Origin of the sequence: Neptuniibacter caesariensis (assembly GCF_000153345.1) — a bacterium.
Lineage (GTDB): Bacteria > Pseudomonadota > Gammaproteobacteria > Pseudomonadales > Balneatricaceae > Neptuniibacter > Neptuniibacter caesariensis.
Genome location: NZ_CH724125.1, coordinates 876015 through 933685, shown reverse-complemented (window position 1 = coordinate 933685; position 57671 = coordinate 876015). Strand labels below are relative to the sequence as shown.

Annotated in this window: 40 protein-coding genes and 1 tRNA gene (2 of these 41 cut by a window edge); 16 read left to right on the top strand and 25 right to left on the bottom strand. The window is 46.7% G+C overall.

The window, feature by feature from the left end; genetic code table 11:
* From MED92_RS04435 to MED92_RS04375, 13 genes are all read right to left on the bottom strand, one after another.
* A protein-coding gene (locus MED92_RS04435) for a TAXI family TRAP transporter solute-binding subunit (protein ID WP_007020300.1) crosses the window boundary here: on the bottom strand, positions 1–585 show its 5' portion. 375 nt of this gene lie to the left of the window's left edge; only the first 585 of its 960 coding nucleotides appear in the window; it begins with the start codon at positions 583–585; its stop codon lies off the left edge, out of view.
* Positions 586–727: 142 nt separating this feature from the next.
* Complete coding sequence (locus MED92_RS04430; protein WP_007020299.1) at positions 728–3841, bottom strand: efflux RND transporter permease subunit; 3114 nt, start codon at positions 3839–3841, stop codon at positions 728–730.
* Positions 3838–5319, bottom strand: a complete 1482-nt coding sequence (locus MED92_RS04425) for an efflux RND transporter periplasmic adaptor subunit (protein ID WP_007020298.1) — start codon at positions 5317–5319, stop codon at positions 3838–3840. The genes MED92_RS04430 and MED92_RS04425 overlap by 4 nt, the downstream gene beginning before the upstream one ends.
* Positions 5316–6635 carry a TolC family protein gene (locus tag MED92_RS04420; RefSeq protein ID WP_007020297.1) on the bottom strand — a complete coding sequence of 440 codons (1320 nt, stop codon included), beginning with the start codon at positions 6633–6635 and terminating at the stop codon, positions 5316–5318. The genes MED92_RS04425 and MED92_RS04420 overlap by 4 nt, the downstream gene beginning before the upstream one ends.
* Before the next feature lie 75 nt (positions 6636–6710).
* The gene (locus MED92_RS04415) at positions 6711–7130 is read right to left on the bottom strand and encodes a hypothetical protein (protein ID WP_040661550.1); all 420 of its coding nucleotides are present in this window, start codon (positions 7128–7130) and stop codon (positions 6711–6713) included.
* A gap of 89 nt (positions 7131–7219) precedes the next feature.
* Complete coding sequence (locus MED92_RS04410) at positions 7220–8962, bottom strand: GGDEF/EAL domain-containing response regulator (protein ID WP_007020295.1); 1743 nt, start codon at positions 8960–8962, stop codon at positions 7220–7222.
* Positions 8959–10707 (bottom strand): putative bifunctional diguanylate cyclase/phosphodiesterase, encoded by a 1749-nt coding sequence (locus MED92_RS04405; RefSeq protein ID WP_007020294.1) that lies wholly within the window; start codon positions 10705–10707, stop codon positions 8959–8961. Before MED92_RS04405 ends, MED92_RS04410 begins: the two co-directional genes overlap by 4 nt.
* 28 nt (positions 10708–10735) lie before the next feature.
* Complete coding sequence (locus MED92_RS18400) at positions 10736–13942, bottom strand: Hpt domain-containing protein (RefSeq protein ID WP_007020293.1); 3207 nt, start codon at positions 13940–13942, stop codon at positions 10736–10738.
* A gap of 44 nt (positions 13943–13986) precedes the next feature.
* A complete protein-coding gene (locus MED92_RS04395; protein ID WP_007020292.1) occupies positions 13987–21633 on the bottom strand; it encodes a cadherin-like domain-containing protein in 7647 nt (2548 codons plus the stop codon).
* A 17-nt stretch (positions 21634–21650) separates the two neighbouring features.
* Positions 21651–23264, bottom strand: coding sequence for an efflux RND transporter periplasmic adaptor subunit (locus MED92_RS18395; RefSeq protein ID WP_050764123.1), 1614 nt, complete (start codon positions 23262–23264; stop codon positions 21651–21653).
* A gap of 61 nt (positions 23265–23325) precedes the next feature.
* On the bottom strand, positions 23326–25407 hold the full coding sequence (locus MED92_RS04385) for a hypothetical protein (RefSeq protein ID WP_007020290.1): 2082 nt from the start codon (positions 25405–25407) through the stop codon (positions 23326–23328).
* Entirely contained in the window at positions 25404–26648 is a 1245-nt protein-coding gene (locus MED92_RS04380) for an efflux RND transporter periplasmic adaptor subunit (RefSeq protein WP_007020289.1), read from the bottom strand. The genes MED92_RS04385 and MED92_RS04380 overlap by 4 nt, the downstream gene beginning before the upstream one ends.
* Before the next feature lie 38 nt (positions 26649–26686).
* A complete protein-coding gene (locus MED92_RS04375) occupies positions 26687–27964 on the bottom strand; it encodes a sensor domain-containing diguanylate cyclase (protein WP_007020288.1) in 1278 nt (425 codons plus the stop codon).
* 330 nt (positions 27965–28294) lie between these two features.
* Here MED92_RS04375 and MED92_RS04370 point away from each other — a divergent pair, with 330 nt between their 5' ends.
* Complete coding sequence (locus MED92_RS04370) at positions 28295–28552, top strand: HlyU family transcriptional regulator (protein WP_007020287.1); 258 nt, start codon at positions 28295–28297, stop codon at positions 28550–28552.
* 28 nt (positions 28553–28580) lie between these two features.
* On the opposite strand, the gene MED92_RS04365 is transcribed toward MED92_RS04370, so the two are convergent.
* The 5 genes from MED92_RS04365 to MED92_RS04345 all read right to left on the bottom strand — a co-directional run bounded on the left by MED92_RS04365 (position 28581) and on the right by MED92_RS04345 (position 32913).
* Positions 28581–29075, bottom strand: a complete 495-nt coding sequence (locus MED92_RS04365) for a GNAT family N-acetyltransferase (protein WP_007020286.1) — start codon at positions 29073–29075, stop codon at positions 28581–28583.
* A gap of 220 nt (positions 29076–29295) precedes the next feature.
* A complete protein-coding gene (locus tag MED92_RS04360) occupies positions 29296–30342 on the bottom strand; it encodes a hypothetical protein (RefSeq protein WP_007020285.1) in 1047 nt (348 codons plus the stop codon).
* A 301-nt stretch (positions 30343–30643) separates the two neighbouring features.
* Positions 30644–30719, bottom strand: a tRNA-Ala gene (locus tag MED92_RS04355).
* A gap of 206 nt (positions 30720–30925) precedes the next feature.
* Positions 30926–32428: a glutamate--tRNA ligase gene (gene gltX, locus MED92_RS04350; RefSeq protein WP_007020284.1), complete on the bottom strand. Its 1503-nt coding sequence runs from the start codon at positions 32426–32428 to the stop codon at positions 30926–30928.
* 95 nt (positions 32429–32523) lie between these two features.
* Positions 32524–32913 (bottom strand): diacylglycerol kinase, encoded by a 390-nt coding sequence (locus MED92_RS04345; RefSeq protein ID WP_040662106.1) that lies wholly within the window; start codon positions 32911–32913, stop codon positions 32524–32526.
* Positions 32914–33535: 622 nt separating this feature from the next.
* Here MED92_RS04345 and MED92_RS04335 point away from each other — a divergent pair.
* The 4 genes from MED92_RS04335 (at position 33536) to MED92_RS04320 (ending at position 38276) form a co-directional block, all read left to right on the top strand.
* Positions 33536–34177: a VPLPA-CTERM sorting domain-containing protein gene (locus MED92_RS04335; protein ID WP_007020282.1), complete on the top strand. Its 642-nt coding sequence runs from the start codon at positions 33536–33538 to the stop codon at positions 34175–34177.
* 331 nt (positions 34178–34508) lie between these two features.
* Positions 34509–35495, top strand: a complete 987-nt coding sequence (gene dusA / locus MED92_RS04330; RefSeq protein WP_007020281.1) for a tRNA dihydrouridine(20/20a) synthase DusA — start codon at positions 34509–34511, stop codon at positions 35493–35495.
* A 12-nt stretch (positions 35496–35507) separates the two neighbouring features.
* On the top strand, positions 35508–36458 hold the full coding sequence (gene tal / locus MED92_RS04325; RefSeq protein WP_154715139.1) for a transaldolase: 951 nt from the start codon (positions 35508–35510) through the stop codon (positions 36456–36458).
* Positions 36459–36587: 129 nt separating this feature from the next.
* A complete protein-coding gene (locus MED92_RS04320; protein ID WP_007020279.1) occupies positions 36588–38276 on the top strand; it encodes an HAD family hydrolase in 1689 nt (562 codons plus the stop codon).
* Positions 38277–38285: 9 nt separating this feature from the next.
* Here MED92_RS04320 and MED92_RS04315 read toward each other — a convergent pair whose 3' ends face one another.
* Positions 38286–41084, bottom strand: a complete 2799-nt coding sequence (locus tag MED92_RS04315; RefSeq protein ID WP_007020278.1) for a sensor domain-containing protein — start codon at positions 41082–41084, stop codon at positions 38286–38288.
* Between the two features lie 290 nt (positions 41085–41374).
* Here MED92_RS04315 and MED92_RS04310 point away from each other — a divergent pair, with 290 nt between their 5' ends.
* On the top strand, positions 41375–41878 hold the full coding sequence (locus tag MED92_RS04310; protein WP_007020277.1) for a hypothetical protein: 504 nt from the start codon (positions 41375–41377) through the stop codon (positions 41876–41878).
* A gap of 75 nt (positions 41879–41953) precedes the next feature.
* Here MED92_RS04310 and MED92_RS04305 read toward each other — a convergent pair whose 3' ends face one another.
* From MED92_RS04305 to MED92_RS04290, 4 genes are all read right to left on the bottom strand, one after another.
* Positions 41954–42643, bottom strand: a complete 690-nt coding sequence (locus MED92_RS04305) for a response regulator (RefSeq protein ID WP_007020276.1) — start codon at positions 42641–42643, stop codon at positions 41954–41956.
* 38 nt (positions 42644–42681) lie between these two features.
* On the bottom strand, positions 42682–44133 hold the full coding sequence (locus MED92_RS04300; protein ID WP_007020275.1) for an ATP-binding protein: 1452 nt from the start codon (positions 44131–44133) through the stop codon (positions 42682–42684).
* 139 nt (positions 44134–44272) lie between these two features.
* Entirely contained in the window at positions 44273–46006 is a 1734-nt protein-coding gene (locus MED92_RS04295) for a methyl-accepting chemotaxis protein (RefSeq protein ID WP_007020274.1), read from the bottom strand.
* A 134-nt stretch (positions 46007–46140) separates the two neighbouring features.
* Positions 46141–46977 (bottom strand): substrate-binding periplasmic protein, encoded by an 837-nt coding sequence (locus MED92_RS04290; protein ID WP_007020272.1) that lies wholly within the window; start codon positions 46975–46977, stop codon positions 46141–46143.
* Between the two features lie 127 nt (positions 46978–47104).
* Here MED92_RS04290 and MED92_RS04285 point away from each other — a divergent pair, with 127 nt between their 5' ends.
* The 6 genes from MED92_RS04285 (at position 47105) to MED92_RS04265 (ending at position 53138) form a co-directional block, all read left to right on the top strand.
* Entirely contained in the window at positions 47105–48295 is a 1191-nt protein-coding gene (locus MED92_RS04285) for a glycosyltransferase (protein WP_007020271.1), read from the top strand.
* Positions 48296–48553: 258 nt separating this feature from the next.
* Complete coding sequence (locus MED92_RS04280) at positions 48554–49402, top strand: hypothetical protein (protein ID WP_007020270.1); 849 nt, start codon at positions 48554–48556, stop codon at positions 49400–49402.
* Between the two features lie 10 nt (positions 49403–49412).
* Complete coding sequence (locus MED92_RS18945; RefSeq protein ID WP_007020269.1) at positions 49413–49580, top strand: hypothetical protein; 168 nt, start codon at positions 49413–49415, stop codon at positions 49578–49580.
* A 141-nt stretch (positions 49581–49721) separates the two neighbouring features.
* A complete protein-coding gene (mgtE, locus tag MED92_RS04275) occupies positions 49722–51152 on the top strand; it encodes a magnesium transporter (RefSeq protein WP_007020268.1) in 1431 nt (476 codons plus the stop codon).
* Positions 51153–51323: 171 nt separating this feature from the next.
* Positions 51324–52616 carry an NCS2 family permease gene (locus tag MED92_RS04270; RefSeq protein WP_007020267.1) on the top strand — a complete coding sequence of 431 codons (1293 nt, stop codon included), beginning with the start codon at positions 51324–51326 and terminating at the stop codon, positions 52614–52616.
* Between the two features lie 174 nt (positions 52617–52790).
* Positions 52791–53138 (top strand): hypothetical protein, encoded by a 348-nt coding sequence (locus tag MED92_RS04265; RefSeq protein ID WP_007020266.1) that lies wholly within the window; start codon positions 52791–52793, stop codon positions 53136–53138.
* Between the two features lie 74 nt (positions 53139–53212).
* On the opposite strand, the gene MED92_RS04260 is transcribed toward MED92_RS04265, so the two are convergent.
* Positions 53213–54544, bottom strand: coding sequence for a multiheme c-type cytochrome (locus tag MED92_RS04260; protein WP_007020265.1), 1332 nt, complete (start codon positions 54542–54544; stop codon positions 53213–53215).
* Positions 54545–54554: 10 nt separating this feature from the next.
* Positions 54555–55106, bottom strand: a complete 552-nt coding sequence (locus MED92_RS04255) for a cytochrome c3 family protein (RefSeq protein ID WP_007020264.1) — start codon at positions 55104–55106, stop codon at positions 54555–54557.
* A gap of 348 nt (positions 55107–55454) precedes the next feature.
* Here MED92_RS04255 and MED92_RS04250 point away from each other — a divergent pair, with 348 nt between their 5' ends.
* The 4 genes from MED92_RS04250 to MED92_RS04230 form a co-directional block, all read left to right on the top strand.
* Complete coding sequence (locus MED92_RS04250; protein WP_007020263.1) at positions 55455–55955, top strand: hypothetical protein; 501 nt, start codon at positions 55455–55457, stop codon at positions 55953–55955.
* Positions 55956–56022: 67 nt separating this feature from the next.
* On the top strand, positions 56023–56700 hold the full coding sequence (locus MED92_RS04245) for a hypothetical protein (protein WP_007020262.1): 678 nt from the start codon (positions 56023–56025) through the stop codon (positions 56698–56700).
* 62 nt (positions 56701–56762) lie between these two features.
* Positions 56763–57047 (top strand): hypothetical protein, encoded by a 285-nt coding sequence (locus tag MED92_RS04240; protein WP_007020261.1) that lies wholly within the window; start codon positions 56763–56765, stop codon positions 57045–57047.
* A gap of 526 nt (positions 57048–57573) precedes the next feature.
* Positions 57574–57671, top strand: partial view of a hypothetical protein gene (locus tag MED92_RS04230; protein WP_007020259.1) — the 5' portion only. Its footprint extends 274 nt past the window's final position; only the first 98 of its 372 coding nucleotides appear in the window; its start codon is at positions 57574–57576; its stop codon lies beyond the right edge, outside the window.

Here is a 57671-nt window from a genome sequence, read left to right as displayed (position 1 = left end):
ATGTCCCACCACGTACAGCGTGGCATCTATCCGATTCTCACAGAGCGCATCCGCCTGCCCTGCAGGTTCCAGCTCATGTATTTCACTAAACTGTTCGAACTTCCAACCGAAGGCATCAAAGAGCGCTTGCAGCGTTAAGCGCTGGCTGCTGCCGGGCTGCCCTATATTGATCCGTTTTCCTTTAAGGTCACTGAACTTCTCAATGCCACTGTCAGCACGACTAATAATGGTGATGTATTCAGGGAAGATACTAAACAGGGATCGTAACGACCGGTCTGGCTTAGAGAACTCTCCCTTACCAGTGTAAGCATCGTGAAGTTGCCCTGCTTCAGCAATACCAAAATCCAACTGGCCTTCACTCACCTCTTTCAGGTTGGCGACAGAGCCCGGGGTACTTCTGACCGAACAGCGCATGCCATGCTGATTACGGGTTAAGTTAGCCAGACGGCAGAACGCACCACCTGTAGGGTAATAAAGCCCGGTAACACCACCAGTCCCCAGTGTGACAACACGATTTTCAGCTGAAACCGTTACTGACAGAACAATGCAAAACAGAGAGAAGAGTCGTCGAAACCAACGTGTCATTATTATTTTCTTTGGTAAGGATTAACGCTGTTACGCAGTGTATCAGATGTGAGCAAAGTCTGAACATAAAAGATCGCATCTGATTCGCAGCAAATGCGACCTTCTTTGCTCATGCCCCCAATGCTCTTATGGGGTTAGTCCGTTATGACTTTACCTGGGCTTTCTTCGATAGATAGAAAACCGCAGGGATCAGCAACAAAGTCAGGACTACAGCACTGGCCATTCCACCCACCATAGGCGCGGCGATTCTCTGCATCACCTCTGAGCCCGTTCCGGTTCCATACATAATCGGCAGTAATCCAGCGATGACTGTGATAACTGTCATCATCACCGGGCGCACACGCATCCCTGCCCCTTCGATCACTGCATTACGCAGATCCTGAAGCGAGGGCTGACTGTTGGTTTTACGCATGCACTCCGCATAAGCCTGGTTAAGATAGATCAGCATAATCACCCCAATCTCTACCGCTACCCCGGCCAAAGCGATAAAGCCAACACCCACGGCCACCGAGAAGTTGTATTGATTCAGATAGAGCATCCAGATGCCTCCGATCAGCGCCAGGGGCAACGTACCCATAATCATGGCAACTTCAGCAAAGCGGCGGAAACTCATATAGAGCAGCACGACAATGATCACCAGTGTTAATGGCACTACATAAGTCAGCCGCTCCTGAGCGCGAAGCAGGTACTCATACTGACCAGACCAGTTGATTGAATAGCCCGGTGGTAGTTGCACCTTATCAGCGACGATCCGCTGCGCATCAGCGACATAGGAACCCAGATCTCTGCCCTCGATATCGACAAAGGTCCAGCCATTCGGGCGGGCGTTTTCACTTTTAATCCCAGGCGGTCCATCTTCAATACGGATCGTTGCCACATCAGCCAACGCGATGCGCATCCCCGCTGGAGTAACCAATGGAAGTAAGCGCAGCTTTTCGACCGAATCACGATATTCCTGCGGGTAGCGAACATTGATCGGATAACGCTCCAGCCCCTCGACCGTTTGCGCCACATTCATGCCACCGATCGCGCTGGTTACCACCTGCTGCACATCCGCAATATTTAGCCCATAACGTGCCGCTTTTTCGCGCTGAATATCAACCTTAATATAGCGGCCACCGACGACACGTTCAGAGTAGACAGAGGCAGTGCCATCAACTTCAGCGATCACCTTTTCCAGTTGTTGGCCGATCTCCTGAATCACATTCAGATCTGGGCCAGCCACTTTAAGACCTACCGGGGTTTTGATCCCTGTGGCCAGCATATCGATTCGGGTTTTAATCGGCATCACCCAGGCATTGGTCAGGCCGGGGAATTTCACCAGCTTATCCAGCTCCTTGGTTAACTTGTCCGTCGTCATCCCCTCTCGCCACTCACTTCGTGGTTTTAAGGTAATAAAGGTTTCGATCATGGTTAAAGGCGCAGGGTCGGTTGCCGTTTCAGCACGCCCGATTTTGCCAAATACTCGCTCAACTTCCGGTACAGTTCTGATCAGCTTATCGGTCTGCTGTAGAAGCTCCCGAGCTTTACCTATAGAGATCCCTGGATAGGTGGTAGGCATATACATCAGATCCCCCTCATCCAAAGGCGGGATAAACTCGCTACCGATTTTATTCACCGGCCAGAACCCTACAACGGTTAGCAACAACGCAAAGGTGATGGTTGCTTTAGGCCAGCTAAGCACGACCCGAATCACCGGCAGGTAGATTGCTTGTAGCATTCGATTCAGCGGGTTTTTATGCTCGGGTAGAACCCGCCCACGAATACAGTAACCCATGAGTACCGGCACCAGGGTTATTGCCAGTCCGGCAGCGGCGGCCATCGCATAGGTTTTAGTAAAGGCCAAAGGTGAGAACATCCGCCCTTCTTGAGCCTCAAGGGTAAACACAGGCAGGAAGCTCATGGTGATAATCAGTAAACTAAAAAACAATGCAGGCCCCACCTCAGCCGACGCTTCAGCGATTACTTGCCAGCGATTCTCTGCGGTGAGCTCAGTTCGCTCCATATGCTTGTGGACATTCTCCACCATCACAATGGCACCATCGACCATCGCGCCGATCGCAATCGCAATACCACCCAGGGACATAATGTTGGCGTTTATCCCCTGGTAATACATCACGATAAACGCGCTCAAAATACCGACCGGCAGGCTGATAATCACCACCAGCGACGAGCGGAAGTGGAACAGAAACAGCGCGCACACCACCACAACGACGATGAACTCTTCGACCAGTTTTTCAAAGAGGTTATCCACTGCTCGCTCTATCAACCCGGAGCGATCATAGACGGTAACGATCTCGACCCCTTCGGGCAGGCTTCGCTTCAGCTCTTCCAGCTTTGCTTTAACCCCGTTAATGGTTTTCTGGGCATTTTCACCAAAACGCATAACGACAATACCGCCGACGGTTTCACCTTCGCCATCCAGCTCAGCAATCCCCCGGCGCATCTGCGGCCCTAAGCTCACTTCAGCCAGATCCTTAAGCAGGATCGGTGTGCCCTGCTGGGTTGCGCCCAGCGGGATTGTCTGGATCGCTTCCAAGCCGTCCAGATAACCGCTGGCACGCACCATATACTCCGCCTCGGCCATCTCAATAACCGATGCTCCACTCTCCTGATTGGCGCGCTTAATCGCATTATTGATATGTGAAAGCGGGATATTAAATGCACGTAGTTTTTCAGGATCGACCTTCACCTGGTATTGCTTAACCATCCCCCCGACAGGTGCAACTTCAGAAACACCCGCTACTGTCTGCAACTCGTACTTCAGGAACCAGTCCTGAAGGCTGCGCAATTGGGCAAGATCATGCTGTCCAGTACGATCAACCAGCGCATAAAGATAGACCCAGCCGACGCCGGTCGCATCAGGTCCTAACTGCGGTTTAGCGCTCGCAGGTAAACTCGAAGCGACCTGACTCAGATACTCAAGCACCCGGCTTCGCGCCCAGTAAAGATCAGTATCATCGTCAAAAATCACGTAGACGTAGGAATCCCCAAAAAAGGAGAAACCACGCACGGTCTTTGCGCCGGGCACTGATAACATCGCCGTGGTCAGCGGATAGGTCACCTGATCTTCGACAACCTGCGGCGCTTGTCCGGGGTAACTGGTTTTGATAATCACCTGGACATCAGAAAGATCCGGTATTGCATCAATCGGAGTATGCTTAACCGCATAAGCGCCCCAACCCACCAGAATCAGTGTTGCCAGAAGAACAAAGAATCGATTGTAGATCGACCAGTGGATAATGGACCGAATCACATCGCACCTCCTGGTAAGCTACCCGGCGCTTTCGGGCGTGGCACAACATAATCGGTCAGCTTCAGATCAGTCATATCGCCGCCATTCAGGAGTACTTGCAGATTCTGCTGGTTCGCAAAAACATTCATATCCAGCGCTGGATCAACAGGCACTTCCATGACCATCCCAGGTTGTTTCCACTCAGCAATCTCGCCGTGCTTCAACACCACCGAGCGGTTTTCCTGATCAACCGAGCGAATTTGAGCAGCGACCCATACCTCTTCAATTCTGCCCATTTTTGGCGGTGTCATACGCAGGAAATCAGAGCTGATTGACGATTCAGAATCGAGCATAAACTGCGCTGAAACCACCACACGATCTTGCGGGTATAAACCCTGTTCAATAGCCACCCGGCCATTCATCTGCTGGCCAGAGGTAACCTCGACCGATTTGTAACGGCCCTCTCCCATATCAACCACAATGCGCTCCTGGCTGCCGGTTTTAATCAAAGCAGACGCAGGTACATTCAAGACCGGTTTGGTTGCCGAGGTTTCGATCTCGATGCGCGCAAACATGTCTGGTTTTAGTTGAAGGTCAGGGTTTTCAAACCGCAGCCTCACCTTTAATGTACGGGTTTTCTGATCCAGTGCGGGGTAGATGTAGTCAACCTTCCCCCGCCAGCTTTTACCCGGCAGGAAGTCCAGCCGCATCTCGGCCTGATCACCAACAGAGACCTGTCCGGCCTGACGTTCAAATAGCTCCGCTGTTGCCCAAATCTGCTGCAACGGCCCTATACGCATCAACTTACTGGCAGGCTTAATAAACATCCCCTGGCGGACATTTAACTGGCTAACATAGCCACTCTGGGGTGCGTAAACCGGCAGACGGTTAAAGGATTGTTTGCCGCTTTTTAGTTTTTCGAAGATAGATTCATCCGCACCCAATGATTTCAGCTTGGACTCACTTGCGCGGCGCAGATAACGGTTACCACTTTGTAGCGCCGCCAGATACTCCTCTTGAGCATTAACCAGTTCTGGGGAGTAGATCTCATAAAGCAGCTGCCCTTTCTCAACCGCTTCGCCCTCAGTATTCACCGCCAGCGTCTCCACCCAGCCAGAAACCCGTGAGTGCACGTCCACCAACTGTTCCTGATCAAAGCCCAGATAACCAACAGTGCTTAATCGTTCCTGCATCGGACTGAAAATGACCGGTTCGGTACGTACCCCCAGATTATTAACCACTTCAGACTGTATCGAGATCATCCCCGGCGAATCACCACCGGCGAGATCTTCGGGGTAAACCGGCACCAGATCCATTCCCATAGGGGATAAACCAGGTTTGTCTCGTTTGAAGTTAGGGTCCATTGGCGCAACCCAGTACAGAGGCTGACTTTCTCCCCCCATCTCTGCGCTGCTTTCGGAAGCAGACTGTTTCGGAGCCCAATAACCCGCTGCGGCGCCTACACTCAGGGCAATTACAGCAATAAATCCTTTATTCATTGTCCAACCTCCGCAGATAGGTTCTGGCTAACATCTTCAGCAATCTGCGGATCAACACCCGCAAAGAAATAGTTAATACGGGTAATCGCCATCTGATGCTGGTGCTCTAAAGCGATCTTCTGTAACTGGGCTTCAAGCTCTGAGATAGCCGCCATAGACACCTCATTAAATCTCGCATCCGCTGATGCATAAGCGTTAAGCGCCGCCTTCCTTTTACTGGCGAGTTGGTAGAGGTATCGCTTGTTATAGATCTCAAGCTGCTGATCTAATCCTTGCAAATCAGCCTCAGCCACACGTAATTGCGACTGAAGTTCCCGTGCTTTGAGCAGACGTTTTTCAACGGTCGCTTCACGCTCTTTAACCGCTGAATTCCTGCGCTGATCCTGTCGCTTGTCGGTAAATAACGGCAGATCCATGGTGACGGCAACACTGAAAAAGTCTGCCCGGTCCATACCGGAAGGCATGTCATCCCGATAGCCATAATTGGCATCCAGCTTAAAGCTTGGTTTGTATGCCTCATCTGCTAGCGCGATGCCTTTTTCCTTGACCTTCAACTCCTGATCGAAGATCTGTATCTGGGGATGGATCGTCAGCGCCTGGCTCTCATCAGCAGTACCTGACGCATTTAGCAAAGAAACCGGCTTATACTCATCCGGAAGCTCAACAGGGGTATTGACCGAAAGCCACTGGCTTAGCTGTGCCTTTTGTTGAGCCTCACGCTTCTCTAACTGAATAATTCGATCTTTAAGGCGAGTCACCTGGAGCTCAGCATCGATCACCTCAAAACGGCGTGCTTTACCGGTACGGAAATTTGCCCGGCTGATCGAAACCAGTTCCTGAAATATATGCCGTTTACGCTTTAACAAACTTAACTGACGCTGTATCTGAGACAGCATCAACCAATTCAGGCTGACGTTTTTCTTAATCTGTGCTCTACGTTCCTGGCGTTGAATTGGCGCTTTATCTGCTAGAGATTCAATCTGTTGCCGTTTGATCTTTAAGCTGTCCCCGCGAGGGAATTGCTGGGACACACCCAGCTGTAACTGGGTCATATTTTCCTGATTGAAATTCAGAGAATCCAACGGGAGATTAGCCAACGCCATCCGAACTTTCGGATCAGGTAACTGCTCAGCAGCGATCGCGTTTGAACGCAAAGCCTGTTCCTGAAGATGATTACCACTCTGCCAGTGATCCGCTGTTAGGGCATTGTTAATTGCGGCTTCCAGGGTCAAAAGAGAGGGTTTGTCACTGAGCTGCTGAGTTGCAATAGCACTTGAACTATATGCCAGCATTAAAATTAAGGCGGTTCTATACATAACTCTTTCCTGTAACAAAAATACGAAACCATCCAGCACCAATGCCGAATAGCAGAATCTAAGTTGCAGGTAGAATTAATTCAGAAAGACAGCTTTCTGCAGGTGTAACCGGGGGTAGGTATATTGGAAACAGTTTTCCCGGGCAAAAGCGTATAATCCCCGGCCCCGTGAAAGCCACAAAGATAACAGATAGATGAGCGAAACCGCTGCCAGCAGGTAGGCAAAGAAGAAATCAGCTGGTACGTCTAACGCAGGCTCTGCGACCAGATTACGACTCCACTCACAGCTTTCCGAGCTTCCACAGTGATTCATCATCTCAGACGAACCCGCATCTTCGCTCATCTGGTGATGAGCATGAGCCGATTGTTCCTGCCCCATTTCACTTTGTGAAAGCGAGTTTAACAGACTGGTGCAAACACCCACCGAGCAATACACGACAAACAACAGCAACATGAGTGCTATCAGTGCCTTGTTAAGTCGGGTAGGTTTATTCACATTAGCCTCAGCTATTTATTAAGCCATCGTGGGTGTGAGCTTAAAACAACTAAATAGTTCAAACAATTAAACTAACAACTTATCTCGCTTTAAAGGGTCACTAAAACCTCTTCAACCGCATTTTTACTTATCGGCTTATAGAAGTAGAAACCTTGAAGCACATCGCAACCTTTTTCTTTCAAATAATCAGCCTGGGTTTGGTTTTCTATACCTTCTGCTACCAACCTGAAATCGAGCTCCTTAGCCATCGTTATGATTGCATCAATAATTGCAACATCGCCTCGATCAGAAGGGATACCATCTACAAATATCTTATCAATTTTAACTTCCGAAACGGGCATATGCTTGATATAGCTTAATGAAGAATAACCTGTTCCAAAATCGTCAATCGCCAAGGCTAAGCCCAGATCCGTAATCTGCTTTAAAATTAACAGATTATTTTCGATATCTGCCATTGCAATACTTTCAGTGATCTCAATGACAACCGATTCAGGATTAACTCCAGATTCGGCAATACTTTCTTTCATCGAAGCAATCAGATTTGGAGAGTTCAATTGTAGACTTGAAAGGTTTGTCGATACGGTAATATCTACACCAAATTGATCCCGCCATTCGGCCGCCTGTTTACAGACCTGCTTAAAGATCCACTCGCCTATCGCGGTAATCAGGCCGGCATCTTCAGCCAGTGGGATGAAATGGGCTGGGGGTATGTAACCACGTTCAGGGTGATTCCAACGTAACAGCGCTTCAACCCCTTTTAATACATGAGTTTCTGAATCAACCTGAGGCTGGAAGACCAGTTCAAATTGGTCTGCTTTAATCGCTTTACGAAGCTGTCCCTGCAGGTAGATATTTTCTTTAAGGAGTCGATTCGCTTCCTCTGAGTAGAATCGGTAGCGATTTCCTCCCTGCTGCTTAGCATACTGAGCAGCATTGCTCGCATGTTGTACCAGCTCATTTATACTGCTGGCATCACTTGGGTAAAAAGAGATACCTGCGCTTAATGTGAGGTAGCAGTCCTGATTATCAAGTAGGAAAGGCTCGTTTATCGTATCGACGAGGCCCGCGGCAATATATGAAGCGTCATCGATACGATTAGAGGCCAGAAGCACAGAAAATTCATCACCGCCGGTTCTAGCAATTGTGCGCCAGACATCTTCATCACCTGAACGGCGAATAACATCAGAGTGTTTTAGATAATCGATTATTCTGTCAGCAACCACCTGCAAAATACGATCACCAAAACGCGGCCCATAGGATTCGTTCACATCGCGAAATTTATCCAGAGTCAGATGCAAAAGCGCCACATGGCTATTCTGCGTCTCGGCTTGCTCCATCGCCCACTGTAAGCGATCCTTAAACAAAAAACGGTTGGCCAGTCCTGTTAACGGATCATAATAAGCCAGTTGATCCTGGTAAGCCTTAACCATCAGAGTGTTACGTACACGAAGAAGCAACTCACCACGATCTACAGGCTTCGACAGAAATTCTGTAGCTTCAAGTTCAAGGCAGCGTATTTTAGTATCAGCTTCAGACGCGGCAGTTAGCACAATAACCGGCAGATATTTGGTCTCTGAGTTATCCCGCAAGTTCTTCAGAATCTGGAAGCCATCGATCTCTGGCATAATAAGATCAAGTAGCACCAGATCAGGCTGAAGGCGCTTCAGACTATCCGCTGCATGCTTGGGGTCAGTAATGAAACTAAAATTACTATAACCCTCTTCGGCTAAAAGCAATTGGGTTAATTCACAAACCGTAGGATCGTCATCGATCATCAATATACAGGATTCTTTAAAATCTCCGATTTTTACGTTCCTGCTTGAATAGATCATGCAATCTCCTGATTACTTTCCAACTCAAAGTAGTACTTCAAAAAATCATCTGGCTGTAATGGCTTTGAGAAATAATATCCTTGAATCAAATCACAGCCTAGGGCGTTTAAATAATCTACCTGAGGTAGCTCCTCGACACCTTCTGCAACGATTTTGTATCCTAGTTTTTTCGCCATAGTAACGATGGCTGACGCTATTGCCTGATCACCTTTGTTATTAGGTAAACCATCAACAAAGGCTTTATCGATCTTCAGTTCATCAATTGGAAAATCTTTAAGGTAACTGAGTGATGAATATCCCGTACCGAAATCATCGACGGAAACTTCTAAGCCCAGAGCACGTAGATCAGCCAGTAGCTCTACCGTTTTATCTACATCTGACATAGCCAGACTTTCCGTGATCTCCAGCATAATCATTTCAGGAACAGCTTGCGTTTCTGCTAACACCGATTTGACAGTGCCTAAAAAGTCTTCTGAGCGGAACTGTTTTCCAGAAATATTGACCGAAATAGTTAATTTCTCAACCCCTTGGCTCTTCCAAATGACCGATTGTTTGCAGGCTTCTCTTAACACACAAGTACCAATTTCCACCATTAAGCCACTCTCTTCAGCCAAAGGGATAAATACGGCCGGAGAAACAAAACCTTTTTCTGGATGAGTCCAACGCAACAATGCTTCTGCCCCACAAACACGCTTCGCTATACCATCGACCTGCGGTTGATAAACAAGGTGGAACTGCCCATTGCCCAGCGCTTTACGTAAGTCCTGCTGAAGCTCGAGCTTTTCTTTAAGATGCTTATTCGCCTCATCAGAATAGAACTGATAACCACTTTCCTGATTATCAATGAGAAGGTCAGCAGAGCTGCTAGCTTTACTAAGCAATATCTCAGGCTGATCACCATCGCCTGGAAAGATAGAGATCCCGATACTCAGAGGAATGAAGAAATCCTGCCCATTAACAGTTAAGGGCTTCTCAAAAGCTTTGACTAAACGCTCACCTACATAGGAAGCATCACCGTTGTTTTCAATACGAGTGAGCAAGATAGAAAACTCATCGCCACCCAGATGCGCAGTTACGCGTGTAGGATCACTATCGCCGCCATGGGAAACCACATCAGAAGAACGGACACATTCCAGCAATCGATCAGAGACAGATTTCAGAAGAGTTTCACCGACTTTAGGGCCATAACTCTCAGTAATTTTCCTAAATTGGCCCAAGCGGATGTTCAAAACGGAGAGAAAGCCATGACGTCCTTTGAAACTAGTAAGCGCTTTTGATAGCCGCTCCAGACAAAGTTTCTTATTTGGCAAACCGGTTAAAGCATCGTAATAGGTTAACTGGTCCTGATAAGCCTTAAAGGTCAGCGAGTTTCTTAAACGAAGCGCCAGCTCACTTTGATCCACTGGTTTCGCCAGAAAATCAGTAGCCCCAAGCTCTAAAGCCTTTAATTTGGTTTCGGCATCACTTGAGGAGGTTAATACAATCACTGGAAGATGCTTAGTTTTCTCATCTGCCCTAAGCTGCTCAAGCACTTCAAAACCATTCACGCCGGGCATGACCAGATCCAATAAAAGAATATCGGGCTGCGCAGCTGTCACTTCAGCCACTGCTGTGGTTGAATCAGAAAGCCCTTCAAAATGCTGATAACCATTCTCTTCAAGGAAGATTCGAATAAGTTCAATCATGATTGGCTCATCATCAACCATCATGATCAGGGAATTCTGCAGGTTACTGCTCACTGCCATGGTTGTACCCTCTTGCTATCAGCATGTCTCATAGCTCTATTCTCTTAGACAGAGCTTCAATTTGCTTAAGCATTTGCTCCGATCCTTCTCTATTATTCAGCTTAGCCTGATTTTCCAATTCAGCCGCAATATCGGTGAAATCGGTAAAACCAACACTTCCGCCTGATCCTTTCAGCCAATGAGCAAGATCCGCCAGTTCCTGAAATTTATTATGCTTCAGAGAATCCTGCATCTCATTGATCTGTGATCCCAGCTTGTCACAAAATTGAACGACAATTGGGCGAAATTTTTCATTTGCCTGGAGTAAGCTCGAGTGGATCGGTGTTTCATTAACTGATTCACTCTGCCCGTTTAACCCCAATGGCAAAGCCTCTATATCGATCCCTTCAACCCGTTTTGTCAGTTCCAGTATCACTTGATAGTAAGATTCAACTTGCTGAAAATCTTGTTGTTTTGCCGCCAGTTCAAGCTCTGCTGAAGGCTCCGTGAATGCTGCAAAGCCAACACTACCCGCGGAGCCTTTAAGCCAATGTGCCAATTCTGCGATCTGTACAAAGTCTTTATCAGTGACACAACGGCTGAGCAGATCTATCTGTTCTTCCAAACGACGTAAAAACTGCTCTACTAATCGTGCTATTTTTTCATTCGCAAGCGGCAGTGTTGATCGCAGAATGGTTTCAGCGGCATCCGCTAAAGGTTCAGCACATGAGTCGGACTTAATGGAATTTGAAACCGGTTCAGGCCTTTTAACCTCGGGTTCTCGGTCGATGCTAATGGCTGCTCGCTTACAGAGTATCTGAATTTCATCGAACCGTTCCTGAACAGCAATTCCATTACTTTCTTTGGCCGCCACCTCAAGCAACATTGCCGGTTCGGTAAATTCCATAAATCCGACACTACCACCTGAACCTTTAAGCCAGTGGGCTAGGTTAGCAAGCTCTTCATAATCCTTTGTTTCAACCGCACGTTCTATTTCAGCAACTTTTTCTTGTAAGCGGCCAATAAAGGTTTTAACCAGTTCAGCGAATTTCGGGTTTTCAGTAGGTAACGTGGAATAGATTGGTTCAAGATCTGGCTCTTCGTTGTCTGGGCTAACTTTTGATTCAACAGGCGCTATTGGATCGTCCAATACAGGTACGGCATTAGATTCTGCAGATTCAACCTGCACGCCACCCAACAGTTCGGCCATAAGTTTAACCAAGGCATTGATATCAATCGGCTTGGTCATATAGTGGCTATAACCCGCCTCAAGGCAGCGCGCCTCAATTCCTTTCATGGCATGGGCAGTTAAGGCCACAATGGGTAGCTCTATCCCCTCTTCACGCATTTTTGCTACAGCCGTATAGCCATCCATTACCGGCATCTGAACATCCATTAAAATAAGATCAAAGGATTGCTCTAGAGCCTGAGTTAAACCATCCTGCCCGTGAACTGCAGTTGCAACTTTCAGCCCAAGACCATCCAATACGAGCTTTATGAGTTCGCGGTTTTCATTGCCATCATCAACAACCAGCACATGGGCAGGCGGGAATTCCCATTCAACGGCATCATCACTCTCTTCAGACTCAATTACCAAGTGCAACTGATCCGCGGAAAGCCACTCCACACTATCCAAACTGCCAACTTCCAATACCAGAGTGAACGTTGTACCCACGCCTTTTTCACTGGTGACCAAAATGTCGCCGCCTAAGGCATGGGCAAACTTCTGGCTTATGGATAAGCCAAGCCCAGTTCCCCCGAAACGTCGTGTAATTGAGCTATCCGCCTGAACAAAAGCTTCAAATACAGAATCTGTCTGCTGCTGAGTCATACCGATCCCAGTATCAACCACAGCAATTTTCATCTGTTTGGGGTTATCACCTACCACACTGACATGAACAGTAACGCCCCCCTGCTCGGTGAACTTAATCGCATTACCGATAAGGTTGGTCAGAATCTGACGGACCCGTCCGGGGTCTGTTTCAATTTGCTCCGGAAGAGAAGTATCCGCAACAAACTTAAGCTCCAAGCCCTTCTCATCTGCTTTTACTTTCATGAACTGCAAAACATGATGGATTAACTGAACTGGCTTACAGTCCAGCGCTTCAACTTCTAAGCGCCCGGATTCCACCTTAGAAAGGTCCAGAATGTCATTGATCAAATCAAGCAGATGCTGGCCGCTGGTCGAAATAGTATTGATATGTTTTAACTGATCCGTTTGTAGCTTTTTCTTGTCCCGGCGCAGAATATCCGCGAAACCCAATATGGCATTCATCGGCGTTCTGATCTCATGACTCATGTTAGCCAGGAAATCACTTTTTGCACGGTTTGCCGCTTCTGCCTCTTCCTTAGATCGGCGTAACTCAAGCTCTTTCTCTTCCAGAAGTGTTACGTCATCCAAGCTGACCATTACCCCACCGACTTTGCCTCCGGGCAGTAACACCGGTGAGCAATTGACCATAAAGGTCAAACGACTTTCGTTTGGCAACGTCAAGCGCACAACCTGATTCATTATGACCTGCCCTGACTCAAGGGCTTTAGTCCAGGGCGCCTTCTCTGTATTTAGGGGGTTACCTTTTCGATCGTGCCATGGAAAAACCGAGGCCTTAACACCTATCATTTTTTCAGCAGAACGCTCTACCATATCCGAGAAGGACTGATTGGCCAGAACCACATTTTGGTTCTTATCTAGTACTAAAAGTCCCTCAGCCATGGTATCTAATGCTGACCTCACGCGATCTGGAACCGCCTGGGAGGGATCTAAGTGTTTGAGCATTTTCCCCAGATAGAAGAAGAATGCGACAAAACTGGTCAGAGAAAGAAATGTCAGAAAAACAAAAACCGGGCTGGTCATAATGCCCCAGATTCCCGGCTCAATAATTGGAGAAAACCTAAGCTCTACCTGCCCCCATTTCTGCTCACCGGACCAGAGTGGGATCACAACCTGAGTATTTGTGGAAAGAGAATCCCCGATCGGCTCCCAGTACTGAACGTGCGGCCCGACTTCACTAATAACCCGACCATTCCTTCTGACTACAGAAGAGAGCAGCGTCGGGTTTCGTTCAACTATCACCTGAAGCACAGTTTCAAGCCCACGCATATCCGACTGCGTAATAAATAGTGAACCTTTGGCCGCTATCGTTTCCGAAATAGCCTTTCTCGCCTGCCGCTCCACATTCGCTTCATCAGGAAAAATACCAACCAAAACAGAAATTAATACCAGACTTACAATAAGACTGACCTGCCCTATTGCCATCCTTACCTTGGCACTGTGTTTTCCAAAAATTCTATCCAGCAATGTTAAGCCTTAGTCTCTTCTGAATCGGGTGTTTTGTTGTCAGAAACCATATCTTCTAACGACTCTTCATCTTCTACTTCATCACCTAAACGGGACAACACAGGTAGCGGATCGATAAAACGCCAAGCCGGCAACGAGGTAAGAACACTGGTCAGAATAATACCGCTACGGAGCAACCAAGCGACATAACCTATTGAAAGACCGGTAGATAATGCGGCTCCCGTTCCCACGGTCATCGCATCCAAGGTAATATTTTTCTGAATATCTTGGTCAAGTGCATCAAGGCTACCCATAAACTGAGATGACTTAACTAACAGCAATGGATCTGACAGATCTCCCCAGCCCACACGTAACTCAGAAACCGCAGATACCGCTTCCGCTACTGCCAATTTCACTTTATTCACGTCTGTTTCTGGCAACTCAATACTAAAACGCGCATCACTGACGGCACGGGGTTCTTCAGGTTGAGGCGAGGGCTGTACTTCAGGTTCTGTCGTTTCTTCAAATACAATCTCAACAGGTTCAACAATTTCCTCTACCGGAGCCTCTTCTTCAATTTCTTCAGGAGCAAGCTCTACTTCAGGCCCGGCGTCTGGTTCTTCCACAACTTCAACAGGCTCTTCAACCACTTCTTCAACGACAGGAGCCGCTGTAAAGGCTATGCTCCCTGCGACAGGGCCTGCAGAGAGTGCACCATCACCAACCGTAAAACTAAATGCAGGTGCAGTGGCATCATTGTTGTCTACAAAATCGATACTGCCTGTACCAATATCACCTAGTGTAAAACTGGTAATAGCTGTACCAACCGCTCCGTTATTCTCAAACTGTCCCCCTGAAACCGAGCTGACTGTAAAGATCAGCCCCGTATCAAGATTGTCGATATCAGAAGCAGATAGATTAGACAGGCTCAGAGTCAAACGCTGTCCCTGATCGATGGTAAAGCTATTATTCACAAAAGAAGGAGGGTCATTGACTGCTTGAACGGTAACGGTTGAAGTTACATTCGGGTTCAGGGTATCTACACCACTATTCGCTGTCCCACCACTATCCTGCAGACTCGTCAGGGTGACTATACGATTGCCGGCGGTTGGGTCCTGGCTGTTATTCTGGTAGCTAATCCCGTTCAGTAGAGTATCCAAATTGCCAGCACTGACACTTCCGCCTGTAAAGGTCAGGGTTGCCGTACCAGCGCTCAAACTGACGGTATAACTCAGACTATTCGTTGCCGAAGTCCCACTGCCATTCACTAGGGCAATGGTGCTGCCATCAATATTCAGGACTTCGTTGGTGCCATCACTGAGATTGCTTACCGTCAGAGTGAGCGAACTGAAGGTCTGGCCACTTTCGATGGTATCAGCGCTGGAACCGCTGAAGATAGACGCCGCTACGCCACCTTCTGTAAAGGTAGTACTGCCACCGGTTAAGCTCAGCGTCGGTGCATCATTAACGCTCTGAACGGTTACCGTTGTCGCGGTATTCGGGGTAATCGTATCGACACCGCTATTTGCTGTACCACCGCTGTCTTGAAGACTGGTTAGAGTTACTGTGCGATTACCCGTGGTTGGGTCCTGAGAGTTATTTTGATAGCTGATGCCGTTAAGCAACGTATCTAAGTTCGCTGATGAAACACTACCACCCGTAAAGGTCAGGGTTGCCGTACCAGCGCTCAAACTGACGGTATAACTCAGACTATTCGTTGCCGAAGTCCCACTGCCATTCACCAGGGCAATGGTGCTGCCATCAATATTCAGGACTTCGTTGGTACCATCACTGAGATTGCTTACCGTTAGAGTTAGTGCACTAAAGGTTTGACCAGCCTCGATGGTAGCGGCACTGGAACCGCTGAAGACTGAAGCTGCTGCACCACCTTCCGTAAATGTGGTGCTGCCACCAGTTAGACTCAGCGTCGGTGCATCATTAACGCTCTGAACGGTTACCGTTGTCGCGGTATTCGGGGTAATCGTATCGACACCGCTATTTGCTGTACCACCGCTATCTTGCAAACTGGTGAGGGTCACCACTCGGTTTCCAGCAGTAGGATCCTGACTGTTATTTTGGTAACTAATCCCGTTCAGTAGAGTATCCAGATTGCCAGCACTGACACTTCCGCCTGTAAAGGTCAGGGTTGCCGTACCAGCGCTCACGCTTACGGTATAACTCAGGCTATTGGTGGCTGTGGTACCACTACCGTTCGTTAAGGCAATGGTGCTTCCATCGATATTCAAAACTTCATTAGTACCATCACTGAGATTACTCACCGTCAGGGTGAGTGCACTGAAGGTTTGACCACTCTCGATGGTATTGGCACTGGAACCGCTGAAGATAGAAGCAGCTGCGCCACCTTCAGTAAAGGTCGTTGAACCACCCGTTAAACTTAAGGTCGGTGCATCATTGACTGCTTGCACGGTGACGGTTGATGTGACATTCGGCGTGCTTGTATCTACGCCACTATTCGCTGTCCCCCCGCTGTCCTGCAGACTCGTCAGGGTCACTACACGATTGCCGGCGGTTGGGTCCTGACTGTTATTCTGGTAGGTCACCCCTTCCAGCAACGCTTCTAAGCTGGCTGCATTAAGTGAACCTCCGGTCAGCGTAATCGTCGCCGTACCACTGCTCAGGCTTACGTTGTAACTAAAGTTCGTCGTACTACCGCTACCATTTACCAGGGCAAGCGCACTGCCATTCACATTCAAGACTTCACTGTTCCCGTCACTCAGATTGCTCACCGTAAAGGTCAACGCACTGAAAGTCTGGCCGCTCTCGATGGTATTGGCCGTGGCACTGCTATAGACACCGACAGCACTTCCACCTTCAGTGAAAGTTGGACTATCGCCCGTCAGGCTCAGGGTCGGTGCATCATTGACTGCTTGCACGGTAACGGTTGAAGTTACATTCGGGTTCAGGGTATCCACGCCGCTATTCGCTGTACCGCCACTGTCCTGCAGGCTGGTCAGAGTCACGACTCGATTGCCAGCGGTTGGGTCCTGGCTGTTATTCTGGTAGGTCACCCCTTCCAGCAAAGCTTCTAAGCTGGCTGCATTAAGTGAACCTCCGGTCAGCGTAATCGTCGCCGTACCACTACTCAGGCTTACGCTGTAACTAAAGTTCGTCGTACTACCGCTGCCATTTACCAGGGCAAGCGCACTGCCATTCACATTCAAGACTTCACTGTTACCGTCACTGAGATTGCTCACCGTAAAGGTCAACGCACTGAAGGTCTGACCGCTCTCAATGGTATTCGCCGTGGCACTACTATAAACACCGACAGCACTTCCACCTTCAGTGAAAGTTGGACTATCACCCGTCAGGCTCAAGGTCGGTGCATCATTGACTGAAACAAAGGTAATCGAAGCAGGCACGACGGCTGTAGTAGAAGTATCGTCACTTACACTGATACTAAAACTCGGTGCGATCTCGTCGCCATCATCGATAAAGATCACTTCACTGTTATTGATCTGTCCCTGGGTAAAACTGGTAACAGCTACACCTAAATTGCTGGTTAGCTGGAATTCACCTCCCACTAGGCTAGATATGGCATAGGTTAAGCCTGCATCAGGGCTATCAACATCAGTAGCATTCAGGAATGTAGGCGTAATTGTGGTAGTCGCCCCTTCATTCAAGGTAAAACTATTGGTCGCTAATACCGGCGGATCATCAACCGTGTCAGGGTCAAAGGTGAAGCTAAATGCATCAAGCGCTTCATTACCTGAATCAAAGTTGGCACTGGAACCATCAAAAAGGATCGTCACACGGGCACTGGCTTCCGTTCCACCTAACGTGGTCTTAGATAATTCCAGAGCCGCAATATCCTCTTTCCGAATCATGCGTTCGTTGCGGCCAGCATCATCGTTATCGGAATCTAGAGTGACGAACAAAGTGCCTGCATCATAAGTAACCCCACCGATGGTTTGATCACTCTCTAAAAGATCGATTCCATAAATCTTTTTTGAAATATTAATATTTTCATCATCACCTTCAATAAATTTAAGCGCCGCAGGGAAGGTTCCCGAATTAGCGGTATCTAGTGTATCGGTTTTCAATAACCAGATATCGTTCTTTTCTCCTCCATCATCGTGAGCAAGAAGCAAATCACCCTGATTAAGCTGGTAATCAGCAACCCAGGTATCCTTCTCAACTAACGTCAATCCAGTGATTTCAGCGCCATCATTGAAGGGGTCACTCAACAACATGTAAAAATTGCCGGTACTGTAATCACCCGCCACATCGGGGCGGAAATAGAACAGATCAGATTGGGTGATATTGAGATCTGCTGGTGCTCCTGCGCCATTGCTCACTAGCGTCATATTATCCTTACTACTTAAGATAATATCGCCGGCTTGAAGATTGATTGGGTTGGTTGCTCCAATAGTGACACTGCTGGTGACATAATGAATACCATTAGTTCCATCACCGGTTGAGAAATTACTAATATCAAAGGCAACAGAGAAAGTACCATCTGTACTGCCCCCACCCATTGAGTAGTTAGGGCCAGCTTGCTGCAGAAGATCCCCCTTATCTATAGCCGTTCCATTCAGACCCGTAATACCGTTTCCTGTACCTTCATCGCCATCGGTACTTAGCCATACGACTCCATCCGAAGTCCCCGTAAATGCCACACTAGCCGCTGTTGCTACGGTACTTAAACTGCCATCGGAAACAGACACATCATATGCGGGAGTTAATTCCCCACCGTCATGTATGAATACCACCTGAGAAGCAGTGACTTGGGCCTGGGTGAAGCTGGTGATCGCGGTTGTGGTATCCGCTGTAAAAGCAAAATAGCCATTGTTGATATTACTCACAGTAAAAGTGAGTGCAGAGTCAGTATTATCAACATCGCTAGCAGAGAGGATTGAACTATCTAGGGTGACAGTCGCCCCCTGTGATAGCGTTAGGCTATTATTGCCTAATACGGGTATATCGTTATCTGCCTGAACATTTACCGTAGTTGCCGTATTTGGTGTAATCGTATTTACACCACTATTCGCTGTGCCACCACTATCTTGCAAACTGGTGAGGGTCACCACACGGTTACCGGCTGTCGGATCCTGACTGTTATTTTGGTAACTGATCCCGTTCAGCAGTGTATCCAGATTGGCCGCACTAACGCTCCCACCCGTAAAGGTCAGGGTTCCCGTACCTGCACTCAAGCTTACGGTGTAACTCAAACTATTGGTTGCAGAAGTCCCACTGCCATTCACCAGCGCAATGCTGCTGCCATCAATATTCAGGACTTCATTTGTCCCATCACTGAGATTGCTTACCGTCAGGGTAAGTTCACTAAAGGTCTGGCTACTCTCGATGGTATCGGCACTGGAACCGCTGAAGATTGAAGCCGCCGTTCCACCTTCCGTAAATGTGGTACTGCCACCGGTTAAGCTTAAGGTCGGCTCATCGTTTACACCCAGAACATCGATATCAGAAAATAATGCAGATGAAAGGCTATCATCGCCGCCATCTGCTGTGCCACCATCATCCTGAACTGATTCGATGCTGAGCCTGCGGGTTGCGGCTGTCGGATCCTGACTATTGTTCTGATAACTAATACTGTTGATGATCCCATTCATTGCAGCATTATTGGCGCTGCCACCCGTTAGGGCTATAGTCGCGGTAGAACCCACTAAGGAAACATTATAGGTAAACCCTGAAACAGAACCGGTATTTAGGTGGGCCAGTGCAATCGCTACGCTACTGATATTAAGTACTTCATTACTACCATCAGTGATATTGGTAATCGATAGGGTCAACGCAATAAAACTCTGGGTACCTTCAACGGTTGATGCATTGGCAGCACTAAAAGCAACTGCTGCACTCCCCCCTTCAGTAAAAGTTGGGTTTTCCGCCGTTGCACTGAGTGTAGGTTCCTGATTCGGGATAAACTCGTAGGCACCTATATCCGTAGTGCCTACACGGGTTATCTCCCTTTGATCTTCAGTAGGGGCTCCCGTATCAGTACCCGCATCAATCAGAGCGCTTCCAGCAAGAATTGCGTGGGTACGCGTCTGTCCGCCATAATCAGCTAATGTATCCAAACTAGCAATGCCGCTCAAGTCAGCTCCGAACCCATTACCCCCAGTTTTATCACCAATAAAATTACTACCATCACTAGTAAAATCTCCCGCCACATCAATTGATGAAGTCCCTGAGGTGTTATCAGCAATGACCGTATTACTTAAATTAACTGTCCCCGCCGATCTGAAAAAACCTCCAGCAGCGTTACTTGCATCATTTTTAGCGATTGTTACATTCGTAAGGTCAGCATCACCCTTATTATAAACGCCTCCACCATCACTGCTTGCACTGTTACCACTGATCGTTACATTTATGAGTGTCATGGTGGCCCCTGTGTCATTGTAAATACCACCACCGAGCTGAGCACTGTTTTCAGCTATAGTTACGCGTTCCAAATTGAGGGTTCCGAGGTTATAGATCCCTCCCCCATTCGTTGCTGTGATGGAACTGAATATTTCTACATCAGTTAATGTAAGTGAACCGCCCGCATCAGCCATTTGTATAGCCCCGGCTTGAGAAGTTGCAGTTCCATTTCCATCAACAAGCGATAAACTACTAATGCTGCTAGCCCCGGAGCCAGCATGAAACTCAAAAATATTGAAAATATCTCCTGCAGAGATTGAGGTCTGATCAGCGCCGGCCCCTACAATGTGAATCCCTTCATATATATCCAGGTCTAGACGTTGCTCATCAGCCCCGCCGGTTAGTTTATTTAGCGTATAAGTACCAACCCCTAAGTTTATTGTGTCGGTTTCTCCATTGGCATTAGCATCAATGATCGCCTCCCTCAAAGAAGTTTCACCGTCACCTGGGTTTACCACATCGGTAAAAATCGTGACATTGAATGTTGCCAGGATCCCCTTCCAAGCCCCTTGATTAAAGCTGAGAAACTGGGAAACATCGCCTGTCTGGTATTCCAGATCCCAGTCACCACCAAAATTTTTGTTACCCGAAAGGTCAGTACTTGCTGCTAAATCAAGGTTGGTAAGGGAAGCAAGGGATTGGATAAAGCTAACGCCCGATTCAGTTTCTGCGAGATTACAGCCGTAGAGAAGTAGATCCCCCCCTTCGAGCATTGAATCCTGCCACTGAGTGAGTTGATCCGCATACTGCCCTAGTTCATTTGCACCTATATTCTGCCCACCCAGTTGGAGAATGCCATCTTCAGCATGGCTAAACAGGTGTAGCGCACTTACATTCTCGTGCTGACTTAATAGATCTGTGATTTGGCTAAATGGGTCACTCTCGGCGTCGATAAAATGGATCTGCAGATCCGCATCCGGGTTATCAGTCTGGAGCTGGGTTAAGAGTGTTTGGGCATCCTTTACCGAGGAGTCGATCACAACAATTTCAAGGGAATTATCTGTACCGTCAGACAATGGCTGTAAAGCATCCAGCGAACCCAGCTCTTCAGTATCAAGAATAACGGGAATAGGAAGAGCGTCGAGCTGATCCAGGTTCACATATTCAGCCCCTGTTTTCAGGAGATCTGAATCGTCTTCCCGCTCAGTATCAACAAGGCCTTCCGCTGCGCCTAGCGGATCAGCAGATAACATCACCCGCGGTTCTAACTGCTCAAAAAAATAGCTTTCTTGCTGTTGAACCTGAGCTTTTTTGGATTTGGTGCTTCTCAACAAAACACACCTCCTCACTTTTATTGCTTAATCGCCAAATCCGCTGGCAATCGGGGCACGTTTACCCAATAGGCTGAAACTTCGCGCTTACGCTCGACCAGTTGAGTATTAATGCCCAACAACGCAAGCTCATTTTTACGCTTAGAGGCCTGAACAGGGCCTTTATAGGTTCCAAATGAGATACGCCCCTGATAGCTTTTTCTGGGCAGGCGCATCATATCGGTTACACCTTTTTCCTGAAAAGCACGGTACAACTGGCTTGGTCGCAGTTGATAATCTGGGGAAGAGAGGACGATATAGCCTTTTGTCACTAATGATCGCTCCTCTTTAACAGAATAGTCGACTTGAGCGCCTTCTAACTGGCGCGTCAGACCAGATAGCTGATCTTTATCACTAAATGGGCCAAATACTTGATCATTTAGTACGACTACCGCTTCATGCTGCTGGCTTACTGGCTCTTTGGGCTGCTCTGTAACCGACTTATTGTCCGCCGTTTTAATTGCCGAATCGACCTTTTGTTTTTCCTGTGGAGTTTCACTTGAGACGGAGGCTACGGCTGTGTCCTGAGTAGCCTCAGTTGTGACGGGCATATCAGCCGGTTGATCAGCTACATTCATCGTGCCTCCTTGTAGACTGTCTTCAACCCTGCTGTTTTTCAAATCTGTATTAGGTACTTCAATGACCGCTGCTTCAGCCAAAGAGTGATTTTCCGGCTCCTTAGCCTCTAGCGTGGAGCTTTTCGCTAATTGATTAGAGTTCGCTTGCTCAGGAGCGGTCATCGTCTCAGCTACCGGAGAGGGTTCTTTCTGATTGGGTTGAGCATCGGCGACGGCGTGTTCATCAACTTGCAGGAAACACTTTAAACCTGCGGGTAACGCAGCCTCAGTGTTGTCCAGCGATAATCGAACCCCGAAAGTACCACTGGCGGCATCACCCAGGGGATCTATCCGCTCGACGACAACCGGATAGCCCTGCTTTTGATCGGTTTCGGGAAAAACCTCTGCCTGCATCCCCACTTGTATGCGTGGGTAATGTTCCATCGGAAATACCGCATTAACATGTAGCGGGTTTAACTGAACCAAACGCAAGATAGGCTGGTCTTCTACATACTCGCCCTCTTGTTTGAATTGCTCAGCAACTACACCATCAATAACCGAGTAGATTCGTTTTTCTTCGAGTTGAGCCTTTGCCCGCTCTAGCTCAAGCTCTCTTAAGTGAAGTTCTTCTCTTACTTGCTCTGTACGCCAATAACTTAGCCGCTTAATACGAGAGGCTTCATCTTTATTCTGCGAGGATGCTAATTGCTTCGCTGCTAACTGATCGACTCGCTTTTCCTGGAGACGGTCGTAACGGAGATTCACTTGTTCAGCAGAAAGGTCTGCTTTCATCGATGCTCGAGCGGCTGCCAGCTTAACTGTGGCCTTTTCAACCCCCGCTTCCAGTTCGACTAACAGTTGGTTACTTGATACTGGCTGGCCTAACTCAGCATTAATTCGCTCAATGACGCCTGAAACTGCAGTTCCCACATCAACGACTTTGCTCGGACTGATAACACAGTCCACGGTCGGCAACGCTTCTTCAGCACTTAAATTCGCAGCAGCGAACAGCGTAATCAGTCCCAATGATCTCTTCATCAACATCCTTAAATACTGCTGGTTCAGCAACCTTATAATATATGAACACTCACTAAAGTAGCTACTGTAACTTTTGTAGCATTTCTTTATGTATATCGGCCAGGATATAACTTAGCAGAGGCATTTCCTGATAATTAATTCTGACAATGCCCAGGCCAGGGTTGAAATTGACACCATTCATGTAGACCACAAACTCCAGCTCAAAGAAAGGCTGCAAAGCTCTGGTGCCTTTATCTTCACGACCATCAACGAGAATATCACCTCCTAATTGAGAGCCTAGGAATCGAGAAGGAAGTTCAATACGGCCTGCCGGTTTAATATCTAATAAGGTAGCGGGATAGCTTTTCGCAGGGTCACTATCAAAAATCACTTCAGCACTTTCAAACTGCGACTGGATTCGTTCCCATTCATGTTGCTGCACGACCACGGTCAACCTCACCAAACCAGGCTTATAAAGGTAACCCACCAGATCTCCTCGTGAGAGGTATGCCCCTTGAGCAATGGAAGGTTCCAGAATTAACTGCCCCGCACCTGGCACATAAACGTCTAAAGAAGCGATTTGCTGCTTCAGTTCGGCTACCTTATGCAACTGCAGTTCAATCTGTTCCTGCAAACTGCTCGCCCTTACCCTGTCTTTTAACTGAACCTTTCTTAACGAAGCCTGAAACTCGCGTAGATCTGCTTTTGCTATCGCCAATTCAGCAGCTAACTCTGGATTGCTTAACTGCAGAAACAGTTGTGAGTGATCGATGTTGCTTTTATCCGCGATAAGGATTTGCTCTATTTTCCCATCACTGGCCGTACGAATTTGGCTTTCAGGCGCTAAAGTTGCAAGCGACCGATGGCTTGAGGAGAAATCAAAATTCGCGATCGCGATAAGAAAATAGGTAAAACATAGCAACCCTAAAAAAACAGCCCATGCTCGTACGCTTTTTCCCTGAACTTTCGCTAAAGCCTGTAGATTAATTCCGCTTTTAATCACGGGGAACACCAGCATCGAAAATAACGCCCAAACAGCTAGTATGGCCCCAAACGCAAAGAATTTACCCAGCAGGTATGTCGCTATGGTTATAGCGATAAAAAATCGATACGGAATCGCCATAGCAGCATAAAGAGGTAACCAACTTTCGCCGCGGGCTGATATTGAACTTATCTCAATTCCAAAAAGAAATTTAGCCATAGCGGAGCCAAGCATCTGCTTTGATCGTTCGTTTAAATTAACTGTACCCGTGAGGTCTGAAAGAATGTAATAGCCATCGAACTTCATTAAGGGGTTTATGTTAAAGATCAACGTCGAGAAACTGCCAACAAAAGCAACATTGAACAGGAAGTCGCGCATTAACCCTGGATCGATGTGAATCCAACCCATAATAGCCAGCAAGGCTAAGGCAAATTCCACCTGCATGCCTGCACAACCCACCAACACCCGCTGAACTTTCTTTGGAAACAAGTAGCTCGCTGATGTATTCACATAAGGGAGAGGCATAAAAACGATAAAGAACAGCCCAAACTCCTTGACCCTCCCCCCGTAATGGGTCACTGCTAAGCCATGGGCCATCTCATGCAGCGCTTTTAACACTACATAGGCCAACGCCATCAATACCCAATTTGATAACTCAAAAAAACGCCCTTCCCAATGGGATAAGACTCCGTTCCAATGGGAAGGAAGCTGAACCATCACCGTCACTAGCAGGCCGATAAACACGGCTAGAAATTTGAAACTAAATAAAAAGCCCCCTAACCAAGCGAAGCTTTCGAGAGTTCGCTGAGGATTAAATAAAGGGATTTTTACAGCGATGGGCTGGGTGAGTATTTTTCTGAATGACCATTGTTCTTTTTCGGGCGTCAAACCATCAAGCATTTTATAGTTAATGAGTTTGAGTAAAAGCGGCTCAATCGTTAAACACTCATCCACCGTAAGGTCATGGCTTTTTTGAAACTCAGCTAAAGAGATCCCTTTTTGTAAGCTTTCGAGATACTCATAAGCCCGCTCACTACAATGAAAATAACGTTCCGTTTCTTCATCAGCGACCAAGAAGTGACCGTCGCTATTCGCCTGCAATCGAACCCCTTGTCTTAATCTGATCTGCTTGTCCCAGATATTCTGTAGAAATTCCGAAGGTAGCTGGTCCACACTAATCATGGTTTATAGTTCCAGAACGTCAGGCGCAACCAATCGATAAAATGGTGAAAGATGCTCCAGCCAAGTGTCGCAGTCCCAACATCAACCTTAGCAATCCCCTGCATGCCAGGCTGTAAAGCAAGGAGATCAGCCTCTTTTAGTTGGGCATCGACCAAATAAACCAGACGATTATCTTTGGCGATGTAGGTTGGGGAAGGTGCCGACAAAGCCACCTCAAAGGCACGATCAGGGATCGAAGCTAACTTCAATTCCGCCCTTTGGCCTTGCTTGATAAATCGGTAGTCTGTTTCCGGAATTTCCAAAACTACCTTATGCCCGGTTTCCGGGACGATAAGAAAAATACGCTCACCTTTATCGACAGCAGCGCCGATAGAGTACCGTAGATCCCCCTCAACAATGACACCTGACATCCCTGCCAATAAAACAGAGTTATCCAATTGATGTTGAGCGAGGGCAAACTGCGCATTCGCTTTTTGTAACTTGGCCTTTAAAACCTCAGCTTCACCCCGTTCACCATCAACCAGCGCTCTGCGGTACTGCTTCTGCTTCTCCTGAATTTCACCTTGCAGGTTATCTAGCTTCAGTTGTAGCTTTCTGTCATCCAGTGTTGCCAAGGGCTGATCTAATTCAACGCTATCTCCTGGTTTGACCAAAGCGGTTTCAATAAACCCATCAAAAGGTGCCACAACAGGCGCTTCGATTGCCCCCCGGATACTCGCGTCTAGGCTGACTCGGTATTCAATAGGGATAAATAGCAGGCAAATTAACACTAAAGCAGCCCCACCCCATCTTAACCAAGATACTGTCGAGGGTTTGTGCTTCTCTGATAATTCAGCAACGTCGGAATTGTAATCTTCGGAAGACGCGGTTGCTTTCGGCTTATCGATTAACCAGGCTAGCCAGACGGAAGACCATTCAAGCAGATTTATTAAAGGCTTTGCAGACGGATCAGAGCTATGTGCTTTTACGCAAATGTAACCCTGTATTTCATGTTCACGCGTTTTCCTGATAGGCACACAAACACAGGCAACACCTTCAGGGCTCACTGTACTGGTTATGGAGTTTTTATTGAGCGCAAAGGAAGAAAAATCTGCTAATTCATCATCCACTGCCCTGCTATCCGGCCAGACAAATTCAGAATAAGAATCAAGCTGCTCTTTATCTTGTATATATAAAATTGCGGAGATTGATTGGGGTATCATCTTCGCGACAGCATCCAGCCACTGAAATTCCTCTTTCAAGCAAAGCCTCACTTATCCGTTACTTAAAAGCCATCATATCATTCAGACTCAAAAGTAGCTCTGCCATTTTCTTTAGCTTTGTACATCGCTCGATCACAACGTTTAAGTATTTTTTCAACCGTATCATCACCTGCGCGGTATTGGGTAATCCCCCCACTAAAGCTATATCCCATATCCGTTGTGGCCAGATTAAAGAACTCATCTACAGCCAATCCCCAGAACCGTTCAGCCCAAACCGTCGCTGTTTCCAAATTCGTTTCAGGGAGAACCAACATAAATTCATCGCCTCCCCACCGGCCAAATACATCGACTTCCCTAATTTGATCGTTAACAGCATCCACCAAGCTGATCAGTACCTGGTCACCTATCGCGTGACCATATTCATCATTGATCTGTTTAAAATTGTCCAAATCAAACAACACGACACTAAAGGTATGACCAAACCGCTGCGAACGCGCTAGCTCCCGATGCAAAATTCGGTCTAAGTGCCTGCGGTTATATGTCTTGGTTAGCGCATCCTCTACTGCAGCTTTCCTCAGTTCTTCCATTAAAGCAGATCGTTCAGAGATATCCCGGATCACAGCGGTCATTTCATAACCATCTCCAACAGCAATTTTTGAGATAGTGACCTCAACAGGAAACTCTTCTCCGTCTTTTCTTAAACCAACAACTGAAGCGCGCGCATGCATTTGACGCGATTTTATGGGTGAAGATTTAAATGCATCTACATGTGCTTTATGCGGAGAACGATATTTTTTAGGGATAAGAAGGTCTAATTTCTTGCTGATGATCTCATCCCTAGCAAAACCAAACATATCGCAGGCAGACTCATTCATATACTCAATATCTTCATCACCATTGATGACGACAATGCCATCGTAGGCGGATTCAATAATCGCCTCGAACCTCTCATGCGCTGTTTGAAGTGATGATTCCAGACCCACCTTCTCCGTAATATCAATGGCCGTTATCATTACCCTGGTGATGGTATTTTCGTTGCTAATAATGGGAGATAGAATAAATCGCCACCAGGTTGTTCCTGTCTCAAGGTCTATCGGTTGCTCATATTCTTGAGATTCCTGATCTTCACAGCAAGCCTTTAAGTGCGCTTGTAAGTCTTTAACCACATAGCGAGGCAAAAAACTGGAGAGTTCACGTGCGACAATCCGACTAATCTCCTCCCCAACTAAATCAGCAAAGAGTTCGTTACCGGAAATCAGATTGAAATGGTTGGTTTGACGCTCAACTACAGCAACACATGCACCAATTGAATTTAAAGAAGAATAAAGAAATTTATGATCGCCCTTACTAAACATTATGTACTCCTAAAAGGCGTTAACTGCTTCACAATGTAATATAGATGAAAACATTAGCTTTTACTGATTAAATTCAAACAAATGAATATCTTCTTTTGATGACTAAAGCTCTGACTACAACAACTTATACAAATAATTCAAACACTATTATTATGGTTATATGTTTTTATGATTAACACTTAATTGAGGATAGAAGCACCGATCAATTAACTTAGACCTTAGTACCTAATAAAGACTACTACCCAACCTTCTTTGGTATTTAAGCCGTTCCCTTCAGCCTGAAAAGCCCTTTAGTATTGATTAAAAAAAATACAACACAGGATCTCTACCATGGGTTTACTCTCTTCCATCACCTCTTTATTTTCGCCGCTTCCAGAAGGCGCAATCCGCTATAAGGGCTACACGATTACCGCGGCACCTGAAGAAGACTTTGGCCGTTTTCGTATTAATGCCGTCATTAGTAAGAAGGGTCGTCAGAGAAACTACACGGTGGTTGATCGCATCGCAGACCGTGAAACATGTGTAGAGCTGACACATAAGAAAGCCAAAGGGCTGATCGATCAGAAAGGTGATCTGGTACTTGGCTGAAGGCTACCCGCTTTGCACAAATAAAGAGTTAGCCGGTTACCACTAACTCTTTAAGCATCCAGACATCACAACCGTTATGTTCAGAGCTGGCAAACGGCTGATCTAACCGCTGGAAACCCAGCTGTTCATATAAGGCAATGGCTGATTTCATACTGCAGAGCGTGTCCAGATAACAACTGCGATAACCATGTGCTTGCGCGAACGCCAGGCAGGCTTCAGCTAAAGCGCGGCCGATGCCCATCCCTCTGCTCGTAGGCAGCAGAAACAACTTCTTGAGCTCTGCCACATCCTCAGCACCACTCAGGGCAGCAATCCCACCACCGCCCACGATGACTCCATCGACTTTTGCGACCAGATACCGACTACCGGTACTATCGCTGTAATGCTGGCTCATACAGATCACCTCACCATCTGAAGGCCCATAGCCCTCACCAACAGCGCCGAACTCTTGCCCGACCTGCTTAATAATCTGGCATACCGCCGCATCATCTTCGGGTTGAATCTCTTTTATCTGAAAGTCCATTTAAGCACCTCGGGTATGCCACATAACATGGAAAAGTATGAGGTGTTTAATCTATCTCAGAAATCGGGATCAGGAAACAAACTTAGAAAGGAAAAAGGAATTGGTGGAGCCTAGCGGGATCGAACCGCTGACCTGTTCGCTGCCAGCGGTGCGAGGACAAAAACCTATCTAATTGATATATAAGCAATAAAAAGCATAAGAGCGCAATTAAAAAAGCTCTCTATTCAGTATCAGGGGAACTTTGATCTTCAAGTCTCATAGTCTTGCTTTGTTCGATCATCAACTGGGCTCTGTCATCACCTATATCATGCAACTCTTCATTAATCTGTACACAAGGCTGATCTTTAATTAGAGCGTTTATGTTTCTTGCGATTTTCACAGTTGCTGCTTGTAGTTCCTCATTAATTTCTTGAGTATCAATCCCATTCCTTTGAAGTTGCTCACTAATCCTTAAAACACCTTCAATTGAAGATACTACAGGCGGTAAACCTTCAATCTGCCCCTTTCTTGTATATTCACCCTGAATATAACTAGCAGCCCTTCCCAAGGTTAGCTTTAACATTTCACCAACAACAGGTAGAGAAAGTATTGAAAGAACCAAACTACCATTTTCAATATTTTGTATTTCTATTGGTGACTCTGTAACTTTGCCACCATTCAATTCAACAAATACATTATAAAGTTCTTCAACAGCAATCAGTTTTTTACCAAATTCACCTAACGAGTCTACATTAGAAAGATACAAGTTAATCTCTACTCGTTCACCTACATCCTCAATTTGATTATTTGGCAGCATAGAAGCAAGATGAGGTAGTAAAATACTCAAAGATACTTGCAACTCTAAAGAGCACAACGCTAAGCTGAAGCCAGTTCCAACAGTTACATTACTCTTGTAATTGTCAAATGAGTGCAAAAAATCAGCCAAACTATTGTGAAAATTTGCTAGTACCTTACCTGATGAACTTCTACTCGTTTCTGGTAATAATTTCGAAATTTCGTCGAGACGATCCTCAAAGTTAATTATGGACCTCAGTAATTGACTTGGTCTGTAGGCCTCTTTTTCTTTTCGTATGGCGTTTTGAATCTGATTAGTTATCTTAGCTCTTTTTTGTTGATCAACAGTTTGCTCTTGAATAAAGCCATCATATTCTTTGAACTTTAGTGCCTCACTAGAAAAAATATGCATGACTTCTACAAAAGGGATACTAAGCGTTTCAACATCTACAAGCAGTTCCCTAATTTTCCCGTATAGCTTTACCTTATTCATCGATTCCCTTTCATTCATAAAAAACTGTTAATAGCGTAGCTTCGCTAACATCAATATTTCTGCATCCAACAAAAATAAGGGATTATTAATTTAGCAATATCCGTAATAGTTAGGAACACTTAAAAAGAGCGAACCGCTCTCTCACAGCTAAAAAGAGCAAAAAAACTCCGTAACCATATGAAATATATATAAATATTCAGAAGAAGCTTGACTAATATCTGGAGGGATTTTTGTTTTTGTCCTCTGGACAAAAATAATTTTTGTCCAGTTAGTAAATGCTAACCGTGTAAGCCACGTAGAATGGTGGAGCCTAGCGGGATCGAACCGCTGACCTGTTCGCTGCCAGCGAACCGCTCTCCCAGCTGAGCTAAGGCCCCATATATGAAGTGCAGGCTATATTAATGAGCCGACAATTTTGTGTCAAGCAGGTTTTCGATAGGTAAAAGGTAGGGAGTTCAAAGGGTTATATTGTATGTTCAGCCTGGTTCGGGGAACAGCAGCTAAGAACAGCTAATATCGGAAAATTGAAGTCGGCTGAACCCCACCGGGTTTAGCCGACTTTCGCGCTCACTCAGTGAGCCTATTAACCTTCGATCTGATTGCTCAGCTCGCGGTACTCTTTCTCCCAGCGCTTCGCTTCCTTCTTAGAAGGTCCGCCCAGCACATTCAGGGCATGACGAAGACGCGCACGGGTCATGTCTGCACCCAGAATCGCCATAGAGTCCATCACAGAAACCGTCTGGTTAGTGCCTGCAACCGCTATAAACAGCGGGAACAGGAAGTCGCGGATCTTGAAGCCCATCGCTTCAGAAAGCTGCTTCAGTTGGCCGAATAGACGGTCTTTATTCCACTGGTTTTCAGTATCCAACAGCCATACAGAGTACTGCATCATACGGCGGATATCGTCTTTTTCCAGCGACTTATGTTCAAAGTCCGCTTCGCTGATATCCAGCATACCTGCCAGGAAGAAGCTTGCCAGCGGTGCAACGTCAGACAGTTTTTCTACGCGCTGCTGGATCAGCGGTACGATCTGCATCAGGTATTCCGGGTTTAGCGCCCACTCCTGGTATTTGGCAGCGAACTGAGCCGCATCCAGATCTTCACGAAGCCAAAGACCGTTCAACCAGCTCAGCTTCTCCTGATCGAAGATCGGGCCACCCAGCGATACACGCTGGATATCGAAGTTATCAAACATCTGCTGACGGCTGAACTTCTCGCTTTCATCCGGCATAGACCAACCCATCCGACCCAGGTAGTTCAGCAGTGCTTCTGGCAAGAAGCCCATGCGCTCGTAGTACAGAATACTAGTCGGGTTCTTACGCTTAGATAGCTTAGATTTGTCCGGGTTACGCAGCAGTGGCATATGGCAAAGCTTTGGCATATCCCAACCGAAGTATTCATAAAGCAACTTGTGCTTAGGCGCTGAGTTGATCCACTCTTCACCACGGATTACGTGGGTGATCTCCATAAGATGATCATCAACCACGTTAGCCAAGTGGTAAGTTGGCATACCGTCAGATTTCAGCAGGATCTGCGCATCCACCATGCCCCATTCCAGCTCGATCGTACCGCGTAGCATATCGTCAACTTCGCACGCACCTTCGCCTTCCGGCACAACCATACGTACCACATAAGGTGCGCCAGCCGCTTTACGCTTTTCGACTTCATCTTCAGGCAGCGCCAGGTCACTCTGTTTCAGAGCGGTGTGACCACCCGCTGCACGACGTGCCGCACGCAGTTCATCCAGCTCTTCAGAGGTACGGTAGCAAAGAAACGCTTTACCCTCTTCCACCAGCTGCATCGCGTATTTTGCATAATCTGCTTTACGTTCGCTCTGACGGTAAGGGCCAAACGGACCACCCACATCCGGACCTTCGTCCCACTCCAGGCCTAACCAACGCATTGAATCCAGAATCTTCTGCTCAGATTCTGCAGTGCTACGCGTCTGGTCAGTATCTTCGATACGAAGAATAAACTGACCGCCATGCTGACGGGCAAATGCCAGGTTAAACAACGCAATGTAAGCAGTGCCTACATGAGGGTCACCTGTTGGAGAAGGTGCAACACGGGTACGAACAGTCGTCATTGGTGTCCTTGGAAATCAGATAAAAAAGAATGGTCGCAATTATATACTTGCGGGGTGTGGCGAGCCACTAGAATCTAGTGGCTGAAGAACAGAGATCAGGCAAAGTTAGTCCAGAGAACCGCCCACCAGATCAGTGCTCCGATCCCAAGTGATACCATAACCACAGCGGAGCCCAGATCTTTAGCAAGACCGGCTAGCTCATGAAACTCAGTTCCGGCACGGTCAACCACCGCTTCAATCGCTGTATTTACCAGTTCAAAGGCCAGTACTAACAGGCAGGTAGAGATCAACGCAGCCAGCTGCATCGGGCTTTGTGCGACAAAAAAGGCCAACGGGATAAGAACCGCACTCCCCCAAACCTCATAGCGGAAAGCGGGCTCTTGAGCATAGGCCGCCTTAAGCCCCTGCCAGGAATAGATGGAAGCATGGTAAAAACGTTTAAAGCCTGTATTTTTTGTGGTGTAACCGTTGTCTGAATCAGTCATTTGCAACAAAAAACCTTTATCTATCGCCTGTAATGACGCTAGGCTATCACTTAACCCAGCCTGATGCAGCGCAAAATCCCCAGACAGGGTATAATCGCTGCTGATTTTCACTTCAAAGTTGTTACTGCACCTTAATGAGCTCTACTACCGATACCCTGAACCGCCGTTTACCATTGTGCCAGTGATAAATCACAAAGACTTATTCATTAAGAGCATTGTAAAATCAAAAAGTTACAGTATTTTATATTTAAAATTTCAATTTCTACCCTCTACTAAGCCGCTTTTAGTTGATAATCGCTTTTCAATCCAACTTGAAACCAAAAATCATCTTGCCTGGATCAATTAGGCCTTCGTCAATATGGCGCTTCTGTCCTGCCCGCCACCTTTAAACAACTAAACGAGCCACTCTGCATGGCCAGTGTAAAAAAAACCGACACCGCCCTGCTAGCCATGTAAAAAAAATCGACACATTTTCAAAAATTGGTTCTTAGCTAATACATAACATATTGAATTAAATAAAGATTAAATATTGGCCTTAATTTTGCTTTATATTTATAAAAATATGAAAGTATTTCTATTCAGCCAGCTAGCCTAATTTACCGAAATATTGAGAGATGAACTGATGATTTCGAAACAAAAACTTTCTGAGCTAGCATTAGCTATCATAGCTTTTTTGGGCATTACAAATAGTTCGCAAGCAGCAACCGTTGTGCCGTTTAGCGATACATTAACTGCCGCTCAAATCGGACTTTCCGGCAAGCTTTATGAACACAATACCTACAGTTACCAGCACGATCTGTCGTACTTAGGAATCCCACCTAATAAAGTTCTTGATGCTAAAATCACCATGACTTTTAAGGATGATGGCGGAGCAAGTGATTCGAGTGGAAGTAAATTCTGGGGACTAATCCAATGGGACTATCGCGAAGAAGTGAGCGTAAGCTTCGATAGTGGTTCTCAAATTTGGGATATCAACGGAGGCGCTGATATTATTCCTAATAAAGACACAACGCCATGGGATTTTGATTTTAACCTCAATGTCTCTTCAATCAATGATGACGGTATTCTTGATGTCGAGTTCTGGTTAGACAACCCAAAGGACAGCAAATGGTGTGGAAGCAAGTGCGTAGCTGACATTTTCTTTCTTGAGTCAACAGTAGAGGGACACCTAACACCCGTTCCACTACCTGCTGCAGCGTGGTTCTTCGGTTCAGCCCTCTTAGGCCTTTTAGCTTTCTCTCGTAGAAGGAAGAAAACTGTTTAATCATATGAACGATTAAGTAAGGCCCCGAAGGGGCCTTACTTATTATCGTGAAATAGCCCCATTTTAGATATTCGAGAACCTTAAAGGCACAATTAAAATACAAAAATGCCATCCATCTCATATATCTAAGCTCAGTCATATTGGTACTCTGTAAATACAGTAATTACCTCTCAGTTCACCTAAACTAGGCCCAACAGACTACTTAAATTACAAGCTTTCTAGGCCTGTTTTGAAGCTTGGCTATCACTTAACCCAGCCTGATGCAGCGCAAAATCCCCAGACAGGGTATAATCGCTGCTGATTTTCAATTCAAAGTTGTAACTGCACCTTAATGAGCTCTACTACCGATACCCTGAACCGCCGTTTTACCGTCGCACCTATGATGGACTGGACTGATCGTCACTGTCGTTATTTCCATCGTATTCTTAGCCAAAACGCTGTGTTGTATACCGAGATGGTCACAACCGGTGCGTTGATCCATGCAGAGGCTGATCGCTTCCTTCGCTATAACCGCGAAGAACAACCCGTTGCATTGCAACTGGGTGGCAGCAATCCAGAAGATTTGGCGCAGTGTACCAAGATGGCTGAAGATTATGGTTACAATGAGGTTAACCTAAACGTCGGATGCCCAAGCGACCGTGTTCAGAATAATATGATCGGGGCTTGCCTGATGGCACACCCTCAGTTGGTATCCGAGTGTCTGGAGAAGATGCAGGCAGCTGTAGATATTCCGGTTACGGTAAAACACCGTCAGGGGATTGATGACATGGACAGCTATGAAGAGCTGGTCCAGTTTGTTGACACAGTACGCCAGTCTGGGTGTAAGGTTTTTATCATTCACGCCCGTAAGGCCATTCTGCAGGGGCTTAGCCCTAAGGAAAACCGTGACATCCCGCCTCTGAAATATGAATGGGTGTACCAGATCAAGCAGGAATTCCCTGAACTGGAAGTTCATATTAACGGCGGAATAAAAACGATTGATGAGTGTCACACACATCTGCAACATGTTGATGGTGTAATGTTAGGCCGTGAAGCCTACCAGAACCCTTATCTTCTGGCAGATGTAGACCGAGAGTTCTATGGCGCTGATAGCGAAAAGATCAGCCGTAAAGCAGCGGCTTTGGCCATGGTTCCTTATATTGAGCAGCAGATGGAACAAGGTGTACCCCTTAATCATGTAGTACGCCATATGCTTGGGCTGTTTCATGCACAACGCGGTGGTAAACAGTTCCGCCGTTTTATTAGCGAAAATGCGCATAAACCGGGAGCGGGTATAGAAGTTCTCCTGAATGCGCTGGAACGCGTAGCCGATGAGTAACGGATTAAAGAGATAATGAATCAGTTAGAAAAGTTAAAACAGATTACGACCGTTGTGGCTGATACCGGTGATATTGAAGCGATTGCACGTTTTAAACCCGTTGACGCGACAACCAACCCATCCCTGCTACTGAAGGCAGCGCAGCTGCCTCAATATGCTGAATTGCTGACTAAAGCTAAAAACTGGGCAGATGAGCAGGGTGGAAGCCAGCAGGAAGTGCTGGACAACATGACCGACAAACTCGCGGTTGAGATCGGTAAAGAGATCCTGAAAATCATTCCGGGACGTATATCTACTGAAGTTGATGCACGCCTGTCTTTTGATACTCAAGCGACTCTTCAGCGCGCGCGCAAGCTTATCGCATTGTACGAAGATTCTAATGTTAGCCGTGACCGTATCCTGATCAAGATCGCTTCAACCTGGGAAGGTATTCAGGCCGCACGCGAGCTTGAACAGGAAGGGATCAACTGTAATCTGACGTTGCTGTTCAGCTTTGCTCAGGCAGCCGCTTGCGCGGATGCTGGTGTTTACCTGATCTCACCTTTTGTTGGCCGTATTTTGGATTGGTTCAAAGCCAATGAAGAAGGCGACTTCACAGGGGCAAATGATCCGGGTGTTCAATCGGTTTCCGGAATCTACAACTATTACAAAGCTAATGATTACAACACCATCGTCATGGGTGCCAGCTTCCGTAATATCAGTGAGATCCAGGAACTGGCAGGCTGTGATCGCCTAACGATTGCGCCAGCATTGATGCAGGAACTGGAAGATTCGGCAGATGAACTGCCAACCAAGCTATCTGCTGATTCAGCGGCTTCCGATCAGGGCCGCCTGGTACTGAATGAAGCGGAGTTCCGCTGGATGATGAATGAAGACGCAATGGCGACAGAGAAACTGGCGGAAGGTATCCGTAATTTTGCCGCTGACCAGATTAAACTTGAGAAACTCCTTTCTGAAGTTTAACCCGCTCTGATATTCCAGTTCTGAACCACCCCGGTTTATCTATAGCCGGGGTGATTTCCTACCTGACGATTTCTTTTATCTATACTGAACTCTATCGAGCCCGTTTCTGCCTGGCTGAGGAGATCAGATATGGACACTGTTGTACTCCCCTATCCTAAAGTGATGTTGTTCGACTGGCATGGCACCCTGGTTGATACCCACGGTGCAATGTATGCAGCAATCGAAGAGATGCTAGCCCAGTTGGATGAGCTGGATCTGACCCAACATATACTTCCCGAAGAGAGCGCAACGACTGAAGATGACGAAAAGCTGATTCGTTACATTCGTATCTATCGCCACCTGCATCCACGGGTACTCGCTGAACAACGCATCTCCCGCACCGACGTTTTCGAAGTACTGTTTGGCGATAATGATGTAGCCAACGCGATTGCGCACAAAGCCTACAACGATTGCTACCGGAACCATTATGGCTGCGTTAAACCCTTTCAGGAAGGTATGTTCGAGTACCTGAGTTATCTCAAACAGCTAGGCATTAAGATCGGTGTTGTCACAAACCGAAGCCGGGAATTTCTCGATCCGGAACTAGAAGCTGTTGAAGATGGCCGCTGGCTGGATCTTTTTGATATCACCCTTTGCGGTGATGAGATGATCCGTTATAAACCCGCCCCTGATTCAATGCCTCAGGCTGCAGAGCCTTTAAATGAGAATGCCGATAAACATCTCTGGTATGTAGGTGATAGCGTTACCGATATGATGACTGCCACCCGTGCCGGGGTGACACGTATTTTTTATAACGGTGCTTTATGGACTCCAAACTGGTTCGAACAGGTCTTTGCTGAATCGGCGCATCATCAATATGACCCGGATATTATCGTTGATGATTTTGATGAACTACTCGATCTGGTGATGCAAAGCCGTAGCGAGACTATCGATACTGATCTTGCCGATCAACGGCCTCCTCGCCTTCCTCCGCGTGAGTTAAACCCACCCCGTGAAGAGCCTGATTGGCACCCGGCAGTGGTTAACCTGACTTACCCCCGCGTCGTCCTTTTTGACTGGCACGCAACACTGGTCGATACCCTGGATGCGATGTATCACGCAGTGGACGATATGCTCAAAGATCTGAAAGAGATGGGGCTGTTAGAACAGCTAGTTGATTCAGCTACCTGTAAATCCCCGGATGACCAACGTCTGGTTGATTACGTCAGAGATAATCTGAGCCTGCATCCGAAGATCAAGATGGATCGTAAAATCTCTCGCACCGATATCTTTGAGATTTTGTTTGCCGACAATGAAGTCGCCAAGAAGCTGGCCCATAAAGGCTTTACCGATCACTACCGCAAATATTTTGGCACTGCTCTGCCCTTCGAAGCGCGGGTAAAAGATATGCTGGAAGGGTTGCGTAAGCTGGGATTAGTCGTTGGCGTAATTACCAACCGAGACCGGGAGTTCTTTATCTACGAGCTAAATACGGTAGACAGAGGCTGGGCCCATCTGTTTGATACGGAAATCTGCGGCGATGATACCGTTCAGCGAAAACCCCATACTGACCAAATTCTGAAAGCGGCGGAAAATCTACGGACTGAATTAGGGATGGATATTTGGTACGTAGGCGACAGTACGACCGATGTCATTGCTGCGAAATCGGCGGGCATCACCAGTGTATTTTTTAACGGTGCTCAGTGGGATCAACCCTGGTTGAATAAGATCTTTCCGGGTACGGAACGCTATCCCTATAAACCTGATGTTGTGGTTAACGATTTCTCAGAATTCTGGGCGCTAATCCTGTCCTGCAGAAAAAACAGCATGCAGAAATAATGGCCCAATTTACTGGCAAGGTGATGCTAATAAATGCTCGGTCATCTGTTCAACTGGTAAGGGTTTAGCGAACAGGTAGCCTTGATACTGCTCACAACCATAGTCGCGCAGTAGTTCAAGCTGGGCATTGGTTTCAACCCCTTCCGCTATTACTTGTAGGTTAAGGTTGTGGGCCATAGATATAATGGTTTTACAGATCATCGCATCATCGGTATCAACAGTGATGTCCTGTACAAAAGAACGGTCAATCTTCAGCTTATCTAAAGGGAACCGCTTAAGATAACTCAGGCTTGAATAGCCGGTGCCAAAATCATCCACACTGATCTGGATCCCCAGATTGTGGATCTTATCCAAGGCGGCGATGGTTTCTTCCGCATTGCGCATAATCATACTCTCGGTCAGTTCCAGATCCAGGCAGGCCTCAGGAACACCATACTCGCGAATAACATCGGCTACTTCTCTTGCAAAGCTCTCCTTTTGAACCTGAAGCGCAGACAAATTGACCGATACCGATAGTTGGTCAAACCCTTGCTTTCGCCATTGAGCCAGTTGAGAGCTGGCTTGATGAAGCACCCAGCTGCCAATGTCGACAATCAATCCACTCTCTTCGGCAAGTGGTATAAACGCATCCGGGGAAATCATACCTTTCTCTGGATGGTTCCAGCGAATCAACGCCTCAGCACCAATAATTCGGTTACTTTTCACATCGAGTTGAGGTTGGTAATAGAGTTCAAACTGGCCCAGTTTTAACGCTTGGTTAAGGGCATTTTCAAGAGAGATTCGCTCTTTAAGCGAGTCATCAAGGCTGCGGTTGAAATACTGCGCACAGTTTCTTCCTGAGGCTTTCGCATGGTACATAGCGGCATCGGCATTTTTCATCAACTGGACCGGGGTTTCACCATCTTCAGGGTAGATAGCAACCCCAATGCTCGGCGTTACAAACATATCCTGTAAGGCTAGTTTCACCGCGGGTTTAAAGTTCTGTTGAATATCCTCAATGACACCATTGATCTCGGTTGACCCTGCGATTTCATTTAAAACGATTACAAACTCATCCCCACCCAGACGAGCAACCGTATCATTAGCACCGATCACCTGATGTAAACGATTGGCGACTTCAACCAGAAGTTGGTCTCCTTCATGGTGTCCCAGCGTGTCATTGACCAATTTAAATCGATCCAGATCGATAAACAGAACAGCCAATTGCCATTGATGGCTCTTTGCATCGGACAGCGCATTTTCCAATCGTTCTTCCAGCAGCAGTCGATTAGGCAAGCCGGTTAACGCATCATGCAGAGCCATATGCTTAACGCGCTCTTCTGCCATTTTTCGCTCATTAATCTCAACCAGCAGGTCCATGTTGGCTTTAGCCAGTTCTTTGGTGCGCTCTTTAACTCGTAGCTCAAGGTCTTCATGGGCTCTGGCCAATGCCACATCGGCGGCCTTTCGTTCAGTAATGTCCATGGTGATCCAGATAGAGCCTTTTGCCAGGTCATCAGGATCAATGGCTTTACTGGTTACTTCACACCATATGGGCGAACCATCTTTACGGCTGAGAAGCATCTCATCCTGGAAAACTTTGCCTTGCGATAAGGGCTTATAACAGGCCTTTCCAGCGGCTTTCCAATCCTGTTCGGTTAAGTACCACTGACGTGATGAACTCCCTGCAAGCTCACCCGCGTTATAGCCAAACATCTCTTCAAAGCGTTGGTTACATCGGGTTACTGAACGATTTTTGAGGAAGACAATCCCCACCATCGCATAGTCCAGGATCAGGTTTTGCTCATTGAGGATCACCTTAAGCGCCTCATCTGCTTTAACCTGTTGATCAATATCTTCAACTATCCAGATATAACCTAAACCGGGTTCATTAGAGGATATAATGTTCCCTCTAATCTGGGTCCAGAAAAGCGTTCCATCCTTGCGCTTCATCTTCATTTTCTGGGTGTAAAGGGTACCTTCCATCAAGCTTGGATAAGCGCTATCGCCCAGTTCAGAAAAAGCTTCAAAGTCTGGGTATAGAATTGAACTACTCTGACCAATTAACTCTTCTACCCGGTAATCATAGATATCCGCAAACTTGCGATTACAACGAATTATTTTTCGCTCATGATCCTGCGAATCTTTAATAAAGCAGATACCCGTACCCGCGTGCTCAAAGATAACTTCCTGTTCTTTTAACGTATTCCTAAGGGAATGTTCGTTCTGTATAAACTGGTCAATATCCAGCTCACGCAGCTGTACTAACCAGCTTTCATTGACAGCCACCGATTTATTAAGCTGGATAATATGCCAGCGCGGACCATCTGTTGTATGGGTTAGAAAATGGCCTTCCGCGTAATCTTTTTCAGCCATCGCTCTCCACAATCCTATACCCTGCTCTTTATCGACGAAGCGATCAATAAACAGGGTATCTGCTACAGGAAGGCGTAAAGTTGCATAATGGGAACGGGAGATCAGTTGGCCTGACTGGTCAAAGGTCGACAGCATACTGTTATTGTCAGAGGAAGAAGCAGTTCTATCGAGCGAGAGTTTCAGCTCTGGACAGCTATGGACCTCGCTGAACAGGTAGATGCTCTCAGATAACTTATCTGTCTGAAAGCGACGCGATTTATTCGATCCAAAATCAAGTTCGAAGGGCTGATCAGCACTTAGGTAATCGTCAAGTAAATGGACCTCTCTACCATCAACTTCAGCCAGTTGATCGGGTTTATTGACTCCCCAGCACCCAGCCGCAGCCTGATTACCCCAAATTATGGCGGAACGCTGAACATCATAAGCCCAGATAGCAGAATCAGTGATTGTCATAACCGTCGACTTCTTTACCTGAAATTAAAACAGGCGTTTTATTATTATATTATCTATACCCCATTCTCATCAGATCAGCCTTTAGGGTACATAATGCATTGGTAGGGTATTCACCTATACTTTTTGTATCACATTACCCATCCAAAAACCATGCAAAGAATAAGTGTTTAGTTTTTCCTAACGTCAATTTGTAAAGTTATGTAACGCCACATTTTCTCCACATTTCCCTATATCTATCACCCTGAGCTTTCCATTAAAATTGGCCCATCTGGATTTTTAGGGGTGCTTTTGTGCTTAAGAGATTTTTAACTCCCTGTCTGGCTCTTTGCCTTCTTGTTCTTTTTGGGTGCCAATCCCTGTCCACGGTTAGCCTGAAAGAACGAGTTGAAAGCGCCCAGTCGATAGCAAAGGACGCTTCGCTGGAACCCCTGATTATCCAGACCCAACCTTTTCAAATTCAAAGCTACTTTCGCATCAAAGATCGCAGCAAACCGCTACGGGTATACATAGAAGGTGATGGGCTTGCCTGGGCCAAAAGGGATCAATCTTCTGGCTTTCCATCTCCTACTGAACAGAGCACACTCAAGCTCGCGTCACTTGATCAGAGTGACAACGTTCTCTACCTCGCTCATCCCTGTCAATTTAATGTGAACAGCCGTTGCTCAGCGTCCAGCAACTCCGACAGGCAGTTTACTGAAGATGTGATCAATTCAACCAATCAGGCTATTAGTATTGTTAAACGCCACTTTCAGTTATCCAGCATTGAACGGGTAACAACGGATCAGGGCAGATAGAAGCAGATTAGTGCGGTTAAGAACGGTTAAGAACGGTCATTTGATCGCTCATCCGTTTTTTTGCTTAAGTTGCTTTTAAGCAGAAAACTCAAACTTATACCCTACCCCGTAAACCGAGTGGATCACCTCGCCTTCTGGGAGATGGGGCTGAATTTTCTTGCGCAGGTTTTTGATATGGGTATCCACAGTGCGGTCACTGACAACGCGCTGATCGGTATAGGCTTTATCCATCAATTGAGAACGGGAGAAAACCCGCCCCTGATTATCCAGAAACGTTTGCATCATCCTAAATTCAACGGGCGTCAGTTCCAGTTGTTCGCCGCCGATAAAAGCCAGGAACCTCTCTTCATCAAGGGAGATTGGATCAGCTGTCTTAGGCGTATTCCCAGAAAATGCAGCGATCCGGCGAAGGGTCGCTTTAACTCTGGCAACAACCTCTCTTGGGCTATAGGGTTTACAGACGTAATCATCTGCACCCAGCTCAAGGCCTAGCAGACGATCAATCTCCTCAACCCGGGCAGTGGTCATTATGATGGGGGTATTAGAGAAGGTCCGGATCTCTTTGCAGATCTCCATACCATCCTTGCCAGGCAGCATTAGATCCAGAAGGATAACAGCGGGATTATGTTGCTTTACCCAACCGGTCACTTCCAACCCGTTGTGGATCATCGTGACCAAATAGCCAGAGGCTTCCAGGTAATCACGGAGAATCTCAGCTAAACCAACTTCGTCTTCAACGATCAGAATATGTTGATCAGATGTCATGCGCGCTTAGTCCCTATCTCTAAACGGGGACAGTGCGCTTAACCTTCGATAGGGAGTGTCACGGAAACCTTCAGGCCACCCAGTTCAGAGGCCTCCGCCTCGATGGTTCCCTGATGGGCCTCAACTATGTTTCTGCAGATTGATAAACCTAAACCTGCCCCACCGGTTGCCCGGTTACGGGAAGCTTCTTCACGATAAAACCGGTCAAACAGACGCGGCAGAATCTCAGGCTCAACTCCCGGCGCACTATCTTCAATAGTAAAATGAACCTGGCTACCCTTTTGCCAGGCCGAAAGGATAATACTGCCATTTCTATTGGTATAGCGTCGACTGTTTTTTAGTAGGTTATCAACCACTTGGCGCAACCGTTTTGGGTCGCCAAAGATTTCCAGCTCAGTGGGTAGCTGCACTTTCAGGGACAGGCCAGACTTACTGAAACTATTTACTACCGATTCAGCAGCGGCTCCGAGAATCTCGGCCAGATCAATATCCTGCTTGCGGTAGTTCAGCGCTCCGGCATCGGTTAGCGCCAGATCATAAAGGTCGTCCACCAGACTATTAAGCTGCTGGGCAGAACCATGTAGCTTGCCAAGCTGTTGGAGGTTCAGAGGGCGTATACCGTCTTGCATCGCTTCAATTTCACTGCGAATTAAGGCCAGAGGCGTACGTAACTCATGGGAGATATCCGCCATGCCCTGCCTTCTTAAAGCTTCATTTCGTTCAAGTGCTGAAGCCAGTCCATTAAAGTCATGGGCCAGTTGCCCCAGCTCATCCTGCCCTTGCGGTTCAATCCGGGTTTCAAACTTACCTTGTGCTAATTGATGGGCACCAGCGGCGATCGACTTAACCGGTTTTACGAAACGGCGGCCCAGCGGTATCCCTGCAACAACCGCTAAAAGAATAGCTACGGTGGCTATGTAATAGATCGTATCCATCTGATCATCACGAAAGCGCTCATCAATCCCTTCAATAGGTAAAGGAACCGGCGTCAGGCTTAAATAGCCCACAACCTCGCCGTTGACGATTATCTCCCTGAGAGTTTGGTTACCAGTTTCATCCGGAGGACCAATGACTCTGCGCCCTTCCAGATTAATTAAGCGCAAGCGGGTTGATAAGCCCGACTTGTCAGTAGGCGGTGGCGGCGGGCGCAGATCCGGTCGAGGACGCTGATGGGGAGGCAGATCGGTTCGATGTTCTCTATGAGGCGGCGGAAGGACCTGCCCTTGTTCCGATCTGGTTTTTTCCGGCAGATAGCTCATCCAAACCTTGTGTTTTCGAGCGACAAACTCCCAGGAACCAACCTCTTGATACTTAGTAGAAAGCTTCTCGACCATTCCATCCAGTTCAGCGAGCTCGGCATCGGTCACATATTCAAGGAAGCTTTCCTGAAAACTAAAACGCGTGGCCAGCGCCATCACACCCGCCAACAGTACACTAAAGCTGATCAGCAAGAAGATGAGTTTACTGGTGATACTTTTCTTAAAAAGCATTAAGGCTTGTCTATCCGCGGGTAAAGACCTGTTTAGCCTGCAACACTACCCCAATTAACGTCGAGAATTAACCCTAAGCCTTAATGCTTCACTTTTTCTCCTTATTAAAACTACTGTTTTATCGAGTCGCTTATAAGCCTTAGTGCCTGAATGCCAGAAGCTTGGTCTGCAACACTTCTGCCATGGTGTTCAGCTCTTCATTGACCACTTTTGAATCTGACGCCCGATTTTCCACATGGCTAGCCAGCTCACGAACCATCTGCACGCTTTCATCGACGCTTAAAACCGCTTGTTGCTGCTCATCGGTAATGATCGCTATCGACTGATTCATATCGATCAGGGTCTGCATCTCCTGTTGAATGCGCGAGAGTGAGGCTTCAGCCTGCTGTGATAAACGCACCCCTTTATCCACCTGACTGCGGTTTTCATCCAAAGAAGTAATTGCCTGACGTGATTGTTTTTGTAGCGACTCAACCATATGCTGAATCTCATCGGTAGACTGGCTGGTACGTTGCGCAAGGGTTCGCACCTCATCTGCAACCACAGCAAAGCCACGGCCCTGCTCTCCAGCCCTTGCCGCTTCAATGGCTGCATTCAGTGCCAATAGATTAGTCTGTTCAGCGATATCCCGAATTACATCCAGTACCCTGCCAATCGAATCACTCTGCCCTACCAAATCCCGAACAGTGGTTTCTACCCGAACAAACTGGTCAGCTAACTTATCAATCGATTTCGCGGTAGCCTGTACATCAACCTGGCCTTTCTCTGCCGCCATCTGCACATTCTCAACAAACGCTAGCCCTTCACGGGTGGTACGGGAGATATCTTCGGCACTGGCACCTAGTTGTGCGGCAGCCGAAGCAATGCCTTCACTCTGCATCTGCTGCTCTGTGCTTTGTTGGTGAGTTTCCAGGCTAACCTGATAGCTGTTATCCGCTGTAGATTTGAGCTGCGACGCCATCACCCCCACATCGGTTAAAGTCGTCCGCAACTTCGCCAGTAAATTTTGAGTTGCCTCCGACATCTCACGAATCTCATCCCGGCCATCAAGGTTAAGCGGCTGAGTCAGGTCACTTTCGTTTTCAATGATAAGCAGTTGCTGTCGCAATCGCTTTAATGGGCCGGTGATGGAAGAGATAATCAGAAAGGCGATAAACACTGAAAGAGGCACTGAGACCACCAGCAGTATGAGTGTAGACCAGGTGATCTCCTCTATACGAAGACTGGATTGTTCACTGCTTTCCTTCACCACCATGCTGGCATCAAGGGTTTTATCCAGCGCATTCTCAACTTCAAGGTTGGCGGTTCTAAGGCGCTCTTGAAACAGAGCGGTCAATCCTAAAAGCTGGTCATTCATATTCTGGACAATCAGATGGGCATCGCTAATTTCAGCTGCAGCCATATTAGCCCGCCCCTGCTGATAGTATTTAATGGCACCATCCATGATGCCCCGATAGTCGGATAGATTCTGCAACATCGGTTTCACCATCGGTCCTGCGTCAGCATCCATCGCCATCGAAGCTAAGCGCTGCTCAAGCTGGTCCGCAGAGCTTCCAGCCTTGTTTAATGATTCATAGTATTGGGTAATACTGCCATCGAAATACCAGAACAGCATATCGGAATAGGTCTTTTGCAGGCGCTGTGCTTGCTGCAGTAGTTCCTGCGTCTGCGATTGCACCGCGATCAATTCCGCTTCACGGTTAATCCAGTCATTTTGTTCCGCTACTTTCTCCTGCTGTAGCAAACTACGCTGACCGATCTGATCCAGTTCCATCAGCAAAAACGATAAAACAGCCACCTTTACCCCAACCAGCACAACAGCCAACGCCATAATGCGGGTGGTTACTTTCAGGTGACGCAACCAACGAGTCATGGGGATTACCTCAATTATTTTTATAGTTATCCATGACGTTAGATCGATACTGTTTTCAGCGAAAGAAAAGGAAGATAAAGGCTATTTTGGCTATAAAGTTCATGAAAGAATCAAACTGACACTGCACTCAGAAACTACTTAAAGTATTTTTCGTAGAGCTTTTGCGTTTCCCCCTGTTTACGCATCTCCTCTAGGGCTTGATGAAACTGATATGCAACACTTCGCTTTTCAACAACCGTAGTGAAGTTATCTATACTTACCCTCTTCTCAGGGTCGAAAGCATGATTAGGCTGCTCTGAAAAGAGTCTGGAACGACGCGAAAATCCCATATTCATTGGAATGAATTGCTTATTAATTGCCTGATAATGAATCCTGATCCCTATGTCGGCGTAGCTATTAAGCTGGTGCTGTTTTTTGTAATGATCAACAATTTCGATATCAGCAATATAAAAGTCGCCACGTCGCGCTTTAAGGCCTTTAATCACCGTGTCTAAAGAAAGCTTCCCTAACTGCACAATGTTGATGGATGGATAAAGTTGGTCCCACTCTAATTTGCTACTCCCCAGTTCAACAATCAGGGTTCCTTTCGCCGCGTTCATATCAGTTATTTCCGGTTGTTCTAACAACGACACCAATACCTCTTTGGTTTGCAAGCCGTTCGGCAGGTAATAAAGATAATCAGCGCGTTTCTGAGAGAACGAGGAGCCCGGGTAGAAATCGACATTACCCTGGGCAAGTTCGAAGTGCAGACGTTTTTTAGGAATCCTGACAATTTTCAGTTGGTAGCCGATCTTTGCAGCGGCTTGACTGAAAAGGTCTTTATAAAGGCCGGCATTATTCTCAGCATCACCAATAAGCGGCTGTTTGGCGATTGCCTTATAGCCCATGATAATCGTTTTATCATTCGCTGAAGCCGGTACTACGAATACCAAACAGACGATCAATACGCTGATTCTGAAGAGATCTCGCATCAAGCATTGGCCTCTCAAGATAGATGTAAAGGAAGTATAGACGGGCAAACCGATGTTGCTGCAAAGGCTAGAAACTGACATTTAAACAAGCTAAGTTAAGATTCGACGTTTCAGATGGGCAGTACAGATGGCTAATATTTTAATCGCATGGGAGCTAGGGGCTGGATTAGGCCATTTAAGCTATCTGTCTGTCATTGCATCAGAGCTTAACGAAAAAGGTCACAGAGTCACCCTGGCGTTGAACGATCCAACGAACGTAGAAAACTTCAACTGGCCTTCGGGTGTCAATATCGTTCCTTCGCCTGCTTTTAGAAGCATGCAATCCAACCAGCCGAAAACCGCTTCACTGCCTTGTATTATGCTAACCCGTGGTTTTCAAAGCCCTAAACTCCTGAAAGGGATGGTGCGCAGTTGGCAGGGACTTTTTACACTCACCCAACCGGACCTGATGCTTTTTGATTACGCCCCCACAGCCATGCTAGCTGCCAGAGGGCTGAGCTTTAAGAAAGTCGTGATTGGCAGCGGTTTCTCAGAGCCTGAGCCAGGAACAGCCGCCCTAAATATGCTGCCCGGCGTTAGTGGGGCTGACAGGGCAGCTCAACTCAGCGAAGAAAAGGTGGTCCATCATATCAATGAAGTATGTCGGTCACTCAATTATCCGCCGGTGAAATATCTGTCTGATCTTTATCAACATGATTTGGCACTGATCTCCAGCCTTCCGGATCTGGACATACATCCGCGTAGTCAGGAAACCAACCATTACTTTCAGTTCGAAAACACGGAACAGAACCAAGAAATATTAACCTGGCCGGACAACCATAAAAAAAATGTTCTTGCTTACCTCCGGGCGCACAGCCCTAACTGCCCTGTCGCATTAGACGCATTGGTTGAAACCGATGCCAATGTTATCTGTTACTGCGCAAATCTAAAGCCGGAAATTATGCAGCGCTACTCGAAGAAAGGAATCACCTTTAGCGTTCAGCCTTTCGATATGGCCCATATGCTGAAAGCTGCTGATCTGATGATCTGTCACGCAGGTAAAGGAACGATCTCTGAATCCTTACAACAAGGAACCCCACTTATTCTGCTGCCTACGCACATGGAGCAGAACATGAATACAGTCATTGTCGAAAAGCTAGGTGTTGGATTACGAGGTAGATCAGACAAAGGACCTAAAGCCGTCTGTTACGATATTAACCGGCTACTGAATAACAGCAGTTTTACAGATAAAGCGATAGGCTTTTCTATACAACTAAAAGACCAGCCCATTATAAAAACAGAGCAACAGCTTATCGAAAAGATCTGCAACCTGCTTTGATGCCACTAGCACACAAGCGCTTAATCGAGCCCCCTCTCTTCTCCCAGTAAAAAGAATCGAGAAAAATTTTTAGCAATTTTTTATGCGGCAACTTATTGAATAATTTATAAAAAACCAAGAACGGTAGGTTGATTTTTGTACTACTGTACCTTGGTACACTTCAAAAAAATATAAATAGCTATAGTCTTACTAGTTAAATCACCATTACCCGCCTAGGTTCTCTAGGAGCTGGGTCGCCAACACAGACAGGGAAATACTATGTTCGATAAGAGATTAGTAGCAATCTCCGTAGCGACCGCTTTAACTTCGCCTTTGGCGATTGCGAATACAGATAAAGAAGATTCAGTCTTTGAATACGGCCCATGGGGTCGAAACTACTCCACAGCAGCGGGTGGAGAATTCAATACTAACTCTCTCTCTTTTGGCTCCTCTCCCGGAGATGAATACAGACGTAATGAGCAGAATGAACTTGGATTCAATAATCCAGTGAATGATGGTGCATGCAGCGCTGGGACATACTGTGGCTTTGCTGAGATTTCAGGCGACTATGGTAGCAGCGCCGATGACGATGTAGGCTTTGTAAATATTGATGCAAATCCCAGCCATTTCTCCAATGGCCCATACCAAGGGGGGCTGACTGGAGGCTTCCAAGTCAATGGAAACGATACAGAAAGTTTTGGTATCGATGGCATGGAAGGAGCCCACGATGGTGATTACGGGAATATGTACACCTACAATAAGGAGAGCGGGGCAACCGGATATGTAATGTATTATTCATCACCTTACCCTTCCCCGTATCCTTACACCGGCTGGTACAGCTACAATTCAGAAAGTTATTCCTCAAACGGCCAGATCTATGGTGGAATCACAACCTCCCTGGACCAGCTAAACGCTTTCGCCTTCGCTAACCCAACAGCTACTTATAATGGCGTTATCAAAGACGGCGGGCTCTTCAGCTTAACGATAAACTTTGGCCCAAATACCTGGAATGGCACTTTCTACGATGCGAAAGGAACTGGCAACGGGTTTAACGTTACAAACGGGTCTGTCAATGGCATTAATTTCTCGGCGAACTCTGAGCAGTTAAATGCCGCAGTGCGTCTGTGAGCGGTCGGTGATGGTGCATCTTCGGCAAACAGCTGATAAAGTCGCTGGTATGATCGATATAACCAAAACCTATGGTGGTCCTGCTGCTGGAAGTATTGATCGTCAAACACTCTTCAGGTCCGTTCCGGGCATGGAAATTGGGGATGTCGACGGTCCAGTTGATGTACCGGATGCGTAATAGAATAGGCTGACTTCTCTAGCCCGGGATCAGCTCCCGGGCTTTACTTAGTACTTCCTAATACACAATAGTCCCTGCCCGGTCGCAACATATCCGTCATATTTTTCACCGATACTCAAGTATTTTGGTGGAAACTGAGCTTTGTCAGACCCGCGCTTCAGCGAACCCTCGCAAGCCATTCAGCATATTCAGGCGATGATCAATCGCAACGATGTAGTGGAGGCTTGGCTGCATAAGCAAAACCAACAGCCCAAACACGCCTTAGTCGAATCACTGACCCATCGTCAGCACCTCGCTGAACTTGAGTTATTGATCAATCGGTTACACCCCGCTGATATTGCGCTATTGCTGGAATCAATCCCACCAGAGCAACGCGGGATAGTCTGGCATCTGATTGGCGATGAACATGCAGGGGCTACCCTGCTGGAACTATCTGATTCAGTCCGTCATGAAGTCGTGTCTGCCTCAGAGACAGAAGACCTGACTGCCGCCGCTCAACACCTGGAAAGTGATGAGATCGTCGATCTGGTCCAGGAACTTCCACAAGATGTTATCCCGGATCTGCTCTCCTCTCTTTCTGAAGAAGAGCGTCAACAAGTTCGCTCTGCCATGGGCTTCCCAGAAGACAGTGTCGGAGCCTGGATGGAGTTTGATCTGCCGGTAGTGCGGGATGATATATCGCTGGATGTGGTACTGCGTTTTTTTCGACGTCAGGGTGAACTCCCGCAAAATGCCGGTAAGATCATGGTCGTTGACGACAACGGACTGCTTAAAGGCACCCTCGCGCTCGAAGATCTGTTAACGAAGAGCGGAGACATACCCATTTCAGAGGTCATAGATACAAACCCGTTGAGCTTCCATACCCGGGATTCAGCTGAAGAAGCCGCCTCTAGTTTCGAACGTTACGAACTGATTGTCGCTCCTGTCATTAATGCGCATGGGAAATTGGTCGGCGTACTCAGGGTTTCAGCGCTTCTCGACCTGATCGATGAGATAGCGCAACGGAAAGTATTACTTCAGGCGGGCCTGAACAGGGAAGAAAACCTGTTTGATCCAATATCTAAGTCCGCGAAAAACCGCTGGCCCTGGATCGCATTGAATCTACTGATCGTGTTTATCGCTTCGCGCATTATCGACCAGTTCGACGCGATTATCAGCCAAGTCGTTACTTTAGCTGCGCTGTTGCCCATTACCGCCAATATCGGCGGTAACGCGGGCAACCAGGTGGTAGCCCTGGTCATCAGAGGGTTAGCCACAAAACAGTTGGACCGTTCTAATCGACTCCAGCTGGTCAAGAAAGAGTTTTCCGTTGCGCTGGTTAACGGTGCATTATGGGGAACAGTCACCGGTATAATTACGCTTTTACTCTATCAGGATCTTAGCCTGGCCTTTGTTATGCTGCTGGCGATGTTCTGCACCATGCTGTTTGCAGCGATTATCGGTGTCGGCATCCCCATTGCTTTAAAATCTCTGGGGCAAGATCCGGCGTTAGGCAGCAGCGTTATTATTACGGGCGCAACCGATACACTAGGTTTCCTGATTTTTCTGAGTTTAGCCGTGGCGATCCTTTGACTTATCGAGTGCAGCAGAGTGGAAGGTGGCCTCAGATATGTGACGGTTTATTTATCGTTGCTTGATTTTGTTCATCCTTTTCCATAAAAAATGAACGTTTTTTCTACGACTTTTGATTGATTTCCGGCTAAAATGCGGTGCTTTCTTTCACTAGAGAGCAGAAGGCCTACCATGCTGGAAAAACTCTTCAAACTCAAAGAACACAATACGACCGTTAAAACGGAAGTCATTGCAGGGATCACAACCTTCCTGACCATGGCTTATATCATCTTTGTTAACCCGAGCATGCTAGCCGCTGCCGGCATGGATCAGGGCGCGGTTTTCGTTGCGACCTGTCTGGCTGCTGCGATCGGCTGTCTGATCATGGGGTTATGGGCTAACTACCCTGTCGCTATGGCTCCGGGCATGGGACTGAACGCCTTCTTCAGTTTTACTGTAGTCGGTCAGATGGGATACAGCTGGCAAGTCGCCTTAGGTGCAGTTTTCCTTTCCGGTGTCTGCTTCTTCCTGCTTTCCGTATTCCGTATTCGCGAATGGATCATTCACAGTATCCCTCTATCGCTTCGTGGCGGTATTGGTGCAGGTATCGGTCTGTTCCTTGCGTTCATCGCCCTTAAAAATGCGGGTATCGTCGTCGATAATCCGGCTACACTGGTAACAATCGGTGATATGACTAGCTGGGGCGCGATAATGGCCTGCCTGGGCTTTGTTGTGATTGCGGCTCTGTTCCATAAGCAAGTAACCGGCTCTGTCATGATCGGTATTCTACTGATCACAGCGATCAGTGTTCTGGCAGGTCAGGTTGAGATGAACGGTATTGTTTCTGCGCCACCAAGCCTGGCTCCAACATTTGCTGAGCTGGATATTGCAGCAGCATTCGAAGTTGGCCTGATTGCGATTGTTTTCTCCTTCCTGTTTGTTGACCTGTTCGACACGTCCGGCACCCTGATCGCCGTAGCGCAGAAAGGTGATCTTCTGGATAAAGATAACAAACTACCCCGTCTGGGCCGCGCCCTGATGGCTGACTCTGGTGCTACTATGGCGGGCGCAGTCATGGGTACATCGACGACTACCAGCTACATTGAATCGGGTGCGGGTATCGCTGTCGGTGGCCGTACGGGTCTGACCGCTGTGGTTGTCGGTATCCTGTTCCTGTTATCCCTGTTCTTGTCTCCATTGGCGGGCACTATCCCGGCTTACGCGACAGCACCTGCGCTGTTCTTTGTTGCGGTATTGATGACGCATAGCCTGGTTAAAATCGACTGGGATGATATTACTGAAGCCGCACCGGTTGTGATCGCAGCCGTGACTATGCCGCTGACCTTCTCAATTACCACAGGTATTGCGCTTGGCTTTATCTCCTACTCTGCACTGAAGATTCTGACTGGGCGTATCAGTGCGCTGAACTCTGCAATGCTGATCCTGCCACTCCTGTTTATCGTTAAGATGGCCTTCTACGGCTAAGCCTAACGATGCTTGATCAAAGCCTCCTTCTGGAGGCTTTGTTATTTCTACAGGCAAATTCCACGAATAAATTAAGAATTATTCCTATTTTGACTGACTGATCAACCCAGTATGATTTGCTAAAAGCTCGAGTTGCGAGCTTAACTCATCACTACAAGGAAAGTAGTCTGTCCTATGCCTGTTAATAAATTGAAACTGATAAAAGATTTAGATAACTATAGATATGTTTATTACTGGGCCTGCCCTGATCAAGGCAGAGTCAGCCCTGAGCTACCTACCATATTACATGCTAGTGAATGGATCATTGAGCATCAAACAGAAAACTATCAAGGCCAAGAGCGTCGTCAGTCAAACTTAGATCGGCGAAAAGTTAAATCAAAAGCTAGAACACCCGACGAAGAGCTGGTTTTTTCCAGAAGAGAAAACCCTGAAGGGCGAAGAATTACTGACAAAGTTCCGGTGATCGATCTGGACCTCTGCCCGGAAAAACTAAAAAGCATGAAAGATGAGCTGCTAAATTGAATTTAAGTCCGGCCGAAGATAAATGCCTTCGGCCGAACTCTCCAGATTTTCACAGGTTTTGACTGCTATTAATCCTATTCCTCTATTTTCCCATGCTTAATTCGCTTCTTATAAATCTCCTGAAGCTTGTAGAGATCCTGTTGTAACTCGAAGAAGCCATGCCAATGGGCATAATCTGCTGCACCCATCATTGCCCCATGGCGGGCCCTGCGTCCTTCGTGGTGCCATAGATGGTAGAAAGTAATCTGGAACTCATCGATCCAAGGGTTATCTTTCAGCAGCCCTTTCTCTTTCAGCTCATCCAGCATCTTCTTCGCAGGGGCATAGTATTCAACGTTATACAGCTGCACCGCTTTATCACCCTGAGCAAAGAAACCACGGGTATGCGATTCACCATGGCATGAGCTACATACCTGCTCCATCTTCTTCCGCCCTTCCGGCCCATTACCCAGCAGCGGGCTCATCACATCGGTTGAATTACGCACCTTGGATTCTTTTGCCCACAGATTCCAGAACAGTCGCTCGGTGATGTTGTGGGTTGTATTCAGTTCACCAATGCCGCTCATATGGCAAGTCGCACAAGTTGGGCCACGATAATCACCCGGCTCCCATCCATCTGAAGGAGAATCCCATTTCCAGGTATAACCTTCAGCATTAAACACATGACCATGTTTACTGTTATTAAACACCTCAATATCCGGATGATCAGGTCCTAAGTGACAGGATGCACAAGCCGCTGGTTTTCTTGCCTCAGCAATGGAGAACTTATGGCGGGTATGGCATGCAGTACAGCTTCCAGTAGAGCCATCCGGGTAGATATTGCCCATCCCCGCATTAGGCCAGGTGGAAGGGTCTGGCGTACCGTCAGCTAAGAGTTTGATCTTGGTACCATGACACTGCATACAACCGGTCTCGTCAGGTGCATTGCCGAACTCTTTGTTATTACGCCCTTCGTGTACTTTTACCAAAGCGTGCAAGCTGTCTTTCGGAATAATCTGCCGATAGGAACGGAAGTGACCACTCTGGTTAAACTGTTCCTGCTCCACCGCATGGCAGCGGCCACAAACATCTGGGGAAACCAGCGGTGTGATATACACTCCAGAAAGCTCGCCTTTGTTATGTAGCTGAGCATCAGGCTGGCCTTTACTGCTCTGGTGGCAATCATTACAGCCTACGCCCACATGGCTATGCCGACTGTCTTTCCAGTCTGCCACAATCCCCGGCTGCTTAGTTTGATGGCAGGAGATACACTGCTTATCTAGAGCACTCAGGCTACGATCAAAGGTCATCGTTTTCACACTGCTGAGATCAATCCCCTGCGGCTTTGCAGCGTCTTTACTGTGATTGTCCGCAAAGCCTGACAAAGGCAGAAGAATCAGACCGATTAACAGCAATATCCTTTTCATTACCGGTTCCTCACTCAGCATTTAGAAAACGTTCAAGGTTCTTATGACCAACGTTATGGCATGCGATACATGTTTTCTGGCTGGTCTTCTGGAAATAGGGTTTATGAGCCACAAACTGCTTGTTGCTGATCTCTGAAGCTTGCTCAAGGTTGTTATGGCATTTCAGACAGCCTGAATCATAGGTGTATCGATCAGCCTGCAAACGCTTGGCATGCCAATCCACATCATCAGCACCCAGAATATGTTCTTTATAAACATCCCAGGCACCGTTCTTGGCCTTCATATAGAGATAATCGATATAGGAATCCTGCGGCAGATGACAGTCTGTACAGAGCGCCTGAACACCCATCACCGAGTTGCCCCCATGGGTATCTTCCAGAAACGAAGCCTGCATCGGCTTCATGCTATGGCAGCTACCACAGAACTGATGATCCGACGTTACATGCAGCGCCTTATCCACCACGATCCAACTAATGGTCGCAATGGTTGCTAAAACACCCAGTATGATCAGCAACCAAAACAGCCGCAGTAAACGGCTTTTCTTTCGTTCTTGCCTGAACAAAATAGATCCCCCCTCAAAGATCCTCATTTGAGCGTAGTCCAAATTCGCCTAACTACCATTAATCACAGGCAAAAATCCTTAGAAAACAAAGGGAATGTTAATCTGGGTCAATTAAAGGCAGGACGCCACTTCGTGGCTAGAGGACGGCTGCGCCTAGAGGAAAGGCAAAAACCGGTAAGGCAGCTAGGAGCTGCTGAATTCTGGTAAAAGCGAAAAAGACCAGTGAATAGAGACGGCAGCTATGCGTCAGAATTGGACATTAAATCTTGATCACAAAGCTCTCCTGGAGCATATTTATAGTCAGGATTAATTAGGTCATCTGCATGGCCATGATAAAGGATTATTTTGATGCCATCTCAAGTTGAAGATCAAACTCACTTAAAACCCTCCTTTGGACACTACCAAGGTATTTTAAGATCCATTATAGCGGTAGTTGTAATTTCTTCTCTCTTCTACTTCACTGAAATTCGTGACGTCCAGATTTTGCAAGATATAACAGAAGGTAGGAGGGGAATGGCCCTTACAGCAGATGCAATTATTGCTCTGCTAATGGGGTGTGTTTGCGCGTTAGGTTTAGACAGGGTGCTAGTCCCTTTCCTCAAACCTCTCTCTAGTAAACCTCAAATCGAAATAATTACTAATGGAATTAGATACCTCTATACCAATTCTAAAGCAGACATTTTATTTTCAGATATCGAGAAAGCTATTGTTCGTTTGGAACCTGAGTCTTCTATCGAGATATTCACCATTGCAGGTCAATTCATAGAGATACAACAATATACAAATATGGATAATTTGATTGAGCATTTAAAACAAGGAAATGTGCAGTTTGAACAACCTAACAAGTAGCTTTAACGGTTCCTCATTTCACTCCTCCCACTAAGCTAAGCGTTAGCTGTACTAAGGAACAATCTAAATGGAATTTAAAAAAATCGCCGCAGGCTCGTTTTATTATGTTGGTAAATATAGGGTTGTATTAGCTAAAGCGTTGGCTGTTCCATTTCTTTTGTTAGTAGCATTGGATGCCGTTACATTTTTGGGCTTAGATACAGCGACAGGTTATCTAGTCGATTTTTTAAGCCTTTTCGTAAACGTTATTTTTGCAATAATCATTCATCGTATTGTTTTATTGGGTCCTAATTCCGTTTCAGCATGGAGGCTTATTGGCTGGTCTAAAAGAGAAACATTCTTTCTACTTCATCTTATTGGCATAGGAATAGCCCTTTTACCTTCCATTTTACTTGGGTATGTGCCTGTTCTTGGGCCATTATTAGCTCTTATTTTTATTTGCTGGATGCTTGGGAGGCTGAGTCTTGTTTTTCCAGGAATAGCTATCGACAAAGGGGTTGATTTTAAAATTTCATGGGAGCTTACCAAAAATCACCAATTGCTAATGTTTCTTGTTGTGATCGTGCTGCCTATTCTTATTGCAATACCTTTTATAGCAATAATTGTGGCGCTTTCTCTTATGCTTGAAGTTCCTCAAATCATGTATGTTAAAAGTTTTATTGTGGCTATAGTACTTGTCTTTGAGATTGCAGCTCTATCGATGACCTACCAACTAATCACCAGTAAACAGTATGGAAACAGTTAACAAGGAAAGGCACCCGGCGCATACTGCGCGGTTGCTTTGAGCGTTTAGCATCAGGAGAGAGTGTGAACGAATCAACATTATTCATAGTTGTCCTTTGTTTGTTTGTCGGCTTCGGCTGTGGTGCAGGTGTTATTCGCAAATTTAAGGGAACCGACAAAGCTACGCTAAAGCTGGCAGTTATGGTGCTAGTTACGGCAGTTTTTTCAGTCTTACAATATTATAAGTATCAATCTGTTGTGGGCACAGAAATTGAGTACATTAATATAATGAAACCTTTGTTTTTTGGTTCAATCGCATTTGGTGCACTATTGAGCTGCTCAGTTTATAGGCTCGTCAAAAATGCTTAACAAAGCCAGCCAGTATGGAAGCGCTTTCAGCGCCTCTGCTTAAGGCATTATGTTTCAGTGAACCATGAAAAAGGTGACTACGTTTCTTTTTAAAATTGCAGATGTTCTAGCTTTCCTATTTTTAATAGGAGGGTTGATCTCAATTCTGCATTTACCTTTCAGTGAAGTGGAACATCTTTACCAAGCATACAAAGGCTGGGAGCCTAGCTGGTTAGGCATACTCTTCTATGCAATGAACTCTATAGTTATGGGAATAGCGAGTTACTTGTTCTTGCGACGTAGGATAAGAGTTTTTACTGTTCTAGCCATTACTTCAGCAATTTGCACTATGTCTATTCAAGGTGTATCGGCAGGTTTGTGGCTTATTGGATTTGTCCTTTTGATGCTGATGCCATGTTACCTAGCTAAACGAGGAACATCTCAAAATGCTTAAGTGTAAACATAACAATGGTGATATCTGTTTATTCATTGTCTATCAAACTTCACTCACACAGCATTTGGTATAGATCATAGGGAGATCTGAATTATGGTAAAGCGGTTGTGTTGCTTTGTTATCGTTGGGCTGTTGTTTTCCACTACAAGCTTTGGTGGTGATGAAAATGAATTAAGGTATATATATGGTGT

Coding starts and splice junctions, on each gene's coding strand:
- MED92_RS04425 (WP_007020298.1), bottom strand. CDS start 5,319: ATGAATAAAGGATTTATTGCTGTAATTGCCCTGAGTGTAGGCGCCGCA.
- MED92_RS04420 (WP_007020297.1), bottom strand. CDS start 6,635: ATGTATAGAACCGCCTTAATTTTAATGCTGGCATATAGTTCAAGTGCT.
- MED92_RS04410 (WP_007020295.1), bottom strand. CDS start 8,962: ATGATCTATTCAAGCAGGAACGTAAAAATCGGAGATTTTAAAGAATCC.
- MED92_RS04405 (WP_007020294.1), bottom strand. CDS start 10,707: ATGGCAGTGAGCAGTAACCTGCAGAATTCCCTGATCATGATGGTTGAT.
- MED92_RS18400 (WP_007020293.1), bottom strand. CDS start 13,942: ATGGCAATAGGGCAGGTCAGTCTTATTGTAAGTCTGGTATTAATTTCT.
- MED92_RS18395 (WP_050764123.1), bottom strand. CDS start 23,264: ATGAAGAGATCATTGGGACTGATTACGCTGTTCGCTGCTGCGAATTTA.
- MED92_RS04385 (WP_007020290.1), bottom strand. CDS start 25,407: ATGATTAGTGTGGACCAGCTACCTTCGGAATTTCTACAGAATATCTGG.
- MED92_RS04375 (WP_007020288.1), bottom strand. CDS start 27,964: ATGTTTAGTAAGGGCGATCATAAATTTCTTTATTCTTCTTTAAATTCA.
- MED92_RS04370 (WP_007020287.1), top strand. CDS start 28,295: ATGGGTTTACTCTCTTCCATCACCTCTTTATTTTCGCCGCTTCCAGAA.
- MED92_RS04365 (WP_007020286.1), bottom strand. CDS start 29,075: ATGGACTTTCAGATAAAAGAGATTCAACCCGAAGATGATGCGGCGGTA.
- MED92_RS04360 (WP_007020285.1), bottom strand. CDS start 30,342: ATGAATAAGGTAAAGCTATACGGGAAAATTAGGGAACTGCTTGTAGAT.
- gltX (WP_007020284.1), bottom strand. CDS start 32,428: ATGACGACTGTTCGTACCCGTGTTGCACCTTCTCCAACAGGTGACCCT.
- MED92_RS04345 (WP_040662106.1), bottom strand. CDS start 32,913: ATGACTGATTCAGACAACGGTTACACCACAAAAAATACAGGCTTTAAA.
- MED92_RS04335 (WP_007020282.1), top strand. CDS start 33,536: ATGATTTCGAAACAAAAACTTTCTGAGCTAGCATTAGCTATCATAGCT.
- dusA (WP_007020281.1), top strand. CDS start 34,509: ATGAGCTCTACTACCGATACCCTGAACCGCCGTTTTACCGTCGCACCT.
- MED92_RS04320 (WP_007020279.1), top strand. CDS start 36,588: ATGGACACTGTTGTACTCCCCTATCCTAAAGTGATGTTGTTCGACTGG.
- MED92_RS04315 (WP_007020278.1), bottom strand. CDS start 41,084: ATGACAATCACTGATTCTGCTATCTGGGCTTATGATGTTCAGCGTTCC.
- MED92_RS04305 (WP_007020276.1), bottom strand. CDS start 42,643: ATGACATCTGATCAACATATTCTGATCGTTGAAGACGAAGTTGGTTTA.
- MED92_RS04300 (WP_007020275.1), bottom strand. CDS start 44,133: ATGCTTTTTAAGAAAAGTATCACCAGTAAACTCATCTTCTTGCTGATC.
- MED92_RS04295 (WP_007020274.1), bottom strand. CDS start 46,006: ATGACTCGTTGGTTGCGTCACCTGAAAGTAACCACCCGCATTATGGCG.
- MED92_RS04290 (WP_007020272.1), bottom strand. CDS start 46,977: ATGCGAGATCTCTTCAGAATCAGCGTATTGATCGTCTGTTTGGTATTC.
- MED92_RS04285 (WP_007020271.1), top strand. CDS start 47,105: ATGGCTAATATTTTAATCGCATGGGAGCTAGGGGCTGGATTAGGCCAT.
- MED92_RS04280 (WP_007020270.1), top strand. CDS start 48,554: ATGTTCGATAAGAGATTAGTAGCAATCTCCGTAGCGACCGCTTTAACT.
- MED92_RS18945 (WP_007020269.1), top strand. CDS start 49,413: ATGGTGCATCTTCGGCAAACAGCTGATAAAGTCGCTGGTATGATCGAT.
- MED92_RS04270 (WP_007020267.1), top strand. CDS start 51,324: ATGCTGGAAAAACTCTTCAAACTCAAAGAACACAATACGACCGTTAAA.
- MED92_RS04265 (WP_007020266.1), top strand. CDS start 52,791: ATGCCTGTTAATAAATTGAAACTGATAAAAGATTTAGATAACTATAGA.
- MED92_RS04260 (WP_007020265.1), bottom strand. CDS start 54,544: ATGAAAAGGATATTGCTGTTAATCGGTCTGATTCTTCTGCCTTTGTCA.
- MED92_RS04250 (WP_007020263.1), top strand. CDS start 55,455: ATGCCATCTCAAGTTGAAGATCAAACTCACTTAAAACCCTCCTTTGGA.
- MED92_RS04245 (WP_007020262.1), top strand. CDS start 56,023: ATGGAATTTAAAAAAATCGCCGCAGGCTCGTTTTATTATGTTGGTAAA.